The sequence below is a fragment of the uncultured Dechloromonas sp. genome (genome assembly GCF_945957265.1).
Taxonomy (GTDB): Bacteria; Pseudomonadota; Gammaproteobacteria; order Burkholderiales; family Rhodocyclaceae; genus Azonexus.
This window is the reverse complement of sequence record NZ_CAMFKO010000028.1, coordinates 1-54,830: the sequence shown is the minus strand read 5'-3', so window position 1 is coordinate 54,830 and position 54,830 is coordinate 1. Positions and strand designations below refer to the sequence as shown.

Annotated in this window: 52 protein-coding genes, 1 pseudogene and 1 riboswitch; of the genes and pseudogenes, 14 read left to right on the top strand and 39 right to left on the bottom strand. The window is 65.9% G+C overall.

The genetic code is table 11. The features are described 5' to 3' along the window. Window positions 1-107: 107 nt before the first annotated feature. Window positions 108-203: riboswitch (TPP riboswitch) on the bottom strand. 123 nt (window positions 204-326) lie between these two features. Genes Q0P59_RS14385 through Q0P59_RS14365 form a run of 5 tightly spaced genes read left to right on the top strand, consistent with a single transcriptional unit; the run spans window position 327 to window position 4,870 of the window. Continuing rightward, on the top strand, window positions 327-1,802 hold the full coding sequence (locus Q0P59_RS14385) for a surface-adhesin E family protein (RefSeq protein WP_295007443.1): 1,476 nt from the start codon (window positions 327-329) through the stop codon (window positions 1,800-1,802). Window positions 1,803-1,855: 53 nt separating this feature from the next. Next, entirely contained in the window at window positions 1,856-2,500 is a 645-nt protein-coding gene (locus Q0P59_RS14380; RefSeq protein ID WP_295007441.1) for a TetR/AcrR family transcriptional regulator, read from the top strand. Window positions 2,501-2,560: 60 nt separating this feature from the next. Next, window positions 2,561-3,214 (top strand): protein-L-isoaspartate O-methyltransferase, encoded by a 654-nt coding sequence (locus tag Q0P59_RS14375; RefSeq protein WP_295007439.1) that lies wholly within the window; start codon window positions 2,561-2,563, stop codon window positions 3,212-3,214. Further along, on the top strand, window positions 3,214-3,537 hold the full coding sequence (locus Q0P59_RS14370; protein WP_295007437.1) for a rhodanese-like domain-containing protein: 324 nt from the start codon (window positions 3,214-3,216) through the stop codon (window positions 3,535-3,537). Before Q0P59_RS14375 ends, Q0P59_RS14370 begins: the two co-directional genes overlap by 1 nt. A gap of 7 nt (window positions 3,538-3,544) precedes the next feature. Further along, a complete protein-coding gene (locus tag Q0P59_RS14365) occupies window positions 3,545-4,870 on the top strand; it encodes a TolC family outer membrane protein (protein WP_295007435.1) in 1,326 nt (441 codons plus the stop codon). Here Q0P59_RS14365 and waaA read toward each other — a convergent pair. After that, a complete protein-coding gene (gene waaA, locus Q0P59_RS14360) occupies window positions 4,836-6,098 on the bottom strand; it encodes a lipid IV(A) 3-deoxy-D-manno-octulosonic acid transferase (RefSeq protein WP_295007445.1) in 1,263 nt (420 codons plus the stop codon). The two genes, Q0P59_RS14365 and waaA, sit on opposite strands and share 35 nt — an antisense overlap. Beyond that, window positions 6,095-7,033 carry a lipopolysaccharide heptosyltransferase I gene (gene waaC, locus Q0P59_RS14355; protein WP_295007433.1) on the bottom strand — a complete coding sequence of 313 codons (939 nt, stop codon included), beginning with the start codon at window positions 7,031-7,033 and terminating at the stop codon, window positions 6,095-6,097. Before waaC ends, waaA begins: the two co-directional genes overlap by 4 nt. A gap of 54 nt (window positions 7,034-7,087) precedes the next feature. Here waaC and Q0P59_RS14350 point away from each other — a divergent pair, with 54 nt between their 5' ends. Genes Q0P59_RS14350 through Q0P59_RS14335 form a run of 4 tightly spaced genes read left to right on the top strand, consistent with a single transcriptional unit; the run spans window position 7,088 to window position 11,591 of the window. After that, window positions 7,088-7,858, top strand: a complete 771-nt coding sequence (locus Q0P59_RS14350; RefSeq protein WP_295007431.1) for a glycosyltransferase family 2 protein — start codon at window positions 7,088-7,090, stop codon at window positions 7,856-7,858. Between the two features lie 31 nt (window positions 7,859-7,889). Then, window positions 7,890-8,897 carry an NAD-dependent epimerase gene (locus tag Q0P59_RS14345; protein ID WP_295007429.1) on the top strand — a complete coding sequence of 336 codons (1,008 nt, stop codon included), beginning with the start codon at window positions 7,890-7,892 and terminating at the stop codon, window positions 8,895-8,897. A 9-nt stretch (window positions 8,898-8,906) separates the two neighbouring features. Then, window positions 8,907-10,730 (top strand): glutamine--fructose-6-phosphate transaminase (isomerizing), encoded by a 1,824-nt coding sequence (gene glmS, locus Q0P59_RS14340; protein WP_295007427.1) that lies wholly within the window; start codon window positions 8,907-8,909, stop codon window positions 10,728-10,730. 30 nt (window positions 10,731-10,760) lie between these two features. Then, window positions 10,761-11,591: a symmetrical bis(5'-nucleosyl)-tetraphosphatase gene (locus Q0P59_RS14335; RefSeq protein ID WP_295007425.1), complete on the top strand. Its 831-nt coding sequence runs from the start codon at window positions 10,761-10,763 to the stop codon at window positions 11,589-11,591. Window positions 11,592-11,781: 190 nt separating this feature from the next. Here Q0P59_RS14335 and Q0P59_RS14330 read toward each other — a convergent pair. The 9 genes and pseudogenes from Q0P59_RS14330 to Q0P59_RS14290 all read right to left on the bottom strand — a co-directional run. Then, window positions 11,782-12,417, bottom strand: a pseudogene (locus Q0P59_RS14330) (lysophospholipid acyltransferase family protein); the annotation flags it as partial. Continuing rightward, window positions 12,303-13,064 carry a GNAT family N-acyltransferase gene (locus tag Q0P59_RS14325; RefSeq protein WP_295007423.1) on the bottom strand — a complete coding sequence of 254 codons (762 nt, stop codon included), beginning with the start codon at window positions 13,062-13,064 and terminating at the stop codon, window positions 12,303-12,305. The gene Q0P59_RS14325 and the pseudogene Q0P59_RS14330, both read right to left, overlap by 115 nt. Before the next feature lie 94 nt (window positions 13,065-13,158). Beyond that, a complete protein-coding gene (locus Q0P59_RS14320; protein WP_295007420.1) occupies window positions 13,159-14,091 on the bottom strand; it encodes a carbohydrate kinase family protein in 933 nt (310 codons plus the stop codon). A gap of 6 nt (window positions 14,092-14,097) precedes the next feature. Beyond that, window positions 14,098-15,285, bottom strand: coding sequence for a DUF3426 domain-containing protein (locus Q0P59_RS14315; protein ID WP_295007418.1), 1,188 nt, complete (start codon window positions 15,283-15,285; stop codon window positions 14,098-14,100). After that, window positions 15,261-16,151, bottom strand: coding sequence for a 50S ribosomal protein L11 methyltransferase (prmA, locus tag Q0P59_RS14310; RefSeq protein ID WP_295007416.1), 891 nt, complete (start codon window positions 16,149-16,151; stop codon window positions 15,261-15,263). Before prmA ends, Q0P59_RS14315 begins: the two co-directional genes overlap by 25 nt. A gap of 3 nt (window positions 16,152-16,154) precedes the next feature. After that, a complete protein-coding gene (gene accC, locus Q0P59_RS14305) occupies window positions 16,155-17,513 on the bottom strand; it encodes an acetyl-CoA carboxylase biotin carboxylase subunit (protein WP_295007414.1) in 1,359 nt (452 codons plus the stop codon). A gap of 10 nt (window positions 17,514-17,523) precedes the next feature. Next, window positions 17,524-17,982: an acetyl-CoA carboxylase biotin carboxyl carrier protein gene (accB, locus tag Q0P59_RS14300; RefSeq protein ID WP_295007412.1), complete on the bottom strand. Its 459-nt coding sequence runs from the start codon at window positions 17,980-17,982 to the stop codon at window positions 17,524-17,526. Window positions 17,983-18,038: 56 nt separating this feature from the next. After that, window positions 18,039-18,518: a type II 3-dehydroquinate dehydratase gene (gene aroQ, locus Q0P59_RS14295; protein WP_295007410.1), complete on the bottom strand. Its 480-nt coding sequence runs from the start codon at window positions 18,516-18,518 to the stop codon at window positions 18,039-18,041. 39 nt (window positions 18,519-18,557) lie between these two features. After that, window positions 18,558-19,148 carry a hypothetical protein gene (locus Q0P59_RS14290; RefSeq protein WP_295007408.1) on the bottom strand — a complete coding sequence of 197 codons (591 nt, stop codon included), beginning with the start codon at window positions 19,146-19,148 and terminating at the stop codon, window positions 18,558-18,560. Between the two features lie 50 nt (window positions 19,149-19,198). Between Q0P59_RS14290 and mpl the strand changes: the two genes are divergently transcribed. Next, window positions 19,199-20,545 carry a UDP-N-acetylmuramate:L-alanyl-gamma-D-glutamyl-meso-diaminopimelate ligase gene (gene mpl / locus Q0P59_RS14285; RefSeq protein WP_295007406.1) on the top strand — a complete coding sequence of 449 codons (1,347 nt, stop codon included), beginning with the start codon at window positions 19,199-19,201 and terminating at the stop codon, window positions 20,543-20,545. Window positions 20,546-20,617: 72 nt separating this feature from the next. Here the strand turns inward: mpl and Q0P59_RS14280 are convergent, their stop codons facing one another. The 5 genes from Q0P59_RS14280 to nikR form a co-directional block, all read right to left on the bottom strand. Further along, entirely contained in the window at window positions 20,618-22,894 is a 2,277-nt protein-coding gene (locus Q0P59_RS14280; RefSeq protein WP_295007404.1) for an NADP-dependent malic enzyme, read from the bottom strand. 127 nt (window positions 22,895-23,021) lie between these two features. Then, the gene (locus tag Q0P59_RS14275; protein WP_295007402.1) at window positions 23,022-25,046 is read right to left on the bottom strand and encodes a TonB-dependent receptor; all 2,025 of its coding nucleotides are present in this window, start codon (window positions 25,044-25,046) and stop codon (window positions 23,022-23,024) included. 88 nt (window positions 25,047-25,134) lie between these two features. Further along, window positions 25,135-25,944 (bottom strand): nickel transporter, encoded by an 810-nt coding sequence (locus Q0P59_RS14270; RefSeq protein WP_295007400.1) that lies wholly within the window; start codon window positions 25,942-25,944, stop codon window positions 25,135-25,137. A 115-nt stretch (window positions 25,945-26,059) separates the two neighbouring features. Further along, window positions 26,060-27,406: an ATP-binding protein gene (locus Q0P59_RS14265; protein WP_295007398.1), complete on the bottom strand. Its 1,347-nt coding sequence runs from the start codon at window positions 27,404-27,406 to the stop codon at window positions 26,060-26,062. Then, window positions 27,381-27,845, bottom strand: coding sequence for a nickel-responsive transcriptional regulator NikR (nikR, locus tag Q0P59_RS14260; RefSeq protein WP_295007396.1), 465 nt, complete (start codon window positions 27,843-27,845; stop codon window positions 27,381-27,383). The genes Q0P59_RS14265 and nikR overlap by 26 nt, the downstream gene beginning before the upstream one ends. Before the next feature lie 81 nt (window positions 27,846-27,926). On the opposite strand from nikR, the gene Q0P59_RS14255 reads away from it, so the two are divergent. Genes Q0P59_RS14255 through Q0P59_RS14245 form a run of 3 tightly spaced genes read left to right on the top strand, consistent with a single transcriptional unit; the run spans window position 27,927 to window position 29,719 of the window. Further along, window positions 27,927-28,253 carry a metal-sulfur cluster assembly factor gene (locus Q0P59_RS14255; protein ID WP_295007394.1) on the top strand — a complete coding sequence of 109 codons (327 nt, stop codon included), beginning with the start codon at window positions 27,927-27,929 and terminating at the stop codon, window positions 28,251-28,253. 3 nt (window positions 28,254-28,256) lie between these two features. Further along, complete coding sequence (locus Q0P59_RS14250; RefSeq protein WP_295007392.1) at window positions 28,257-29,324, top strand: hypothetical protein; 1,068 nt, start codon at window positions 28,257-28,259, stop codon at window positions 29,322-29,324. After that, complete coding sequence (locus Q0P59_RS14245; protein WP_295007390.1) at window positions 29,321-29,719, top strand: hemerythrin domain-containing protein; 399 nt, start codon at window positions 29,321-29,323, stop codon at window positions 29,717-29,719. The genes Q0P59_RS14250 and Q0P59_RS14245 overlap by 4 nt, the downstream gene beginning before the upstream one ends. A gap of 42 nt (window positions 29,720-29,761) precedes the next feature. Here the strand turns inward: Q0P59_RS14245 and Q0P59_RS14240 are convergent, their stop codons facing one another. The 6 genes from Q0P59_RS14240 to Q0P59_RS14215 all read right to left on the bottom strand — a co-directional run bounded on the left by Q0P59_RS14240 (window position 29,762) and on the right by Q0P59_RS14215 (window position 36,569). Continuing rightward, window positions 29,762-30,130, bottom strand: coding sequence for a hypothetical protein (locus Q0P59_RS14240; RefSeq protein WP_295007388.1), 369 nt, complete (start codon window positions 30,128-30,130; stop codon window positions 29,762-29,764). Continuing rightward, window positions 30,127-30,903, bottom strand: a complete 777-nt coding sequence (locus Q0P59_RS14235; RefSeq protein WP_295007386.1) for a J domain-containing protein — start codon at window positions 30,901-30,903, stop codon at window positions 30,127-30,129. Before Q0P59_RS14235 ends, Q0P59_RS14240 begins: the two co-directional genes overlap by 4 nt. 80 nt (window positions 30,904-30,983) lie before the next feature. Continuing rightward, entirely contained in the window at window positions 30,984-32,402 is a 1,419-nt protein-coding gene (locus Q0P59_RS14230; RefSeq protein WP_295007384.1) for a nickel-dependent hydrogenase large subunit, read from the bottom strand. After that, on the bottom strand, window positions 32,399-33,400 hold the full coding sequence (locus Q0P59_RS14225; protein ID WP_295007382.1) for a HupU protein: 1,002 nt from the start codon (window positions 33,398-33,400) through the stop codon (window positions 32,399-32,401). The genes Q0P59_RS14230 and Q0P59_RS14225 overlap by 4 nt, the downstream gene beginning before the upstream one ends. Beyond that, window positions 33,397-34,896, bottom strand: coding sequence for a sigma-54 dependent transcriptional regulator (locus Q0P59_RS14220; protein ID WP_295007381.1), 1,500 nt, complete (start codon window positions 34,894-34,896; stop codon window positions 33,397-33,399). The genes Q0P59_RS14225 and Q0P59_RS14220 overlap by 4 nt, the downstream gene beginning before the upstream one ends. Next, complete coding sequence (locus tag Q0P59_RS14215) at window positions 34,893-36,569, bottom strand: hydrogenase maturation protein (RefSeq protein WP_295007379.1); 1,677 nt, start codon at window positions 36,567-36,569, stop codon at window positions 34,893-34,895. The genes Q0P59_RS14220 and Q0P59_RS14215 overlap by 4 nt, the downstream gene beginning before the upstream one ends. Window positions 36,570-36,733: 164 nt before the next feature. Between Q0P59_RS14215 and Q0P59_RS14210 the strand changes: the two genes are divergently transcribed. Then, window positions 36,734-36,940, top strand: a complete 207-nt coding sequence (locus Q0P59_RS14210) for a hypothetical protein (RefSeq protein WP_295007377.1) — start codon at window positions 36,734-36,736, stop codon at window positions 36,938-36,940. Window positions 36,941-36,944: 4 nt separating this feature from the next. Here the strand turns inward: Q0P59_RS14210 and hypE are convergent, their stop codons facing one another. The 17 genes from hypE to hybE (Q0P59_RS14125) form a co-directional block, all read right to left on the bottom strand. Continuing rightward, on the bottom strand, window positions 36,945-37,997 hold the full coding sequence (hypE, locus tag Q0P59_RS14205) for a hydrogenase expression/formation protein HypE (protein WP_295007375.1): 1,053 nt from the start codon (window positions 37,995-37,997) through the stop codon (window positions 36,945-36,947). Between the two features lie 630 nt (window positions 37,998-38,627). Then, window positions 38,628-39,755, bottom strand: coding sequence for a hydrogenase formation protein HypD (gene hypD / locus Q0P59_RS14200; RefSeq protein WP_295007373.1), 1,128 nt, complete (start codon window positions 39,753-39,755; stop codon window positions 38,628-38,630). A gap of 3 nt (window positions 39,756-39,758) precedes the next feature. Further along, window positions 39,759-40,007 carry a HypC/HybG/HupF family hydrogenase formation chaperone gene (locus tag Q0P59_RS14195; RefSeq protein WP_295007371.1) on the bottom strand — a complete coding sequence of 83 codons (249 nt, stop codon included), beginning with the start codon at window positions 40,005-40,007 and terminating at the stop codon, window positions 39,759-39,761. Between the two features lie 53 nt (window positions 40,008-40,060). Continuing rightward, window positions 40,061-40,612, bottom strand: a complete 552-nt coding sequence (gene hybE, locus Q0P59_RS14190) for a [NiFe]-hydrogenase assembly chaperone HybE (protein WP_295007369.1) — start codon at window positions 40,610-40,612, stop codon at window positions 40,061-40,063. Beyond that, window positions 40,605-40,895: a HypC/HybG/HupF family hydrogenase formation chaperone gene (locus Q0P59_RS14185; protein ID WP_295007367.1), complete on the bottom strand. Its 291-nt coding sequence runs from the start codon at window positions 40,893-40,895 to the stop codon at window positions 40,605-40,607. The genes hybE (Q0P59_RS14190) and Q0P59_RS14185 overlap by 8 nt, the downstream gene beginning before the upstream one ends. After that, window positions 40,895-41,377, bottom strand: a complete 483-nt coding sequence (locus tag Q0P59_RS14180; RefSeq protein ID WP_295007365.1) for a HyaD/HybD family hydrogenase maturation endopeptidase — start codon at window positions 41,375-41,377, stop codon at window positions 40,895-40,897. Before Q0P59_RS14180 ends, Q0P59_RS14185 begins: the two co-directional genes overlap by 1 nt. A gap of 83 nt (window positions 41,378-41,460) precedes the next feature. Then, window positions 41,461-43,173, bottom strand: a complete 1,713-nt coding sequence (locus Q0P59_RS14175) for a nickel-dependent hydrogenase large subunit (protein ID WP_295007364.1) — start codon at window positions 43,171-43,173, stop codon at window positions 41,461-41,463. Between the two features lie 21 nt (window positions 43,174-43,194). Next, the gene (gene hybB / locus Q0P59_RS14170) at window positions 43,195-44,355 is read right to left on the bottom strand and encodes a Ni/Fe-hydrogenase cytochrome b subunit (RefSeq protein WP_295007363.1); all 1,161 of its coding nucleotides are present in this window, start codon (window positions 44,353-44,355) and stop codon (window positions 43,195-43,197) included. Then, window positions 44,352-45,419 (bottom strand): hydrogenase 2 operon protein HybA, encoded by a 1,068-nt coding sequence (gene hybA / locus Q0P59_RS14165; RefSeq protein ID WP_295007362.1) that lies wholly within the window; start codon window positions 45,417-45,419, stop codon window positions 44,352-44,354. Before hybA ends, hybB begins: the two co-directional genes overlap by 4 nt. Before the next feature lies 1 nt (window position 45,420). Further along, a complete protein-coding gene (locus tag Q0P59_RS14160) occupies window positions 45,421-46,626 on the bottom strand; it encodes a hydrogenase small subunit (protein WP_295007360.1) in 1,206 nt (401 codons plus the stop codon). 292 nt (window positions 46,627-46,918) lie between these two features. Further along, entirely contained in the window at window positions 46,919-48,478 is a 1,560-nt protein-coding gene (locus Q0P59_RS14155) for a CHASE domain-containing protein (protein WP_295007358.1), read from the bottom strand. Then, window positions 48,475-49,269, bottom strand: coding sequence for an ABC transporter substrate-binding protein (locus Q0P59_RS14150; RefSeq protein ID WP_295007356.1), 795 nt, complete (start codon window positions 49,267-49,269; stop codon window positions 48,475-48,477). The genes Q0P59_RS14155 and Q0P59_RS14150 overlap by 4 nt, the downstream gene beginning before the upstream one ends. A gap of 167 nt (window positions 49,270-49,436) precedes the next feature. Further along, window positions 49,437-51,746, bottom strand: a complete 2,310-nt coding sequence (gene hypF / locus Q0P59_RS14145; protein WP_295007354.1) for a carbamoyltransferase HypF — start codon at window positions 51,744-51,746, stop codon at window positions 49,437-49,439. Window positions 51,747-51,750: 4 nt separating this feature from the next. Then, window positions 51,751-52,887 (bottom strand): hydrogenase nickel incorporation protein HypB, encoded by a 1,137-nt coding sequence (hypB, locus tag Q0P59_RS14140; protein ID WP_295007352.1) that lies wholly within the window; start codon window positions 52,885-52,887, stop codon window positions 51,751-51,753. A gap of 25 nt (window positions 52,888-52,912) precedes the next feature. Then, window positions 52,913-53,254, bottom strand: coding sequence for a hydrogenase maturation nickel metallochaperone HypA (hypA, locus tag Q0P59_RS14135; protein ID WP_295007350.1), 342 nt, complete (start codon window positions 53,252-53,254; stop codon window positions 52,913-52,915). Then, window positions 53,247-54,155, bottom strand: coding sequence for a hypothetical protein (locus tag Q0P59_RS14130; protein WP_295007348.1), 909 nt, complete (start codon window positions 54,153-54,155; stop codon window positions 53,247-53,249). The genes hypA and Q0P59_RS14130 overlap by 8 nt, the downstream gene beginning before the upstream one ends. Continuing rightward, window positions 54,152-54,628 (bottom strand): [NiFe]-hydrogenase assembly chaperone HybE, encoded by a 477-nt coding sequence (gene hybE, locus Q0P59_RS14125; RefSeq protein ID WP_295007346.1) that lies wholly within the window; start codon window positions 54,626-54,628, stop codon window positions 54,152-54,154. The genes Q0P59_RS14130 and hybE (Q0P59_RS14125) overlap by 4 nt, the downstream gene beginning before the upstream one ends. Window positions 54,629-54,830 lie beyond the last annotated feature (202 nt).

Genomic DNA, 54,830 nt, shown 5'->3' with positions numbered 1-54,830 from the left:
GCGGCCTCGTCGACGTGGGCGTTGGCGGCGAGGAAGGTGTCTTTGGCGTTCATGGAGGCTCCGTGCGTGAATACAGCCAGGTAAGACGGGCAAGGAGCGCGCTGGTTCCACCGCAGCGTTCGTTTCCCTACGACGGCATGACCCGGTCAGGTTCGAAGGGTATTTCTCAGCCCGCGTGTCCGCCGGCACCCCTAACGAGTGGGCTGCAAGTTACTGGAAATACAGGCAAAATGCAAGGAACGACAAATTCCGCTCAAGATTTTCAGAAATCAGCCGAAATATCTCCGACAAGACGCGGAATCTAAAGAAAAACCAAGGGAATCAAGATGCGCTACCTGATCATTGCCAGCCTGCTGGCCCCCCTGCCCTGGAGCGTGTCGGCTGCGCCGACATGGCAGGTCATTTCGTCCGAACCCGGCAAGCGCATCGAACTCGACCGGACCAGCCTGAAACGCGATGGCAACGCGGTTCAAGCCCAGGGCCGCGTCGTCCTCGAGAAGGAACTGATCGACGCCAAGTCCGGCGCCGGCTATCGCGTCATCGAAGCGATCACCCGCTACGACTGCGGTACGCGCAACGCCAACACCATCAAGCGCATTTTCAAGAAGAACGAATCCGACATCATCCGCGAGGAAGACATCAAGGGCGTCGAGCTGCCCGTCCGCTCCGGCACGCTGGACGACAAGGTGCTGCGCGAAGTGTGCCGCCCGCCGAAGGACGCCCCCGCCGACGTCGCCAAGAAGGCAAATGAAGCCGGCGCCGAACTGAAGGCCGCCAACGAGGCGGTGCTCAAGAAGGAAATGGCCAAGGCCGAAAAGCCCACCCCCATCAAGACCGCCGATACGCCGGCCAAGGAAGCCGAGCATTCGGCCATTCCGTCGATTCGCCCCAACCTGAAAGCGGCGCTCGAAGCCTCGCGCGAGCCCCAGAAGGAGGCCGCCAGGGAAACCCCGCCTCCGCCGCCGGCCGCCAAGCCGCCCGCCCCGGCTCCCGTCGCCGCGGCACCCAAGGCGCAGACCATCGTCGTCCACACCCCGCCGGCGCCTGCCGCCAAACCGAGAAAGGCCGCCAGATCCGAGGGCTACATGCTGGAACTCGCGCGCAGCGAGCCGGCCGTGCAGCATGCCCACATCCACTGGGACTACGAAGGCCCGGGCGGCCCTGAAAACTGGGGCAGGCTGGACCCGCAAAACAAGCTGTGCGCCACCGGCGAACGCCAGTCGCCCATCGACATCAAGGATGGCATCAAGGTCGACGTCGAGCCGATCAAGTTCAAGTACCAGCCCTCCACCTTCCGCATCGTCGACAACGGGCACACGGTGCAGGTCCAGGTCGGCGAAGGCTCGATCTCGCTGACCGGCAAGACCTACGAACTGGTCCAGTTCCACTTCCACCGGCCCTCCGAGGAAAAAGTGAACGGCCAGCGCTTCGACATGGTCGTCCACCTGGTGCACAAGGCCGACGACGGGCAACTGGCCGTCGTCGCCATCCTGCTCGAGCGTGGCACCGAGAATCCCTTCATCCAGACGCTGTGGAACAACATGCCGCTGGAGAAGAACTCCCCGGTCGCGCCGCCGAGCACGCTGGTCGACCTCAATACCCTGCTGCCGACATCGCGCAACTACTACACCTACATGGGTTCGCTGACCACGCCGCCCTGTTCAGAAGGCGTGCTGTGGCTGGTCATGAAGCAGCCGATGCAGGTATCGCCGGAGCAGATCAACATCTTCAGCCGCCTGTACAGGAACAATGCCCGGCCGATCCAGTCGGCCGCCGGCCGCCTGATCAAGGAAGGTCGTTGACCTGAGCGGAAACGGAGTGGTAACTTAATGACCAAAGAGTCATTAAGTTACCCATGTCCGCCAGCCCCGCTCCCCGCAAACGCCGCAAGGAAGCCCGTCCTTCCGAGCTGCTCGCCGCCGCCCTCGACCTCTTCGTCGAGAAAGGCTATGCCGCCACGCGGCTGGAAGATGTCGCCTCCCGCGCCGGCGTCTCGAAGGGCACCCTCTACCTGTATTACGAAAACAAGGAAGCCCTGTTCAAGGCCGTGATCCAGGAAGGCATCGTTCCGGTCATCGCCGAAAACGAGGCCATCGCCGCCCAGCACACGGGCAGCAGCTTCGACCTGATGAAAAAGCTGCTCGCCAACTGGTGGACCAAGATCGGCCTGACGGCGTTCGCCGGCATACCCAAGCTGATGGTCGCCGAGGCCCGGAACTTCCCCGAGCTCGGCCGCTACTACGTCGAGAATGTCATCAACCGCGGACGCGCCCTGGTCGGCAGCGCACTGAAGCGCGGCATGGAAAGCGGCGAATTCCGGCGCATGGATGTCGAAACGACCATCGATGTCGTGATTGCGCCTATCCTGATGCTGCTGATCTGGCGCTATTCGATGAGTTGTTGCGTGGGAAGCGAAGGCAATCCGCAGCTCTACCTGCAGATTCACGAGGACCTCCTGCAGCACGGTTTGTGCCGGATGGAAAAGGAGAGTCAGGTATAATTTTGATTTGTCGGAATCAATATATTAGCCTGTGCTAATATTATGCCTGCGGAGACCCCAATGAACATCGAGCAAGCGCGCTTCAACATGATCGAACAGCAGATCCGTCCCTGGGATGTTCTGGATCCGCAAGTTCTCGACCTTCTTTTCGTCGTCAAGCGCGAGGACTTCGCGCCGGCCGCCTACCGCAACCTGGCATTCGCCGACATGGAAATCCCGATCGGCGGCGGCCAGACCATGCTGGCCCCGAAGATCGAAGCCAAGATGCTGCAGGAACTCGGCATCAAGAAGACCGACAAGGTTCTCGAAATCGGCACCGGCAGCGGCTACATGGCCGCCCTGCTCGCCGCCCGCGCCGAACACGTGGTGACGGTTGAAGTCCGCCCGGAAATTGCCGCCTCCGCCAAGGAAAACCTGGCGCGCGCCGGTGTCGGCAACGTGTCGGTCGAAGTGGGCAACGGCGTCGACGGCTGGTCGCAGCGCGGCCCCTACGATGCCATCGTCGTCTCCGGCTCCGTTCCCAGCATCTCCCCCTCCCTGCTCAAGCAACTGCGCGTCGGCGGCCGTCTCGCCGTCATCACCGGCGAAGCGCCGGTGATGGAAGCCCAGCTGATCACCTGCACGGCCGAGGGCACCTACAACACCGTCAACCTCTTCGAGACCGTCGTTCCGGCGCTCGATGGCGCTGACGCCAAAGATCAGTTCTCCTTCTGATGCAACAGCTTCGCGTACAACAACTCGCCGAATGGCTGGCCGACGACAAGCGGCCCGACCCTGTCCTGCTTGATGTGCGCGAACCGTGGGAAACGGAGCTCTGCCAGCTGCCGGGCTCCGTGCACATCCCGATGCATCTTGTCCCGATACGTTGCGAGGAAATCGACCCCAGCCGCGAGATCGTGGTGATTTGCCACCACGGCAGCCGCAGCCTGCAGGTCGCCATGTTCCTCGAACGCAAGGGCTTCGGCTCGGTGCTCAACCTGATGGGGGGTGTCGATGCATGGGCGGGGGAAATCGATCCGAATATGCGTCGCTACTGAGGATGTCATGAAAAAACCGGCCTGGCTTCTCCTCGCCCCCCTGATCGCCACCCCGCTCCATGCCGCCGACCTGATGCAGGTCTATCGCGACGCACAGAGCAACGACCCGACTTTCGCCGCCGCCCGCGCCACGCTCGACGCCGGCCAGGAAAAGCAGCCGCAGGCACGCGCCGGCCTGCTCCCCAGCCTTTCGCTTTCGGGCAATACGACGTGGAACGAGAACGAGTTGTCCACGCACAACGGCCCGACTTTCGCCAAGCCGAAATATAACGCCAACGGCTACCAGCTCACCCTCTCGCAGCCCTTGTTCCGCTGGCAGAACTGGATCGCCTACGACCAGTCCAAGATGCAGGTGGCACAGGCCGAGGCCAATTTCGGCCTGGCCCGGCAGGACCTGATCCTGCGCGTCGCCCAGGCTTACTTCGACGTGCTCTACGCCCAGGAAAGCCTGGCGGCCGTGAAGGCCAACAAGCAGGCCATTGCGCAGCAACTGGAACTGGCCAAGAAGAGCTTCGAGGTCGGCACGGCGACGATCACCGACACGCACGAGGCACAGGCCCGCTACGACCTGGCCAGCGCCCAGGAAATCGCCGCCGAAAGCGATCTCGAGGTCAAGCTGCGCGCCCTGCAGGCGATCGTCGGCCAGGAACCCGGCGCCCTCGCCCAGCTGCGCAAGACGGCGGAACTGACGGCACCGCAACCGGGCAACATGGCGGAATGGGTCAACGCCGCCGAAACCGGCAGCCTGAACGTCCAGGTTCAGCAGTACAACGCCAGCATCGCCGCCCGCGAAGTCGACAAGCAACGCGCCGGACATTACCCGACCCTCGACGCGGTCGCCAACGTCGGCCACTCCAAGAGCTATACGCCGGCCTTCGGCACCTACGACACCGACTACCAGAATGTCGGCATCCAGCTCACGATCCCGCTCTTCCAGGGCGGCTTCGTCTCCTCCCGCCAGCGCGAAGCCAGCGCCAACCGCGCCGCCTCCGAATCGGCGCTGGAAGCGGCCAAGCGCGGCGCGGCCCTGGGTGCCCGGCAGTCCTATCTCGGCGTCGTCAACGGCCTGGCCCAGGTCAAGGCCCTGAAGGCGGCGCTGATTTCGTCGCAGTCGGCACTGGAATCGAACAAACTGGGCTACGAGGTCGGCGTGCGCATCAACATCGACGTGCTGAACGCCGAGAACCAGGTCTACGTCACCCGCCGCGACCTGGCCAAGGCCACGCTCGACACGCTGATGGCGCAACTGCGCCTGAAGTCGACCACCGGCGCGCTGGGCGATGACGACATCGCCCAGATCAACGCGCTGCTCGACCCGTCCACCGCCCGATAAGGTCCAGCATGCGTTCCGCCGCGCCCTGATGGGCGCTGGCGAACCCGGCCGCGGCCAGGCGCATGGAGGCCAGGCGCCCGGCATCCCGCAACAGGTCGGCGACACGCTCCCCCAGTTCGCCGGCATCGCCGACACGCTGCGCCGCCCCCGCGGCGATGGCATCCTCGGTGGCCTGCAGGAAATTGAAGGTATGCGGCCCGACCAGCACGGGGCATCCGCAAGCCGCCGCCTCGATCAGGTTCTGCCCGCCCAGCGGCAGGAGGCTGCCGCCGATGAAGGCAAGGTCGGCCAGGCTGTAATAGGCGGCCATCTCCCCCATGCTGTCGCCCAGCCAGACCGCCGTATCGGTAGCCGGCAAGCCCGCGCTGCGGCGCACCGCCGGCAGGCCCTGTTGGCGCAACAGCGCAGCCACCTCGTCGAAGCGCTGCGGATGGCGCGGCACCAGCACCAGCAAGGCACCGGAAACGGCGGCGCGACGCCATGCCTCGAGGATCAGCAGCTCCTCGCCCTCGCGGGTGCTTGCCGCCAGCCACACCGGACGCGAGCCGATCGCCTGCCGCCACTGCCGGCCCAGCGCGAGCTTGTCTGCCGGCGGACGGACATCGAACTTGAGGTTGCCGCTGACCTCGGCCGTCTCGACCCCCAGCGCCAGCAGGCGCTCGGCATCCCCCCGGGTCTGCGCCGCCACCCCGGAGAGCGCCGCAAAGGCCGGCCCGACCAGGCGCCGGAAACGGCCGTAGCCGCGTGCCGAACGCACCGACAGCCGGGCATTGGCGAGCACCACCGGCACGCCGGCGCGCCGGGCGGCGTGCAGCAGGTTCGGCCAGATCTCGGTTTCCATCAGGACCCCGAAAGCCGGTGAAAAATGCCGGAAGAAACGCCCGACCGCGCCGGGATAGTCGTAGGGTAGGTAAGCCTGGATGACGCGGTCGCCGTAGACCTCGCGACCGGTGGCCCGCCCGGTCGGCGTCATGCCGGTGAGCAGGATGCGGTGATCGGGCCAGCGGGCCAGCAGGCCCTCGATGAGCGGCTGCGCGGCCCGCGTCTCGCCGACCGACACGGCATGCACCCAGATCAGCTTCGACGGCGCCGACCCCGGGTAGAAACCATAGCGCTCGCCGAGGTTGCGCAGGTATTCCGGCTGCTTGCGGCCGCGCCAGGCCAGGCGCAGCCAGATCAGCGGCGCGATCGCGTACAGCAGCAGCGAATAGGCCAGACGCGCCATCAGGCGAGCACCGTCTGCAACTCGCCGAGCACCGCATCGGGAGAAGGCGTCTGCGCCCTGCCCCCGAGATTGCGGTGGAACCCCGCCCCCAGGACGCCGGTCAGGCCGGGATCGGTGGCGGTGTATATCGCCACGGTGGGTATTTTCAGGGCGACGGCCAGATGCGTCAGCCCGGTATCGACCCCGACCGCCGCACGGGCGCCGGACAACAGCGAGGCCAGTTCGGGAATGCTCATCGGCGGCGCCGCCAGCGCGCCCGGAATGGCGGCTGCCAGACGCGCCGCCCGCTCGCGCTCGGGCGCGCTGCCGCCGGGCAGGATGGCGCTGAATCCGAGGCTGTTGAGTGCCCGGCCGAGGGCCAGCCAGTTGGCTTCCGGCCACAGTTTGTCGTCGCGGCTGGTCGCCGTCAGGAAGACGACGTAGGGGCGATGCGACAGCCAGGGAAAGCTGGCCGGCGGCGTCTCGATGCCGTAATCCGGCTCGCCCTCGGCCTGGTAGCCGAGCGCCGCAGCCGCCAGGCGGCGATTGCGGACGACCGCATGCAGGTCGCGGGAGACATGGAAATGCCGGTCGTACCAGCGGGCCGCCGCCGGCTCGCGGGCTGAATCGGCGGCATAGCCGAGGCGCGGCCCCTTGGCCCGGCTGGCGATCAGGGCGCTTTTCAACAAGCCCTGGGTGTCGACGACCGCGTCGTAGCTCGCACTCGCAAGGCGCCGGCGGAACTCGGCCATTTCCTTCCAGGTCGCGGCCTGGAACAGTTTCTTGCGCCACCGGCGAACGGCGACGGGAATGATCTGGCCGACCGCCGGATGCAGGCGCGGAATCGCCGAAAAGCCATCCTCCACGCACCAGTCGATCTGCGCCTGCGGAAAATGCCGACGGATATCGCTGATCACCGGCAGATTGTGGATGACATCGCCGAGCGAGGAAGTTTTCACGATCAAGATGCGCATCGGCGGATAAAATCACGGCTTTCGAAGCCGCAATTATAAATGCCAGCCACGCGTCAGCCGCTTTCCGTTGCGATCATCACGCTCAATGCCGTCTCCCAACTGGAGGACTGCCTGAAAAGCGCGCGCTTTGCCGACGACATCGTGGTCGTCGATTCCGGCAGCACGGACGGCACGCAGGCGCTGGCCGAACGTTACGGCGCCCGGGTCATTGCCCAGCCCTGGCTGGGCTTCGGCCCCCAGAAACAGTTCGCCGTCGAATCGGCGAAACACGACTGGGTGCTCTGCCTGGACGCCGACGAACGCGTTTCGCCCGAGCTGCAGGCCGCCATCGAGCAGGCCCTGCAGAAACCGGACGCCGGCGCCTACCGCTTCCCCCGCTGCAACCGCTTTCTCGGCCGCTACCTGAAGCACGGCGAGGGCTATCCGGACTGGTCGCTGCGCCTGTTCGACCGCCGCCGGGCGCGCTGGTCCGACGACGCGGTGCACGAGAAAGTGGTCACCGCGGCCGCCGTCGGCACCCTGCGGGGCGATCTGCTGCACGACTCGGCGGAAACGCTGGCCGCCTACCTGACCAAGCAGAACCGCTACACCTCGCTGGCCGCCGACATGGCCCTGCAAGCCGGCAAACGGGCGAGCTTCGGGCGCCTCGCCTTCAGCCCCATCGTCCGCTTCATCAAGTTCTACCTGATCCGCCAGGGCTTCCGCGACGGCCTGCCCGGGCTGATCCACATCGCCATCGGCTGCTCGAACAGCTTCTTCAAATATGCCAAGATGCTTGAACGACAGAAATCCGATGCTGCACTGCGGTAAAATCACATGATCATTTCCTCGAGGTAATTTCGTGAAAATTCTCGTCACCGGCGCCGCCGGCTTCATCGGCATGACCACTTCCCTGCGCCTGCTGGCGCGCGGCGACGAAGTCGTCGGCCTCGACAACCTGAACGACTACTACGAGGTCTCGCTGAAGGAAAACCGCCTCAAGCGCCTGACCGCCCTGCCCGGCTTCCGCTTCGTCAAGCTCGACGTCGGCGACCGCGCCGGCATGGAAAAGCTGTTCGCCGAGGAAAAGTTCGACAAGGTCATCCACCTCGCCGCCCAGGCCGGCGTCCGCTACTCGATCCAGAACCCGCATGCCTACGTCGACAGCAACCTGGTCGGCTTCATCAACGTCCTCGAAGGCTGCCGCCACAACCAGGTCCAGCACCTGGTCTACGCCTCCAGCTCCAGCGTCTATGGCGGCAACACCAAGATGCCGTTCTCCGAGCACGACAGCGTCGACCACCCGGTCAGCCTGTACGCCGCGACCAAGAAGGCTAACGAGCTGATGGCCCATACCTACAGCCATCTCTACGGCCTGCCGACCACCGGCCTGCGCTTCTTCACGGTGTATGGCCCGTGGGGCCGCCCGGACATGGCGCTCTTCCTGTTCACCAAGGCCATCCTCGAAGGCCGGCCGATCGACGTCTTCAACCACGGCAACATGAAGCGCGACTTCACCTACGTAGACGACATCGTCGAAGGCGTGATCCGCGTCCTCGACCGCAATGCCGCCGCCAACCCGGACTACGACCCGATTGCCGCCGACCCGGCAACCAGCAACGTGCCCTACCGCGTGTTCAACATAGGTAACAACAACCCGGTGCAGTTGCTCGACTTCATCGGCGCCATCGAGGAAGCCCTCGGCCAGAAGGCCGAGAAGCGCCTGCTGCCGCTGCAGGATGGCGACGTCCCGGCGACCTACGCCAACACCGACCAGCTCAACGACTGGGTCGGCTTCGTGCCGGGCACCACCGTCCAGGAAGGCGTCGGCCGCTTCATCGCCTGGTATCGCGATTACTACAAGGTTTAAGGAACAGCTATGTGCGGCATCGTCGCGGCAGCAGCCGGCAGCAACATCGTCCCCGTCCTCGTCGAGGGCCTGAAGAAACTCGAATATCGCGGCTATGACTCGGCCGGCCTGGCCGTCATCGCCGGCAACGGCATCGAGCGCGTCCGCTCGGTCGGCCGCGTCGCCGAGCTGGAAGCCGCCTCGGCCGCCACCCAGTCGGTTACCGGCATCGCCCATACCCGCTGGGCGACGCACGGCGTGCCCTGCGAACGCAATGCCCACCCGCACGTTTCCGGCACCATCGCCGTCGTGCACAACGGCATCATCGAGAACTACGAAAGCCTGCGCGGCGAGCTGAGCGCGCAAGGCTACGTGTTCACCTCCGACACCGACACCGAGAGCATCGCCCACCTGATCCAGGCCACGCTAAAGAGCGAACCCGACCTCTTCAAGGCCGTTCGCCTCGCCTGCCAGCGCCTGGTCGGCGCCTATGCCATCGCCGTCATCGATCACACCCAACCGGGCAAGATCATCGTTGCCCGCGAAGGCTCGCCGCTGCTGCTCGGCGTCTCCGACACCGGCAACTACGCCGCCTCCGACGCCTCGGCGCTGCTCCAGGTCACCCGCAACATGGTCTACCTGGAAAATGGCGACATCGCCGAGCTGAATGCCGATCAGGTCCGCATCACCCGTCTCGACGGCACGCCGGTCGAACGCCCGGTCCATGTCTCGCAGCTCTCCGCCGCCGCGGTCGAACTCGGCAACTACCGGCACTACATGCAGAAGGAAATCTTCGAGCAGCCGGAAGCCCTGGCCAACACGCTGGAAATCGTCGGCGGCAGCAAGACCATCCAACCGGGCATCTTCGGCGCCGAAGCCGGCAACCTGATGGCCGATGTCGACCACATACTGATCCTCGCCTGCGGCACCAGCAGCCACTCCGGCTACACCGCCCGCTACTGGCTGGAAGCGATTGCCGGGGTGCCGTGCACCGTCGAGATCGCCAGCGAATACCGCTACCGCAGCTCGGTCGCCAACCCGCGCCAGCTGGTGGTTGCCATCTCGCAGTCCGGCGAAACGGCCGATACGCTGGCCGCCCTGCGCCATGCCAAGTCGCTCGGCCAGACCAAGACCCTGGCCATCTGCAACGTGCCCGAATCGGCCATCGTCCGCGAATGCGCGCTGCGCTTCATCACCCGCGCCGGCCCGGAAATCGGCGTCGCCTCGACCAAGGCCTTCACCACCCAGCTGGCCGCCCTGTTCCTGCTCACGCTGGTCATGGCCAAGGTCAAGAACCGCCTGCCGCAAGAGCAGGAAAGCGCCTTCATCGACCAGTTGCGCCACCTGCCGGTCGCCGTCAACAAGGTGCTGGAACTGGAGCCGGAAATCGAAACCTGGTCGAAGCGCTTCGCCGACAAGCAGCACGCCCTCTTCCTCGGGCGCGGCCGTCACTACCCGATCGCCCTCGAAGGCGCGCTCAAGCTCAAGGAAATCTCCTACATCCATGCCGAGGCCTATCCGGCCGGCGAACTGAAGCATGGTCCGCTGGCCCTGGTCGATGCCGACATGCCGGTGATCTCGGTCGCCCCGAACGACCAGTTGCTCGACAAGCTGAAGTCCAACCTCAAGGAAGTCCAGGCCCGCGGCGGCGAACTCTATGTCTTCGCCGATGCCGATTCGGAAATTCCGGAATCGGAAGGGGTGCACATCCTGCGCCTGCCGGAACACTACGGCGAGCTGTCGCCCATCCTGCACGTCATCCCGCTGCAGCTGCTGTCCTACCACGCCGCCCTGGTCAAGGGCACCGACGTGGACAAGCCGCGCAACCTGGCCAAGTCGGTCACCGTGGAGTAAGTCGCTAGCGACAACAACTGGCGACTACAAATGTCTACCTACGCCATCGGCGACATCCAGGGTTGTTACGACTCGCTGCAGCGCCTGCTGGCGCTGTGCGACTTCGACCCGGCCCACGACCGGCTGTGGCTGGTCGGCGACCTGGTCAACCGCGGCCCCAAGTCGCTGGAGACGCTGCGCCTGATCAAGTCGCTCGGCCCGGCGGCAACGACGGTTCTCGGCAACCACGACCTGTATCTGCTGATGGTCGCCGAAGGCGGCGCCAAGTTCCGCGGCAAGGACGACACGCTGCAGGACATTTTCGACGCCCCGGACTGCGCCGAACTGCTCGACTGGCTGCGCCACCAACCCCTCTGCCACACCGAGGGCGCGTATTGCCTGGTCCATGCCGGCCTGCTGCCGCAATGGACGGCCGCCCGTGCCCGCGAACTGGCCCGGGAAGTGGAAACCGCCCTGCAGGGACCGGATTTCCGCGAGTTCGTCATGAACCTGTGGGGCAGCGAACCGGCCGGCTGGTCGGACGAGCTGACCGGCTGGCCCCGCCTGCGCGTCATCGTCAATGCCATGACCCGCATGCGTTTCTGTACCCCGGACGGGGTCATGGAATTCAAGGCCAAAGGCAAGCTGAGCAACGCGCCGGAAAACCATCTGCCGTGGTTCGACCTGCCCCATCGCCGGCACGCCGACGCGGTGCTGGTCACCGGCCACTGGTCGGCCCTCGGCCTGAAAGTTACGCCGAACCTGCTGGCGCTCGACTCGGGCTGCCTGTGGGGCGGCCATCTGACCGCGGTTCGCCTGGAAGATCGCCGGATATTTCAGGTTGACTGCTCGCCATCGGAAGCCCTGCCCCTAAAGCGATAGCCTCGCGGGCCTCGGCAGCCACCTGCTTGCGGTCCTCGCCATTCAGGCCGCGCAAGGGCGTCGTCACCAGCCGGGCAATCAGGCGCTTGCGGCCCAGGATGGCCCGCGTACATTGGCCCAGGGAAATATCGCCGTCGTAGCGGGGCGCCAGGCTGCGCCGGCCGTCCAGCTCCCAGTAGGAAATCGCCACCGGCAGGACCGGGTGCCCGGCACTCAGCGCCGGCTGCAGCAGGGCAGCGTGGAAATGCAGCAGGCTACGCCCATCCGTCGTCGTACCCTCGGGGAAGACGGCGACATGGCGCCCCTGGTCGAGCAGGCCGGCGATTTCCTGATTGACGATCCTGGCGTGGCCGCGACTGCCGCGGCGCAGAAAGACCGTATCGTTCTTCGCCGCCAGCCAGCCGATCAGCGGCCAGTGCCGGACCTCCGCCTTGGACACGAAGGCCGACGGCAAGGCGGCATTGATCACGTAGATGTCGATCCACGAGATGTGATTGGCGACGATCAGCGCACCGGGAACGGCGTGCGTCAGGTCGGCCTCGACTTCGACCCCGAGCGCATCGAGCAGCGCGCCGGCCCAGCTCGCTTTCAGGCGCAGCCGGGCGGCGCTGCCGCAGAGCGGAAAAACCAGCAGGGTGACGACGACGCCGCTGAAGACCAGCAGGATCAGGCGAAAAATCCGGAAGGCGCGAAGCGCAAAATTGGTTTCGTTCAGTCTGCTTGTCCGAGGTAGTGCTTGGCGTAACGTCCGGCCACCTTGGCCATCGGCATCAGGATGGGCAGGTCGGCCGTGTTGAAATCGGGATCCCAGGCCGGTTCGCCGCAAATCCAGGCACCGGCGCGCAGGTAGCCCTTGATCAGCGGCGGCACCTCGGCCGGACGATCCTGCTGCAGGGCCGCCAGGGGCAGCGGGCAGCGCGGGAAGACGCGATACTCCTGCGGCCCGAGGTGATCCACAGCCAGGCGATTATACAAGCTGGCCGCGGCGTGGCCACCGTCAGCCATGCTGATCGACGCGCAACCCATCAGGTAGTCGTGGCCGCGCTCGACCATGTACTGGGCCAGGCCGGACCACAGCAGGGTGATGGTGGCACCGGTCCGGTAATCCGGATGCACGCAGGAGCGGCCGATTTCGACCAGGCGCGAGCGCAGGTGCTGCAGACGGGTCAGGTCGAACTCGTTTTCGGAGTAATAACCGACCTGGCGGGCGTTGTCCGGCGCCAGGATGCGATAGGTGCCGACGATCTCGCCGCTCTGCGTGTCGCGCACGACGAGATGCTCGCAATACGGGTCGTAGATATCGTGATCGACGCCCGGCGTCCGGCTCGGCAGGTTGGCGCCCATTTCGCCGGCGAACACGCGATGGCGCAGACGCTGGGCATCGAGGATGTCGCTGGCGCTGCGCGCGAATCCGACAGCCAGGCTTCTTTTTTCGGGGCGGGCACGCCCGGCATTCTTCTGAACGTTTTCCATCTTGTTCTCCTTGTATTCCTGGAGAACAAGTCTGGATGACGCTTGTTACACGCGCGTTGCCCGAAAATGACGACGCTGTTTCAAAGCCCGGAGATCACCAGGGCAGCGCGCCGAAAGCCTTGCGATAGCGCTCGCCGATCTCCTCGCGGCTCGGCTGGTGGTTCTGGCCGCCGCGATGGGCGATCTTGATCGCCCCCATGACCGCTGCCAGGCGCCCGGTCGTCGGCCAGTCGAAGCCGTTGGCGATACCGTAGAGCAGGCCGGAGCGATAGGCGTCGCCGCAGCCGGTGGGGTCGACGATGGCATCGGCCGCGACGCAGGGAATGTCGTGGCGTTGGCCATCGGCATAGATTTCCGAGCCTTCGCCGCCGCGCGTCACGATCAAGGCCTTGACCTCGCCGGCGAGCTGCTCGAGATTGCGCCCGGTGCGGTCGCACAGCAGCCTGGCCTCATAGTCGTTGAAGCAGGCGTAATCGGCCAGGCGCATGAAGTCGAGCAGTTCGTCGCCGTTGAACATCGGCATGCCCTGGCCCGGATCGAAAATGAACGGCACGCCGGCAGCCGAGAAATCGCGGGCATGCTGCATCATGCCTTCGCGGCCGTCGGGAGCGACGATGCCGAGCCTGGCGTTGGCCTTTTCGACCTTGTTCAGGTGCGAAAAGCTCATCGCCCCCGGGTGGAAGGCGGTGATCTGGTTGTCGTCGAGGTCGGTGGTGATGAAGGCCTGGGCGGTGAAGCTGCCGGGAATCTGGCGCACGTGGTTGCGCGACAGGCCCAGCTTGTCCAAGCGGTCGAGATAGGGCACGGCATCGTCACCGACGGTCGCCATGATCATCGGCTCGCCGCCGAGCAGCATCAGGTTATAGGCGATGTTACCGGCGCAGCCGCCGAATTCGCGGCGCATTTCCGGCACCAGGAAAGCCACGTTGAGGATGTGGATCTGCTCGGGCAGGATGTGATTCTTGAAACGGTCCGGGAAGACCATGATGTTGTCGAAAGCCAGCGAACCGCAGATCAGTGTCGTCATGATGTGTCAGGGGTAGAAGATGTAAAGGCGATAGCCGGAGGCGCCCATGTCCTTGGCTTCGATCCACAGCCGGACGGCGACGTCGCCGTTGGCGGGGAAAGCATCGGACGCCGTTCCCGGCGGAAGATAGTCGGCGGCGTACATGACGCGCCGGGCGACGACCGCATCGTTGGTGTCGGTCAGGCTCAACTCGAGCGCCGGCCAGGCTTGCGGATGGGCCGCACGGTTCTTCAGCGTGGCCTGCAAGACGAACAGGCCGCGCGCATTGTCCGACTGCAGGTCGGAGGTTTCGATGGATACCAGCGCAGGGTTCCTGGGCAGCGGAATGCCGACGCCCAGCGAGGCATAGAGCGGCTGCAGCCAGGCCATGCGCAACACGATGTCGGTGCGGTAGTGGTAGGCCAACTGGCCGAGCAGGACGAGCAGCAACAGCAACGCCCCGACGACGAACGGCCAGGCGGCCCTTGCCGGCGGCTCGCTGTCGAACGCGCCCCGACCGTCGCTGGTCAGCGTTCCCGCCGACCAGCGGTTGTAGGAACTGGTGTCGACCAGTTCGCGCGCCGCAACCAGGCCAGCCTCGCGGGCCGCCAGCGTCGACTGTTCCGGCGTTTCGGCGCGATCATCCACCAGGCCGGCGCGATCTGCGGGTGTGGCGACCAGGGTTTCGGCGGCATCGAAAGGAACCGCCTCGGGAATGTCCGCCTCAAGCGGAACGTCAAGCATGGCCGGCGCCGGGCTTTCCTCGGGCGCCAGCGGGATGGCGGGCGCCTCCGGCGGGGGAGCCGGCTCGTCTGGCGTGGCCAAAAGCTCCATGGATTCGTTCCACGCCCAGTCGGGACCGGCGACGACCGTTGCCGCCGGGTCGAAGGGCGCCGGCTCGCGCTCGGGGCTTTGCTCCGGCTGCGGCGCGGGGGTGGATTCGATCGTCGTTTCGGCAACGAGCGCAATCGGCGCCAGTACCGATGCGGCAGACTCTTCCTCAGGCACAGGCTGCGGCGAGGCCTCGAGCGACGAGGCGATCGGGGTTTCGTCGTCGGTATCGGACTGCCATTGATCGAAGGCATTGAATACCGCCTGGCAATTCCCGCAACGCACCTTGCCGGCCTTGCGTCGCAACTGCTCGGAGGTGACACGGAATACCGTGCCACACTCCGGACAGCGGGTGCGCATCAGGGTCTGGTTCCCGCCAGACATACCCAATCCTCGCGCACATCGGCCACCTGCAGCGGAATCCACTGCGCGTAGATGGCCACGATCTCGTCCGCCTGCTCGCGCAGAATGCCCGACAGCGCGAGCCGCCCGCCCGCGCGGACATGCGCGCAGATCGCCGGCGCCAGCACGCGCAGCGGATTGGACAGGATGTTGGCCACCACCACGTCGTACTCGCCGGCCACCGGTGCGGCCGAATCGGCGAACAGGGCGGTGACGCCGTTGCGTTCCGCATTGGCCCTGGCCGCATCGACGGCTTGCGGGTCGATATCGACGCCGGCGACATGCGCCGCACCGAGGCGCGCCGCCGCGATGGCCAGGATGCCGGAGCCGCAGCCGTAGTCGAGCACGGCATCGCCGGCCGAGACATTGCGCTCGAGCCATTCGAGGCAAAGCCGCGTCGTCGGGTGCGAACCGGTCCCGAAGGCCATGCCGGGATCGAGTATCAGGTTGATCGCCGCCGGATCGGGCGACTCATGCCAGGACGGCACGATCCACAGGCGCTCCGAGACCCGGATCGGGTCGAACTGCGACTGGGTCAGCTGCACCCAGTTCTGCTCGGCCACCGCCTCGACGGAAAACGCCGGTGTCGCGGCCAGGCCGATAGCCCTGGCCGCCTCGCCGAGCACCGCGGCCGGATCGGCATCCGGCTCGAGCAGCACCACGACCTTGGAATGGTTCCAGCCCGGTGTATTGACCGAGCCGGGCTCGCCGAACTGCGGCTGCTCGTCCGGCGTGCCGGCATCGGCGTCCTCGATGCTGGCCGACAGCGCACCCGCCTCGAGCAGGGCGTCGCATATCGGTTCGGCATGCGACACGTCGGTCAGGAAACTGACATTTTGCCAGGACATCGCTTACGCCTTGACCTCGCTCTTGTCGGCCAGCTTGTGCTCCAGGTAGTGGATGCTGGTGCCGCCTTCGACGAAACGGGCATCGAGCATCAGTTCCTGGTGCAGCGGGATGTTGGTCTTGATGCCCTGGATGCTCATCTCCGACAGCGCGATACGCATGCGGCGGATGGCCTGCTCGCGGGTGTCGCCGTAGGAAATCACCTTGGCGACCATCGAATCGTAGTGCGGCGGCACGCGGTAGCCCTGATAGATGTGCGAATCGACGCGGATGCCCGGGCCGCCCGGCGGATGGTAGAAGTCGATATTGCCGGGAGATGGCACGAACGTGAAGGGATCTTCGGCGTTGATGCGGCATTCGATGGCATGGCCGCGGAACACGATGTCCTTCTGCTTGTAGCGCAGCTTTTCGCCGGCGGCGACGCGAATCTGCTCCTGGACGATATCGACGCCGGTGATCATCTCGGTCACCGGGTGCTCGACCTGGACGCGGGTGTTCATTTCGATGAAGTAGAACTCGCCGTTCTCGTACAGGAACTCGAAAGTACCCGCACCGCGGTAGCCGATCTTGCGGCAGGCCTCGGCACAACGTTCGCCGATGCGGGTGATCAGGCGGGCCGGGATGTGCGGCGCCGGCGCTTCCTCGATCACCTTCTGGTGGCGGCGCTGCATCGAGCAGTCGCGCTCGCCGAGGTAGATGGCGTTCTTGTGCTCGTCGGCCAGCACCTGGATTTCCACGTGACGCGGGTTTTCCAGGTACTTCTCCATGTAAACCGCCGGGTTGCCGAAGAAGCTGTTGGCTTCCTGGCGAGTCAGCTGGACGGCATTGACCAGGGCCGCTTCGGTATGCACGACGCGCATGCCGCGACCGCCGCCGCCACCGGCGGCCTTGATGATCACCGGGTAGCCGACGGCACGTGCGATCTTGACGATCTCCTTGGGGTCTTCCGGCAGGGCGCCGTCGGAACCCGGCACGCAGGGCACGCCGGCTGCCTTCATGGCATCCTTGGCCGACACCTTGTCGCCCATCAGGCGGATGGTTTCGGCGCGCGGACCGATGAAGACGAAACCGGAAGTCTCGACGCGCTCGGCAAAGTCAGCGTTTTCGGACAGGAAGCCGTAGCCCGGGTGGATGGCCTGGGCATCGGTCACCTCGGCCGCCGAGATGATCGCCGGCACGTTCAGGTAGCTCAGCGAGGAAGCGGCCGGGCCGATACAGACCGACTCGTCGGCCAGCTTGACGTACTTGGCATCGCGGTCGGCCTCGGAGTGCACGACCACCGTCTTGATGCCCAGTTCGCGGCAGGCGCGCTGGATGCGGAGGGCAATCTCCCCCCGGTTGGCAATAAGGACTTTTTCAAACATGGTGGCTGTCTCAGCCGATCACGAACAGCGGTTCGCCGAATTCGACCGGTTCGCCGTTGTCGACCAGGATGGCCTTGACGACGCCGGAAGCGTCGGCTTCGATTTCGTTGAGCAGCTTCATCGCTTCGATGATGCACAGGGTCTCGCCCTGCTTCACGGTCTGGCCGATCTGCACGAAGGCATCGGCGCCCGGCGACGGGGAACGGTAGAAAGTGCCGACCATCGGCGACTTGAGGACATGCCCTTCCGGCAACTCGTCCTCATCATCCAGGTTGACGGCCGAGGCCGCCGGGGCAGAACCGGCGACCGGCATGGCGGCCGGCATCATGTATTGCTGCATCGGGGCGGCAGCGACGGCACCGTAATGCTTGGCGATACGCACTTTCTCTTCGCCTTCGGTGACTTCCAGTTCCGAGATGCCGGATTCCTGAACGAGGTCGATGAGTTTTTTGAGTTTGCGCAGATCCATGAAGTACTCCTTTTGTTGCGTTCGCAGAACGCAAAATGCAGCCGGCCGAAGCCTGGCTATTCGATATGAAGCTTGTTGAGCAGGTATTCGAGGGCGAGCAGGTAGCCCTCGTGACCGAGGCCGCAGATGACGCCGATGGCCAGGTCGGAAAAATACGAGTGATGCCGGAAAGGCTCGCGGGCATGCACGTTGGACAAATGCACTTCCACAAAGGGAATGGCAACCGCGGAAAGTGCATCGCGCAGCGCCACGCTGGTATGCGTGTAGGCCGCCGGATTGATGATGATCGCCCGCACGCCCTGTTCACGGGCGGCATGAATGCGTTCGATCAACGCACCTTCATGGTTGCTCTGAAAAGTTTCCAGGTCGACACCGGCCCCTTCGGCCATGCGGGCCAGGGACACATTGATGTCGGCAAGGGTAACCCGGCCGTAATGATCCGGCTCGCGGGTGCCCAACAGATTGAGATTGGGCCCGTGCAAGACCAGGATACGGGGCTTTTCGGCTGACTTGGAATTGGATTTTCGCTTCGTCATGGCAGCAAGTTTGCCGCAAATCGCAGCATTTTGTCCAGCTTATTCCGAAATCAGGACCCTGAGCGCATCGGCGCGGATGCGGTCGCGCGGCCGTCCATCGCGGTACTTCAAGCTCACCCGCTCGAGATGCGGCGGCATAATAACAAGATTGGCGTCGACTGTGTCCGTTTCCATGACCAGAACCGCTTCGACGCGCTCATTGCGCGGCTCGACATGATCGACGTCGATACCCCGATTGAGCAGGAAGATCTCGACTTCCTTCGCGCTGTCGGCAAACAGCAGGATATCGATGCGCGAATGCTCGCCAGCCGTCCCTTCGAGAACGGAGCCCGCCAGGTAGGGATTGAACGGGGCCAGCAGCTCGAGCAATTCGAGCGCCGAATGTCGCATGGCCAGCAGCATCTCGGCGTGCCCGTCCCCCTGGTAGAGACTGCGATAGGCGCGCAACTCGGCCTCGACCTCGGCATTGTCGGGAAAGCGCGTGTGCTCGGGCAGCCCCAGCTGGCGGGCCGCCTTTTTCTTGGCGAGATGAAAGTCGGTAATGCCATCCTCGGCCATCAGGCGGGCGGCTGCGGTGGCGATGCTGGCCCGGGTGCCGTGACTCGGGCGTTGCCGTTCATGACGGGTCATGGGGACTCGATCAAGGTAAAATCGCCCCCATTCTAACGGGTCTCTGTGACATGCACATTCATATTCTGGGTATCTGCGGCACCTTCATGGGCGGCATCGCGCAACTGGCGGTCGACTCGGGGCACAAGGTCACCGGCTGCGACGCCAACGTCTATCCGCCGATGAGCGACCAGCTGCGGGATGCCGGCATCGAGCTGATCGAGGGTTTCGCGGCCGACCAGCTGGCCCTCAAGCCGGACATCTTCGTCATCGGCAACGCCGTGTCGCGCGGCAATCCGCTGCTCGAGGCCATTCTCGACAAGGGGCTGCCCTACGTCTCCGGCCCGCAATGGCTGGCCGAGAACGTGCTGCAGGGCCGCTGGGTGCTCGGCGTCGCCGGCACGCACGGCAAGACGACGACCAGCTCGATGCTGGCCTGGATACTGGAAGACGCCAACATGGCGCCGGGCTTCCTGATCGGCGGCGTACCGCTCAATTTCGGCGTCTCCGCCCGCCTTGGCGACACCCCCTTCTTCGTCATCGAAGCCGACGAATACGACACGGCCTTCTGCGACAAACGCTCGAAATTCGTCCATTACCGCCCGCGGACCGCCGTCCTGAACAACCTGGAATTCGATCACGCCGACATTTTCAGCGATCTTGCCGCCATCGAGACGCAATTCCACCACCTTGTCCGCACGCTGCCCCAATCCGGACTGATTGTTTCGAACGCCGCCGAGGCCAGCCTGGAGCGTGTGCTGCAACGCGGCTGCTGGACGCCCGTCGAACGCTTCAACGACCCGAACGGCTATCGGGTCAGCGGGGACGACGCGCGCGGCGAACTCGTCCTGCATGGCCCGGACGGCCTGATCGGCCGCTCGCGCTGGAATCTTTCCGGCGATCACAACCGCGCCAACGCCTGCGCCGCCCTGCTTGCCGCCCGCCACGTCGGCGTGACGCCGGCGCAGGGGCTGGAAGCGCTGTCGCGCTTCGAGAACGTCAAGCGGCGCATGGAAGTCAGGGGGGTCGTGCGCGGCATCACGGTTTACGACGATTTCGCCCACCACCCGACCGCCATCGCCACCACCGTTGCCGGCCTGCGCCGCAAGATCGGGCGCGGCCGCATTCTTGCCGTGCTCGAGCCACGGTCGAACACGATGAAGCTGGGCACGATGAAATCCCAGCTCCCGGACAGCCTGAGCGAAGCCGACGCCGCCTTCTGCTACGGCGCCAACCTCGGCTGGGATGCCCGCGAGGCCCTGGCGCCGATGGGGGAGCGGGCCATCGTCGAGGACGACCTCGACCGCCTGGTCGACCAGGTCAGCCTGGCCGCGCAACCCGGCGACCACATCCTGGTCATGAGCAACGGCGGGTTTGGCGGCATACACGGCAAGCTGCTGAACGCCCTGGCCGACTGATCGCGCCGCACCATGAAAAACGCCGCCGGGCAGCTGCCCGGCGGCGTTTTTTTTGACCAGCCGACGGATGGATCAGCGTTCGGTCGATTCCACGACAGCCAATGCGGTCATGTTGACCAGGCGGCGAACCGTTGTCGTCGAGGTCAGGACATGCACCGGCTTTTCAACGCCGAGCAGGATGGGGCCGATGGTCACGCCTTCGCCGCCGGTCATCTTGATCAGGTTGTAGGAGATGTTGGCCGCGTCGATGTTCGGCATGATCAGCAGATTGGCCTCGCCCTTGAGCGGGGAATCCGGATTGGCCTCGCGACGGATGGACTCGCTCAACGCGGAGTCGCCGTGCATCTCGCCATCGACTTCCAGCTCGCCCGCCGACATGGCGCCGATCAGCCCTGCCGCAACGCTCATCTTGCGGGCCGACTCCGACGAGGAGGAACCGAAGTTGGAGTGCGACAGGAGGGCCACCTTCGGATGGCTGCCGAAACGCTTGACCTGTTCCGCCGCCAGCAGGGTCATCTCGGCGATTTCCTGGGCATTCGGGTTTTCGTTGACGTGGGTGTCGCAGATGAACAGCGAGCGGCCGGGCAGCATCAGGTAGTTCATGGCGGCCAGGGTATTGACGCCGCTGCGCTTGCCGATGATCTGGCCGATCACGCCCAGGTGGTGGCTGTACTGCCCGGTCGTGCCGCAGATCATACCGTCGGCGTAGCCGAGCTTGAGGAGCATGGCGCCGATGACGGTCGGCTTGCGGCGCATGGCTTCCTTGGCGATGGCCGGCGTCACGCCCTGGCGGGAGAGCAGGCGGTGGTAAGCCTGCCAGCATTCGCGATAGCGTTCGTCGGATTCCGGATTGACGATGTCGAAATCGACGCCCGGCTTGATGCGCAGGTTGGCCTTTTCCAGGCGATGGGCGATCACCTCCGGCCGGCCGATCAGGATCGGACGGGCGAAACGCTCTTCGATGACCACCTGGGCGGCACGCAGCACGCGCTCTTCCTCGCCCTCGGCGTAGATGATGCGCTTGCCCTTGGCCTGGCGGGCGGCCTGGAAGATGGCGCGCATGCCGACGCCGGTGTGGTAGACGAACTCGGACAGCTTGTTGCGGTAGGCGGCCCAGTCGGTGATCGGGCGCGTCGCGACGCCGGAATCGATGGCGGCCTGCGCCACGGCCGGCGCGATCTTGACGATCAAGCGCGGGTCGAAGGGCTTGGGAATCAGGTATTCCGGACCGAAGTTCAGGTCGTGGCCGGGATAGGCCATGGCCACTTCATCGGTCACCTCGGCTTCGGCCAGCTCGGCGATGGCACGCACCGAGGCCATCTTCATTTCTTCGGTGATGCGTGTGGCGCCGACGTCGAGCGCGCCGCGGAAGATGAAGGGGAAGCACAGGACGTTGTTGACCTGGTTGACGTAGTCGGAACGGCCGGTGGCGATGATGGCGTCCGGGCAGACTTCCTTAACCAGCTCCGGCATGATTTCCGGGGTCGGGTTGGCCAGCGCGAAGACCATCGGACGCTTGGCCATCGACTTGATCATGTCCTGGTTGACGACGCCGGCGGTGGACAGGCCGAGGAAGATGTCGGCACCGACCATGGCGTCGGCCAGCGTGCGGGCCTCGGTATTCTGGGCGTAGCGGGCCTTGGTCTCGTCCATGCCGCCCGGGCGGCCGACGTAGATGACGCCCTTGGAGTCGCAGACGGTGATGTTCTGGCGCTGGACGCCCAGATCGCACCACAGGTTCAGGCAGGAGATCGCCGCCGCGCCGGCGCCGGAGCAGACCACCTTGATTTCGTCGATCTTCTTGCCGACGATCTTCAGGCCGTTGAGCATGGCGGCGGCCGAAATGATCGCGGTGCCGTGCTGGTCGTCGTGGAAGACCGGGATGTTCATCCGTTCCTTCAGCTTCTGCTCGATGTAGAAGCATTCCGGCGCCTTGATGTCCTCCAGGTTGATGCCGCCGAGCGTCGGCTCCATGGCGGCGATCATGTCGATCAGCTTGTCCGGATCGTTCTCGGCCAGTTCGATGTCGAACACGTCGATGCCGGCGAATTTCTTGAACAGGCAGCCCTTGCCTTCCATGACCGGCTTGGCGGCGAGCGGGCCGATGTTGCCGAGGCCAAGGACGGCGGTGCCGTTGGTGATGACGCCGACCAGGTTGGCGCGCGAAGTCATCTCGGCAGCGGTGGCCGGATCTTCGACGATCAGGTCACAGGCGGCGGCAACGCCCGGCGAGTAGGCCAGCGCCAGATCGCGCTGGTTGGTCAGGCCCTTGGTCGGGCGGACAGCAATTTTGCCGGGGGTGGGCCAGCGATGGTATTCGAGTGCGGCTTCGCGCAAATCCTTTTCCACGAAATCTCCTTGGCGTTCGGGTAGTGGGGAAAACCCTGTAGGTTACTCCAAACGTTGACCGCCGGGAAGCGTGTAGGCGAATAAGGAAAATTTCCGTGGGCAATACCGGGCCGTCGCCGAAATCGCTTCAGAAACGCAGCGAAAACGTCAGGCGCAGGCTGCGCGGCTCGCTCGGGTGGATATGGCGGTCGTTTACCGCCGCCGCCTCACCGGCCAGCCGCGAGTCGTACCAGTATTCGATGTCGTTCACCGGGCGATCGAACAGGTTGTACACGTCGAGCGCCACCTGGGTGCGCTTGTCGAGCTTGTAGCCGACACGCAGGTTGGTCAGGGCCGAACCGCCGGAACGAATCGAGTTGTCCTCGCTCAGCGGACGCGGCCCGAAGTAGCGCAGGCGCAGGGCGCCGAACCATGGCCCGAGGTGGTCGAGGGTCAGGCCGATGTTGGCGGTCGCCGCCACCGCACCGGGAATGTAGTCCCCCGCTGCCGGATCGTAGTCGCGGAAGCGGGCATGCGACCAGGCGAGGTCGGCATCGACCGCCAGCCAGTCGGACAGCGCGTAGAAGTTGGTCCATTCGACGCCGTAGCGGCGCGACGGGCGCGACGCCTCGGTGGTGCCGGCATCGCCGACGAAGAGCAGCTCCGAGGCCGAGTCGAGCTTCCACAGGGAGAGCGTCGATTGCCAGCCGGCCAGCGGCTCGGAACGCACGCCGAACTCGTAGCCCCTGGTCCTGACCAGCGGCTTGACGGTCTGCAGCGGCGTCACGCCGTCGGCCGGGTCGACCCTGATCGTCGTTCCCCGCGCGTCGTTGGAATGGAAGCCGTGGCCGTAGTTCAGGTACAGCTCGGTCTTTTGCCACGGCCCGAAGATCAAGGCCAGCTTGGGCGTCAGCATCTGGTCGCCGGCCTTGCCGGAATTGGCGGCCAGGCTGGAATCGACGTCGAAAGCGTAGGCATCGGCACGCAAGCCCTGCACCGAGCGGAACCACCCGGCCCACCGCGTTTCGTTCTGCGCCCACAGCGCCAGGCTGCGCTGGCTGACCTTGTCCTCGCGCACCGTCGATCGTGTCTGCCGGGCATTGGTCGCGTAGAGGCCGACCGGGTTCAGGCGATCGACCCGCCCCTGGACGCCGATGCTGTTCTCGACCTCGAAGCCGCCCCAGCGATCGTAAACCGCGTGCGATGCCGCGAAACCGCCGGCCTGGCGGCGTTCGGCCTGCTTGAACTGGTCGCCGCCGGCGCATGTGCCGCTGCTGGCGTAGTCGTTGAGGCAATACTGGAAATTCGACCACAGGTCGAGGCTGGACTGGAGCCACCAGACGTTGGCCTTGCTCTGGGCGCTGTCCCAACGCCTGGCCCATTCGCCGGACAGGCTGTAACGGCTGGTTTCGCCGCCGGTGGTCGGGTCCAGCGTGCCGAAGCGGCCGACCCGACCGCTGGCTATGGCGCGCTGGGCGACCTGGTCGGTGGATGTCCATGTGCCCCGGTAGGCCATGCCGGTCAGCGCAAAGCCATCGTTGCGGGTGCCTTGGCTGTAGCGCAGCACACCGTTGAACTTGCGGTAGTTTTCCTCGACCTCCCACGGCCCGTCGTTATGAAAAAGCTCCAGGCCGTAGAGCAGGCTGCCGCTGCCGACCCGCGGCGAGCCGGCGAGCAGGCTGCGGGCATAGCCGTTCCGGCCCAGGGTCAATTGCGCCAGCGAGGCGTCGAGGCGGCGGAAATAGTCGATATGCGCCGCGCCGGCCGACGAAAAGTCGCCTTCCTCGGCGAAATACGGCCCCTTGCGGAAATGTATCTGCTCGACCAGTTCGGGAATCAGGAAATTGAGATCGGTATAACCCTGGCCGTGGGCATGGCCAGGCATGTTGACCGGTACGCCGCCGACAAACGTGGCGAAATCGGTGCCGTGGTCGAGGTTGAAGCCGCGCAGGAAATACTGGTTGGCCTTGCCGTCGCCGGCATGCTGCGTGACGATCAGGCCGGGCACCATTTCCAGCGCCTCGCCGGGACGCAGGATGGGCACGGCGGCCAGGCGCTGGCTGGAAACCACGCCCTCGCTGCCGGAGACGGCGATGCCTTCCAGATTCTCCGCCCTGGCCCGCACTTCGACGGCGGACAGCTCGCTCGATTCGTGCGCCGCGGCAGCACTCATCGCCGCCAGAAAATATGAATTAATCAGATTTTTTCTTACATTCATCGCCGAAAAAGGCCGGCTGCCCGGCCTCCCCACCAATAAGCGGCTAGACCGGGACCGGCCGACGCGTCAGGCGCACGGCGGCGACGAAGCTGACGGCGATGATCGCCACCAGCGTGAATCCGAACATCAGCTCCTTGCCCTCGCTCCACGCATCGATGGCCGGCGACAGCATCTTGGCGGCGCCGAAGGCGGCGACCAGCAGGCTGACGCCGGAAACGACGAGGCCCATGACGCGCGAGGCGACCAGCGCCACCTGGTCGGCCCGGGCGATCAGCCGGGCGATCCACAGGCCGTTGATGCCGTCGGTGAGCAGCATGCCGAGCATGAACAGCGCGGCGAGCAGCAGGGCATGCTGCCAGCCGCCGAATTGCGTCGCGCTCAGCGCGAAGAAAGCGGCTTGCGACAGGGTGTCGAAGGACAGCGCGAACAGCGCGCCGACCAGCGCCACCAGCCCGGGGTGCGAAACGTGGCGCAGGCTGCCGAGCAGGCGCCCCTTGACGCCGACCGGCTGGACGATTTCGTGCGGTTCGGCGCGCAGCACGGCAGCCAGGTTCAGGCTGCCCAGCGCGACAAGAAAACCGATCGAGATCACGGCGCCCAGCGTGCCGAACCATGCCGGCACCGCCCACTGGCCGGCCAGCGCGGATACGCCGAAGGCGATGGCCATGACCACGGCGCCGTGGCCGAGCGAGAACAGGGTGCCGCAATAACGCGCCAGGCCCGGCCTGCTGCGGGCGTTATGGCGGGTCAGGCCGTCGATGGTCGCCAGGTGGTCGGCGTCGAAGCCGTGCTTCATGCCGAGCACGAAAGTCAGGATCAGCAATGACAACCAGTCAGTGGGCAGCGTATCCATGAGCGCCTCGTAAGAAGGATTTACTCATCTTCATACAAGGAGCGTGCCAGATCAATAAGCCATTGTTCGCATTGACTTCATGCCGCCCGGCGGCCGACGCGGGAATCCGAAGTGGTTAGCGACTATCCACCGGAAGTGCAAGGACGAATTCCGCCCCGCCGCCGGCGACATTGCTGACGCTGAGCTTGCCGCCATGGCGGTCGACGATGCCGTAGCTGATCGACAGGCCGAGTCCGGTGCCCTGCCCTACCGGCTTGGTGGTGAAGAAGGGTTCGAACAGGCGGTTCAGGTGCTCTTCCGGAATGCCCGGGCCATTGTCGATGAAATGCAGCACCGCCATCCCCTGCTCGATGCCGCCGCACACCTTCAGACATGGCTCCGGCTGCCGGGCGGTGGCGTCGCAGGCGTTCTGGACGAGGTTCATGACCACCTGCTGCAACTGGCCGGAGGAGCCGGAACACACCAGGTCGGGCGGCAGATCGATATCGACGGCGAACTTGGCCGAGGCGCTCTGCACCACCCAGCGCACCGAGCGCTCGACCACTTCGTTCAGATTGACCTGCTCGGGCGTCGCCTTGTCCACCGCCGAGAAGCGCTTCAGGGCATCGACGATGTCGCGGGTGCGCTCGGCGCCTTCGATCATGCCGTCGATCAGGTGCGGCATGTCGGCCAGGATGCGGTCGATGCGCAACTCCTGGCGCATGGCCTGCAGTGCGCCATCCTCGGCGGCGTCGCTGGCGTGCACCGTGGCCAGGTAGCTTTCCAGGCGGCTGGCGTAGCGCTTGAGCGACAGCACGTTGCCGAGCACGAAGCTGATCGGGTTGTTCAGCTCGTGCGCCACGCCGGCGACCAGACGGCCGAGCGAGACCATCTTTTCGGCATGCAGCAGCTGGCCTTGCGTGCGCTTGAGGTCGTCGTGCGCCTGGCGCAGCGCGGAATACGCCCGGCGCAGTTCGCCGACCGGGCGGCCGGTGACCACCATGCCCATCAGCTTGCCGGTCTGCGAGACGCGCGGGGTGCAGTTCATCGATACCGGGACGGTCGAACCGTCGCCGGCACGCAGGAAGAATTCGCAGTCGTGCACCCCTTCCCGGGCATAACGCGTGAACACGTCGCGCGCCTTGGCCTTCTCGCCGTCGTCGGCAAAGAGCTCGAAGAGCGGCGTATGCACCAGTTCCTCGGCGGTCTTGCCCGAAATGTGGCGCAGCGAGGGGTTCACTTCCTCGATGCTGCCGTTGCGGTCGCAGACGATCAGGATGTCCGACATCGAGGCCAGCACGCTCTCGATGAACTGGTGCGACTCCTCGAGCGCGGCGTTCTTCTCCTCGAGGGCGACTTCGTACTGCAGGAGGTCGTTGTAGACCTCGTCCATCTTCTGGATGACTTCGATCCAGGCCGTTTCGCCGCCCGGCGGCAACGGCGAGTCGGGCAGCGGATCAGCGGGCGGGACGGTAGTGGACATGGGCGGCGCCGTGTTCGTCGTGGGCGTGGTGATGCTCGGCTTCCAGGGCGATGAGGTTGAGCTTGCCGTGGCGGACGCCGCGCTCGGCCATCAGCGCATCGGCAAATTGCCGGACATCCGCCGTCGCCCCCTTGAGGATGACGCTTTCCAGGCAGTTGTCGTGATCGAGATGGCTGTGCAGGGCGGCCACCGTCAGGTCGTGGTGGTCGTGCTGCAGGCCGGTCAGGCGCTCGGCCAGTTCGCGCTCGTGGTGGTTGTAGACGTAGGAGAGGTTGGCGACGCAGTGGCCGGCGGGCGTTTCGCGCTGGCGGTCGCTCTCGATGGCGCCGCGGATCAGGTCGCGCACGGCTTCCGAACGGTTGCTGTAGCCGCGCTCGGCGATCAGTTGGTCGAACTGGCGGGCCAGCGACTCATCGAGCGAAATGGTGAAACGTTCCACGGAAATTTGCTCCTTGCTAAATACCGCCAGCTTTGCCGCTGCTAGGATGGCCTGCATCGCATTCTAACGTTTCCCGCCCCGATGACCGCAGCCCCCGATACCGAAGTGATCCGCGACGCCCTGCGCCATGTGGCCGACCCCGAGATCGGCGCCAATATCGTCGACCTCGGCCTGGTCTACCGCATCGCCGTCGAGGACGGCAAGCTGTGGGTGGACATGACCATGACCTCGCCGGCCTGCCCGATGGGCGGCATGATCGTCGACGACGCCTACGCCGAACTGGAACGCGTGCTGCCGGCGGGCCTGGAGGCTGAAATCCGGGTCGTCTGGGAACCGCCGTGGAACCCGAAGATGATGAGCGAAGAATGCCGGCAACGCCTGGGCTGGAGCGACGACGATGCGGATTAGGCGATGCCCGACCTGACGCCGCGCCACCGCCTGCCGCTGCTTTTCCTCGGCATGCTGTCCCTGCTCGGCGGCGTGCTGGCCGGGCTCGCCCGCCTCGGTTGGGATGTTCCGGCGCCGGCCGCGCACGCCGCCGGGGTGCATGGCCCGCTGATGATCGCCGCCTTCTTCGGCACCGTGATCAGCCTTGAACGCGCCGTCGCCATCGGCCAGCGCTGGGCGTATCTGGCGCCGCTGGCTGCCGGCTCGGGCGGCCTCGCCCTGCTCGCCGGGGCGCCCCTCGGCGTCGGCCAGGCATGCGGCACGCTGGCCGCGCTCGGCCTGATCGGCGCCAGCACTGTTGCCTGGCGCCGCCAGAAAGCCGTGTTCACCGTCGTCCTCGGCCTGGGCGCGGCGTGCTGGCTGGCCGGCCACCTGCTGTGGATCGGCAGCGGCGACATCGGCGCCGCGGTCCCCTGGTGGCTGCTCTTCCTCGTCCTCACCATCGCCGGCGAACGCCTCGAATTGACCCGTTTTCTGCCGACACCGCCCGTGGCCCGCCAGGTGTTCATCGCCATCGTCGGTGGCCTGCTCGTGGCGGCAGCCATCGGCAGCGACCGGCTGTTCGCCGGCGGGCTCCTCGCCCTGGCCGGCTGGCTGCTGCGCTACGACATCGCCCGCCGCAACATCGGCACGCAAGGCCTGACCCGCTTCATCGCCGGCTGCCTGCTCTCCGGCTACGCCTGGCTCGCCGTCGCCGGCCTGCTCGGACTCGCCGGGGCCTTCGCGCCGGGCCACCCGTGGCGCGACGCCGCCCTCCACGCGATCAGCCTCGGCTTCGTCTTTGCGATGGTCTTCGGCCACGCACCGATCATCTTCCCGGCCGTCACCCGGATCAGGATTCCCTACCACCCGGCGCTCTACCTGCCGCTGGCCCTGCTGCACCTGACGCTCGCCGCCAGGCTTCTCGGCGGCCTGGCCGACCACTTCATGCTCCGGCAGTACGCTGCACTGACGAACGGGCTCGTGCTGCTCATCTTCATCGCCACAATGGTGACGCTGGTACGCCGCAACACCTCGGGAGGTACGCCATGAAACGCCATGCAGCCCTGATCCAACACTCACGCGACCATCATCACGCCCTCAAGCTGGCCAGGCTGGCACGTTTCGCCGCCGATTCGGGCCTGCCGGAAGCCATCGAAGAAGCCTCCCGAACCATTACCGAACAGTTTCCGCGCGCGCTGGAGCCGCACTTCCAGGACGAAGAAGCGGGCCTGCTCCCGCGCCTGGCGGCGATCGGCCAGAACGAACTCGTCGCGCGCACACTCGACGAACACCTCCGTCTCCGCGAGCTGAACCGCGCCCTGCTTGCCAACCCGGGCGACGCGGCGGCCATCGCGGCGTTCGCCGCCCTGTTGCACGACCATGTCCGCTTCGAGGAACGGGAACTGTTCGAAATCGCCCAAAACCTGCTCTATCCGCAAGGCTGAAGCGCGCCTGACGCGGAGTGGAGGAAGGGCGCCAGCCGCCCCTCAGGGCAGGCGCTGGAACACGGTCGTCGCGCCGTCCCGCTCGCGGATGCTGAACTTGCCGGCATCGACCGACAGCACGGCGGTCGGATCATCGATGACGCGGTCGCCCTGCTTGAAGCTCCAGATCAGCTTCTTGTCCTCGTAGCGCCAGATGCCGTACTGGAGGACGGTGCCGTCGTCCTTGCGGATTTCCCATTCGCCGTTTGCCGCCAGGTGAATCGGGGTCAGCGCGCGCGACGACTGCCATTTGCCGACGAAATCGTGTTCGCTGTAGCGCGCGCATCCCGCCAGGCCCAGCAACAGGAGGCCGACAAACAGCGCCCCGCGAAAGCCGGCGAACGCCCGGCCGAACGTCGCGCCGGGAGTCACTCGCTGCCCAGACCCGACCGGGAGCGGAAACGGGCGATTTCCGCCTCGCGCTTCATCCGCTCGGCATCCTGCTGGGCCTTCTCCTGCGCTTCCTTGCGCCGCTCCTCGTCCTCGCGGACACGACGCGCCTCTTCTTCGGCGCGCAGATTGTCGGCCGTCACTTGCGCGCCCAGGCGCCGGGACTCTTCCTCGAAACGTCGCTGCGCACGTTCCTGCTCCTCCTGCTGGCGCTCCTGCGTGCGCTGTTCGCGCTCGGCAGCCTCCTTGCGACGCATGTCGGCCAGCAACAGGTCCGCCTCCTCGCGGCTGGCCGCCCGGATACCGTAGGTTTGATAGAAATCCTGCAGATAGGCCTTCTCGGCAGCCGGCGAGGCGGCGTTGGGGAGTGCGGCCTCATTGACCCGCCGATAGGTGCTGAACATCACCCCGACCTGGATCACCAGGCCGACAATCATCAGCGTCGCGATAATGCTCAGCAGCACGCGCACCGGGTTGCGCCTCGCCCCGCCGAGGGCGACCTCGCCCGGCAGCGGTGACTCCCCGCGGAAACTCAGGCTGCTCTGGCCATTCAGCCCGGCATCGTAGGCCGCCCGGCGCACCGGATCGGACAGCACCTCGAAGGCCTGCTTGAGTTTCTTCTGGCGGATCTCGACATCGTCGTCCGCACGCTCAGCCAACTCCCGCGACAGTCGCAGGTAGGCCGCGCCGATCCGTTCCAGATCAGCCTCCGGGGCAAGCCCCAGCAAATCGTAGTAAGTCGTCTTCTGTGTCATACCGGGAATGATTCCGACCGAAACGGCTAGCGAGGATAGCAAAGTCGCGGCCACGCCGAAAAGCCTTGCCGATCAATTCGTCAATGCACCGTGCACACCATGCAAGGATCAAACGAGCGCACGACGTGCTGCACTGTTGGCAAGGCGCCGTCGCCGGCGGGCAGGCCGACCAGCGCCTGCTCCAGCGGCCCGGGCCGGTCCTTGCTGTCGCGGGGGGAGAAATTCCAGGTGGTCGGGGCGATGATCTGGTAGCGCTCGATGCGGCCGCGCCTGATGCTCAGCCAATGCCCGAGGCTGCCGCGGGCGGCTTCGACGAGGCCGGTTCCGCTGGCTTCGTCGGGCATCTCGCCGTGGGCGCAGAAGGCTTCGCCGGGTTGCAGCGCGTGCACCCAGCGCTCCATTTCCGGCACGATCAACGCCAGTTCGAGCAATCGGGCGACGACGCGAGCCATCACGCTGGCGCCATCGCGCGCCACGAAGTCGAGAAGCAAAGGGTGTCCGGCGATGACTTGCCGGGCCAGGGCGCCGACTTCGTAGGCTTGCCCGGCATAGCGCGGCGCCTTGCACCAGGTGTAGGCGGTGGCCTTGTTCGCATCGACGATGGTTTCGCCTTGCGCCGGATGGCGGGGACGCCCCTCGGCCAGCCAGGCGCGGGTGGTGTCCTCGTCGACAGCCAGCGGGTCGAAAGCGGCGGCCTGGCCAGCCTGCCAGGTGCCGGCCGGGAATATCCCGTAGGCGCCATGCGACAGGAAGGCATCGCTCGCCCGCCCCAGCTTGTCCAGCCCGAGATCGCCGGCCGCCGCCAGGAAGGCAGGGAAGTCGGCAGATCGCCCGTCGGCCCAGGCGAGCAGTTGCGCCTTGCCGGTCAATTGCGCCACGTTGTCCAGCGCATCGCCGAACAGGCGTTTTTCGAGAAAGCTGCGGAATTCCCGCAATTGCGCCAGCAGGCGGATGCGCTCGCCGGCGGTGATGGCACGGGTGCTGCCGCCGGGCTGGATGGCCAGGGTATGCGGCCAGCGGCCGGCCAGGAAGCCCATCAGCTTGAGGAAGCCGGCGCGGGCCGGCAGCACGTCGGCGGCGGCCTCGCCGCGCAGCGCCGCGAAACGGCGCGCCACGGCGTCGTGCCAGGGCCTTCCGGCATAGGCCGGGCGGGCGAAGTCGGGCATGAAGAAAAGATAGAAGTGCGTCAGGTGATCGGCCAGGTTTTCGGTGGCCTGGATCAGATGCCGCGCCAGCACGCCGTTCGGGGTCGGCACGAGGCCCATGGCGTCGGCCAGCGCCGAAGCTGCCGCCGCCGACTGGGCGACCGAGCAGATGCCGCAGATGCGCGGCACGATGGCCAGCGCGTCGAGCGGCGCGCGACCGATCATGATCTGTTCGAAACCCCGGAACAACGGCGAATTGACATAGGCGGCCTGGACCCGGCCGTCGGCCAGGTCGAGGCTGACCTCGAGATCGCCTTCGACGCGGTTGAACGGCCCGACGACGATGCGCGTCACTTGCCGCCCCCTTTCTTGCGGATGGCCGGCAGGATGACCGGATGGTCGACCACCGCGTTGTTGCGCACCCGCTTCGGCGTCGCCGACTTGGACAAGGCGGCGAGCGCGACGAACCAGGCTTTCGGCATGTCGGTCGGCAGGCCGATGGGAATGCCGGCCAGCTTGGGCGTTTCCTGGAAGGCGTGGCCGGGCGATTCGAAGCCAGGTTCGGTGCAGGCGATGCAGGCGAAGCCGCCGCGCAGGCAGGAACCGCTGCCGTTCCATGGCCGGATGTTGCAGTCGGCGTGGGCCTGCGTGCCCTTGCAGCCGAGGTTTTCCATCAGGCAGCCGAGGTCGGACTGCTTTTCAGCGCTGGCCTTGAATTCGTAATACTCGTTGCGGGCGCAACCATGATGGACGAGGCCGCCGGCGTAGAGCAGCGGCCGCCCGAACTCATCGAGGTCTTCCGGCTTCAGGCCTTCCAGCGCCGCCTTTTCCAGGGTATCGACCACCCAGCCCGGATGCGTCGGGCAGCCGGCGATATTGACCACCGGCAAGCCCTCCGGCGAGCGGAACCCGGCGCCGAGCAGGCCGCCCGGCGTCTGCTCGTCGAACTGCAGGCCGCAGGCTTCCAGCGGATTGCCCGGCGTATTGGCCGAGAAGCCGCCATAGGCCGTACACGAGCCGATGGCGAAGACCCATTTCGCCCGCTGCGCCAGGCGTTCGACCCATTCGGTCAGCGGCCGGCCGCTGCCGGCCATCAGGTGAAACTTGCCGGTGCCGTTCGGGCCGCGCAGCATGGCGCCTTCGACGCACAGGGCATCGAAGGCCAGGCGCCCCTCGGCGCAATCCTCCAGAACGGCCAGCGCCTCTTCGCCGCTTTCCAGCGACAGCGCCGGATGCCAGAGAAACTCGATGCCGGCGTCGCGCAACTCGTCGAACAGCGGACGCGGGTCGGAACACAGCATGGACTGCGTGCATCCGCCACAACCGCCGCTTTGCAGCCACAACACCTTCATTCCGCCTGCTCCAGTCCGTAGCGCACCAGCTTGGCCCGCAGCCCGACACGCGACAGGCCGAGTTCGCGGGCCACCCGCGACTTGTTCCAGCGCAGGCGAATCATCGCTTCCTTGAGGACGTGCTTCTCGAGCTGATCCATGCGCTCCTTGAGGCCGCCGGTCAGGCCGGCCGCCCAGACCAGGTCGTCGCTGGGCCGGGCCTCGTCGAACTCACCGACCGGCGTGCGCAGAACCCGGGGCGACAACAGGTCGGCGCCCAGTTGCGGGGTCGTCGCCAGGGCCACCATGCGCAGGATTTCGTTCTGCAGTTCGCGGACGTTTCCGGGCCAGCGGTAGGCGGCGATGCAGGCCTGCGCCTCCCTGGTGAAGCCATCGACCGTCTTGTCCAAGGCCTTGCTGCTCGATTCGAGCAGGCGTCTGGCGAGCAGCGGCAGGTCCATCGGGCGCTCGCGCAGCGGCGGCACGTGCAGCGAAATGGTCGCCAGGCGGTAGTAGAGATCCTCGCGGAAACGGCCGGTACGCACGTCCTCCTCGAGATCGCGGTTGGTCGCGGCGATGACCCGCACGTCGACATGCACCGCGCGATTGCTGCCCAGCGGCCTGAGCTCGCCCTCCTGCAGCACGCGCAGCAGCTTCACCTGGAAGGCCGGGCTGGTTTCGCCGATTTCGTCGAGGAACAGCGTGCCGCCGTCGGCCTGCTGGAACAGGCCGACCCTGTCCTCGACGGCGCCGGTAAAGGCGCCGCGCTTGTAGCCGAAGAGTTCCGACTCGAGCAGGGTGTCGGGCACGGCGCCGCAGTTCTCGGTAATGAAGGCCTTGCTGGCCCGGCGGCTTTCGTAGTGGATGGCCCGGGCGATCATTTCCTTGCCGGTACCCGATTCGCCAGTGACCATCACCGACAGGTCGTAGGGGGCGACCCGCTCGACCAGTTCGCACACCGCGTTGATCGGGCTGCCCGGGGCGCGGATCAGCGCGGCCAGTCCGAAGCTGCTCTTGGCCTTTTCCTGCTTGGTCTCGACATGCCGCTTGAGAACTGGCTCGGCGGTACGCAGATCGACCGACAGGCGCTGGTTTTCCTGCTGCAGGCGCCACACTTCCGCCGCCCGCTGCAGGGTCAGCAGCAGTTGTTCCGGCTGCCAGGGCTTGAGCAGGTATTGCCAGATGCCCGCCTCGTTGACCCCGGTGATGATGTCCTCGGCATCGGTATAGCCGGACAGGATGATGCGCACGATGTCCGGCCAGCGGCTGCGCACCTCCTTCAGGAACTGAACGCCGGTGGTGCCCGGCATGCGCTGGTCGCAGAGCACGATGCGGATGCCGGTTATCGCCTGCTCGCGTTCGAGTATCTCCATGCCCTCGTCGGCATCGGAGGCGCACAGCACATCGAAATCCTCTTCCAGCGTCCGGCGCAGCGCCTCCTGCGAGCGCACCTCGTCGTCGACGACGAGGATGGCGGGCAATCGGCGCAGGCTGCTGCTCGAAGCGGGGTGGTTCATTCGGGAATCTTCCAGTCGATGTCGCGGTGCCGGGCCAGGTGGCGCGGCGTCCACGAATGCGGCGAACGGGAAACGAAATGATAGCGCGCGACATGGTAGGACGGGTCGAAGCCGTAGAAATTGCGGCGCATTTCCTTCAATTCCTCGGCACGATAGGCCGCCAGCGGCTTGGCGGCTTCGTCGGCCTGGCGCTGGCTGCGCTTGGCGGCCAGGCGGTCGTCGATATCCCCGGCCGCGGCCAGTTCGGCTGCCCGACGCGCGACATCGACGGCGAATCCCGGCCCGGGCAGGCAGGCATCGTAGAAGCCGAGCTGAACGGACTCCTGCGCCGTCATCGGCAGGCGATGGCGCATGATCGCCTGCGCCCCCGCCTCGCCAACCCGCGGCGGCAGCAGATAGGTCCAGAACTCCGAGCCGAACAGGTTGCCCATGTTCTTGTAATGCGGATTGAGCATCACCCCGTCGCGCGCCCATACCAGGTCGGCCGCACGCGCCAGGAAACAGCCGCCGGCCCCGGCGTTGCCGGCCAGCGCCGCCACGGTCAGTTGCGTATCGCAGCGCAGGATGGCCTCCGCCAGGTCGTCGATGGCATTGATGTTGGCCCAGGATTCGTCGGCCGGACTCTCGGCCGCTTCGATGGTGTTCAGGTGGATGCCGTTCGACCAGAAATCGCTCCCGCCGCGCAGCACGATGACTTTCGTCGGGCGCCGGCTGGCCCACAGGAAGGCCTCCTTCAGCCGCCGGCACTGCTCGGTGCTCATAGCGCCGTTATAGAACTCGAAAGCGAGGAAACCGACGCCGCCGGCTTCTTCGTAGGCGATATCCTGCCAGGTCGCGAGCGGCGCCTTCCAGAAGTCGGCGAGCGGCAATTCGGGCAGTGCCAGCGCTTCGGGGAAAGCCATCGTCGCCGGCAGCTTGATGCCCCCGGCCCGCTTGATGTGGCCGATCCACACCGCACCGTCGACCGTGGCCCGGCAGATCGCCGTTTCGCGCCGCGCGACGAGCGTGCCCGGCGCTCCCTTCAGGCTGGCTTCCGGCCACGCGTCGAACAGGTGGCAGGGCTGGCCGAACAAGGTATCCGCCACGCCGGGAAAACCGTCGGCGGCATTCAGCCGGGCCAGCACGCCGTTCGTGCTCTCCGATTGCCAGTCGATGGCGCGGTCGGCCTGCTTCATCAAGGCATGGGCCGCCCCCGGAACGCGCTGCGCCACGAAATCGCCGGCGGCGAATCGCTCGACAGCCTGCAGCACCGCCCGAACGGCCGCCTCGGTGACCTGGTTGCGGTAGAGCGAGGCCTTGCGCACGGCGCCCGCCGGAAAAACGGCCGAAGCCCACACCGGCCCGGCGTCCATCTCGGACTCGGCCTGCAGAACCGTCACCCCCCATTCGCCCAGGCCGCGCTGGATCGCCCAATCGAGCGCCGAAGGCCCGCGATCGCCCGGAATGCCCGGGTGAACCACGAAGCACGGCAGCCGCGACCAGACCGATTCCGGGATGGCGCGCTTCAGGAAGGGAGCAACGACCAGATCCGGCTTGAACAAGGCGACAGCCTCCTCGGTGACCGAATCGGAAATATCGAACTCGATGCTGACGAAGTGACCGCGGGTCGTCAGTTCGCAGTAGAGGCGCTGGGCGAGGCTGTTGAAGCTGTGCGTGACGAAGAGGATTTTCATTATTTACATTTCTTCACAAAACATGCCATCGGCATCCAGCCAGCAAACTAGCGGCTTCCAAGGCACTGATTTTTCGAGAAGCATATCGCTATAACTTTGGCGATATTTGTTCTGTAACACACGCTGGCTACGATGGCTGCCACAAAAATACAAAGGGAAGAGCCATGCAAGCACAACGAAAACCGGTCAAAACGCGTGCCCCCCGAAGCAGCCGGGCGCCGCGCCCCGAGTACATCGCAGCCGTCCGCTACCTCGATGGCCGCCATGAAAAGTTTCATGTCCGCAATGCCGACAACCTGGCCGACGCCCGCGAACTGGTCATTTCCGAAGTGGGCGATTTCCGCTCGATCATGATTGCCCTGCGCAACTGAAGCGTCAGCAAATCCGCGGCAATTGTTCGCCGCTCAGCCAGTCCACGATGCGCTTGCCACCAAAGGCCGTGGTCATCTGAACAAAATGATGGGCATCTTCATGCACGCGACCGACAATCGCCGCGTGCGCGCCGAGCGGATGACTCCGCATCGCCACCAGTAGCTTTTCCGCATCCCGTTCGGCGCAGATCGCCACCAGTTTGCCCTCGTTGGCGACATAAAGCGGGTCCAACCCAAGAAATTCGCAGGCCGCGTTGACGGCCGGCGTCACCGGCAAATCCTTCTCCAGCAACATCATGCCGACCGCGGACTGCTTGGCGATCTCGTTCAAGGTCGTTGCCAGCCCGCCGCGCGTCGGATCGCGCAGCACATGAATGTCGGCGCCACTCGCCCGCATCGCCTCGATCAGGCCATGCAGGGCCGCCGTATCGGAGACGATGGGCGATTCGAAACCGAGGCTTTCGCGTTCGGCCATGATCGCCATGCCATGATCGCCCAGCGTGCCGGAAACCAGGATGACGTCGCCCGGCCTGGCGCTACGGCCGGAAAGTTCATTGCCCGGCGCCACGACGCCGACGCCGGTCGTCGTGATGAACACCCCGTCGCCCTTGCCGCGCTCGACAACCTTGGTGTCGCCGGTGACGATCGGCACCCCCGCCTCCTTCGCCGCCGCCGCCATACTCTGCACGATGCGCGCCAGATCGACGAGCTTGAACCCCTCTTCCAGGATGAAGCCGGCCGACAGGTACAGCGGCCTGGCCCCCATCACGGCCACGTCGTTGATCGTGCCATGCACCGACAGGCACCCAATGTCGCCGCCCGGGAAAAACAGCGGCGACACGACGTGCGAGTCGGTCGCCATGACCAGGCGGCCTTCACCGGGATGCGGCAGCAGGGCGCCATCGTCGCCCTGGGCCAGGTATTCGTTGCCGAGGTGCTTGGCGAACAGTTCCTCGATCAATTGCGCCATCGCCCGGCCGCCGGAGCCGTGGGCCATGTCGACCTGGCCGTGCTTGATGTCGAGGGGACGGACGTAGTTTTTACGGGTTTGGGTCATTGGGGGCGATGTTTTTTTATGGGGAGGGTTTGGTATGGGTGTTGATGGTTGGGCGACTATGAGCGTTGTTTTCCGCCCTTGCGGGGCGTCTCACTTTCTTTTGCTTCGCCAAAAGAAAGTAAGCAAAGAAAAGGCGACCCCGGGTCGGTGCCCGCTGCGCGGGTTCCCTGCGCTACTCGAAACGCCGGGCGGCTTGCCTGAACTCGCCTGCGGCTCAGACAAGGCAAGCCGAAGGCCCCCGGCATTTCTGCGTTGCTCGGCACCTTCCAAGGGGCCCGGAAAAGCGTCCGGGACCGAACAGTGGCTCTTTGTTTTGGGCTTTTCCGTAACCAGCGATCGCATTCAGTTTTGTGCGCACAGCCTATCCCCGCGACGCCTTTCGGGTCCCCATGTGGAGCGCCGAGCAACGCAGGCGTTGGCGGAAAAAGGGCGAGGACTGTCTGAGGGCCAAAGGCCCGAGTTCCGCAGCCCCCGCCAATGCCGAGTAGCGCAGGGGAGTCGGCAACGCCGACCGCGTAACCTGGGGTCGCCTTTTCTTTGGCTACTTTCTTTTGGCGAAGCAAAAGAAAGTATGCCCGCCCCGCAAGGGCGGAAAACAGCGGCTGAAGCCCCCCCCAGCAAGCCCCCACCTCAGGCCACATCCTTATACCGCCCATAGGTATAGTGCGCCGCACAAGCCCCTTCCGACGACACCATGCACGACCCCACCGGATTCTCCGGCGTACACACCGTCCCGAAGATCTTGCAGTCCTGCGGCCGCTTGACCCCGCGCAGGATCGCCCCGCATTCGCAGGCCTTGTGATCGGGCACCGACGCATAACCGAGCGGAAAGCGCTTTTCGGCGTCAAATTCGGCGAACTGGCTGCGTATACGCAGCGCCGAATAGGGCAGGATGTTCAAACCGCGCCACTCGAAATGCTTGCGCATCTCGAACACTTCGGCGACCAGTTGCTGCGCCTTGAGGTTGCCGTCGCGGCTGACGGCGCGGGCGAATTCGTTTTCGACTTCGGCCCGGCCTTCGTTGACCTGGCGGACCAGCATCTTGATCGCCTGCATCACGTCGAGCGGTTCGAAGCCGGCGATGACCACCGGCTTGCGGTATTCCTCGGCGAAGAACTCGTAGGGCCGGCTGCCGATGATCGTCGACACGTGTGCCGGGCCGATGAAGCCGTCGAGCGGCACGGTGCCCCACTGGCGCACTTCCGGGGATTCGAGGATGCTGGAAATGGCTGACGGGGTCAGCACGTGGCAGCACAGCACCGAGAAATTCTTCAGGCCGAGCGCGGCAGCCTGCTTGATCGCCACCGCCGTCGGCGGCGTCGTCGTCTCGAAGCCGATGGCGAAGAAGACGATCTGCTTGTCCGGGTTCTTCTGGGCCAGCGCCACGGCATCGGCGCTGGAATACACCATGCGGATGTCGCCGCCGCGCGCCTTGGCCTTCATCAGCGACAAGGCATCGGAAGCCGGCACGCGCAGGCAGTCGCCGTAGGTGCACAGTGTGACGCCCTGCTCCAGCGCCAGGCGGATCGCCTGGTCGACGCGGCCGATGGGCAGTACGCAGACCGGGCAGCCGGGACCATGGATCATCTTGACGTTGTCCGGCAGCAGGTCGGAAACGCCGTAGCGCGAGATGGCGTGGGTATGGCCGCCGCAGAACTCCATGAAATGGTAGCTGCGCGCCGGGTCGGCTTCGGCCCGAATGGTGGCCGCCAGCGTCTGCGCGACTTCGCCGTCGCGGTATTCGTCGATGTACTTCATGGCTCAGTGAACCGTGAAGCCGTCGCCGTCGGGCGTCAGCTCGCCCATCTCGGCAAAGAGCCTGAGCGTCCTTGCCGCTTCGTCGGGGTCGAGCTTGTTCAGCGCATAACCCACGTGGACGATCACGTAATCGCCCACCGCCACGCCCTCGAGAAGAGCGAGCGAGATTTCCTTCTTGACCCCGGCCAGATCGACCAGGGCGTTGTCGTCGGGGCGCAGTTCAACGACCTGCGCGGGGATCGCGAGACACATCCGCGTTGCTCCTCGATATCGTTTTTATTAAGGCAGAGTCTAACCTGCCGCGTTCAATTTCGCTTGCCGGCGAGACGACGAAAAAAGCCGCGGCGGGAGACCTCGGTCTTTTCCGCCACAGCCTCTTGCTGCACGGGTTCCGGCTCGGCCGCCGGCGCCGAAAAAACCGTCCGGATCGCATCGGCCGCGACATGCCGCGCCGTCGCCATGTCCGGCACATTGTCGACCGGCGCGATCAGCGGGCAATACTGGTAAGGACCGATATCCGGGTCGTCGTCGGCGATGAATTGCATGGTGCCGCAAGGCAGCCCCAGGTAGCGTCGCTCGCCGGCCGGGATGTCGCCCCACAACTGGCCGCCGCCGGAAACCAGCACCAGGTTGAGGAACCACGGGGTGATGACCACGCCCAGCCAGTCGCCCTCCAGCCGCTGGAAACCGATGGCCTCGACGCTCAGCGCCGCATTCACGAAAGGCATGTCGACCATCCGCGTTTCCCAGACCTGCCGGTAATGCGCTTCGAGAAAGGCCCTCGGGTCGTCGTCGCGCGGCACGGCCGGGCGAATCGGCGGCGGTTTCAGGGCGGGCTGGCGGATACGTTCAGTCATGCGGGCGGTTCAAATCCTGAAAATGCTGGCTCGGGTCGAAATCGCCGGCGAGCGACGCCGCCAGCGCCGAGAGGGCATCTTCGATCAGCAGCCGCTGCTCGTCCTCGACCACTTCCCTGGCCAGTCCCAGCGAGGTCAGCACCCAGGTGTCGACCGGCTGCGGGCCGATCAGCATCGTGTTGATGCGCTCGCGCTGGCCGTCGCGTTCGACCCAGGCGAAATCCCCTGCATTGTCGCCGCTCCCCTCCCATTCGACAACGCGCTTCGGAATCGACAGGCACATCAGCCGCGCGCCTCCGCCTTGACGCCCAGCGCGGCGAGTTCGGCCAGGGTCATGGCCAGCAGGTCCGGAATGCGCGCCTCGACTTCCGGGGAGAGTTCCATGCCGAGCGACATCGACACCGGCTGCATGCCGACGATGGCGATGGATTTCGGCGCCCGGCCGGTGAATTCCAGGCTGGCCAGCACGTCCGACAAGCTGACCTGGTGCGGCGACAGCTTCGTCTTGAAGAAGACCGGCACGTCATCGCCTTGCAACAATACCGGCGTCGCCGGCGGCTGCTTGCAGCGCACGCAGTCAACCACGACCAGGCCATCGAGGTCCTCCAGCTGCTCCAGCATTTCCATGCCGCAGGTGCCGCCGTCGATAACCTCGACGTCCGGCGGCAACGCGTACTTCTCTTCCAGCGCCTCGATGACGCGCACGCCGACGCCTTCGTCGGTGAGCAGGATGTTGCCGATACCCAGAACTACGATTTTAGTCATTGGATGTTGGTAGTTAGCTGCCAGTTAAAAACAAACCCGGGGCGCCAAGGCGCCCCAAGCTTCCACTCGATCCTCGATCCCGATCACACCGCCTGCACCGTCACCACCGGATTGTTCTCCTGGTCGACCACATGCACGGCACAGGCCAGGCAGGGGTCGAAGGAATGCACGGTGCGCAGCACTTCCAGCGGCTTCTCGGGGTCGGCCACCGGGTTGTCGAGCAGGCAGGCCTCGTAGGCGCCGGGCTGGTCCTTCTCGTTGCGCGGCGCGGCGTTCCAGGTGGTCGGCACGACGCACTGGTAGTTCTTGATCTTGCCGGAATCGATGACCACCCAGTGCGACAGCACGCCGCGCGGGGCTTCGTGGAAGCCGACGCCCATCTGCTCGCCCTTCGGGAAGACCGGTTTGTTGAAGGTCTTGAGGTCGCCCTTGGCCATGTTGGCGAGCAGCAGGTCCCACTGGTTGATCAGCTCGTCGACCTGCACCGCGCAGCCGACGGCGCGCGCCGCGTGGCGGCCGATGGTCGAATGCAGCGCCTCGACGCCGACCTTGGCGCCGGCGACCTTGGACACCAGATCGAGCGCGGCGGTAGCGTACTTCTTCGTCGGCTCGTGGCCGGCGGCCAGCATGTTCATGACGCGCGGCAGCGGACCGACCTGCATCGGCTTGCCGTAGAAGGTCGGCGACTTCAGCCAGGAATACTTTCCGTCATCCTGGAAATCGGTGTAGTTCGGCGTCGTTTCGCCCAGGTACGGGTGCAGCGACTTGTCATTGCCGCCGCTGTAGTTGTACCAGGAATGCTTGATCGCCTCGGATACGCCGTCGGTGAAGTACTTGTCGTTGAAGCTGGTGATCGGCTTGTAGCTCTCCAGCTTGCCGCCCTCGATATAGCCGCCGGGCAGCGCGAACTGCGTGCCCTTGCCGTCGAGCGGGATATCCGGCACGCACAGATACTCGGTGATGCCCTTGCCGTATTTGGTCCAGTCGGCGTAGAAACCGCCGATGGCGCCGACGTCGATCAGGTAGACGTTCTTGACGAAGTCTTCGAGCTTGAGCATCCATTCCTTGATCGCCAGCAGGCGTTCAATGGTCAGCACCGACTGCGAATCGACCGACAGCGGGTTGGCCACGCCGCCGACCGCGACGTTCTGGATGTGCGGCGACTTGGAGCCGAGCACGGCGACGATCTTGCTGGCGTAACGCTGCACTTCCAGGGCCTGCAGATAGTGCGACACGGCGAGCAGATTCACTTCCGGCGTCAGCTTCATGGCCGGGTGGCCCCAGTAGCCGTTGGTGAAGATGCCGAGCTGGCCGGTGCCGACGAAGCCCTTCAGGCGCTCCTGCACCTTGACGAACTCGGCCTTCGAATTGCCGCTCCAGTTGGACAGGCTTTCGGCCAGGCTGGCCGTCTTGGCCGGATCGGCCTTCAGCGCGCTGACCACGTCGACCCAGTCGAGCGCCGACAGGTGGTAGAAGTGGACGATGTGATCATGCACGGCATGGGCCAGCATGATCATGTTGCGGATGTACTGTGCGTTGACCGGGATTTCCAGCTGCAGCGCATTCTCGACGGCGCGCACGGAGGCCATGGCATGCACCGTGGTGCACACGCCGCAGATGCGCTGGGTGATCGCCCAGGCATCGCGCGGGTCGCGGCCGATCAGGATGTTCTCGACGCCCCGCCACATCTGCCCGGAAGCCCAGGCCTTCTTGACGCGGCCGCCGTCCACTTCGACGTCGACGCGCAGGTGGCCCTCGATGCGGGTGACCGGGTCGATGGTGACACGTTTGTTCATGTTGTTCTCCTATCCCTGAATTCAGTGTGCCGCGCCTTCCCGGGGCAGAACCGGGAAGCGACGGGTAATGACGATGTAGCCGAGCACTTCGAGCGCGAACATGCCGATGGTGACCAGCATTTCGGCGATGCTCGGAAAATAGTTCCAGCCATGATCGACGCCGAGGCCGGTGTCGTAGCCGATCAGGAAGCCGTTCACGCGCAGCAGGATGCCGCCCATCATGATCGCGCAGCCGGCGAGGAAGAGCCGGGCCGGGTTGCGCCGGGCGCCGGCGCTGCCGACCAGCAGGTAAGGCAGGACGAAGCAGCCGGCTTCCAGCCAGAAGAAGAAGGCTTCCAGGCTGGGCTTCACGGCATGGACCAAGGCGCCGCGCACGACCAGGTCGCCGAAGCGAACCGCCAGGAAGACCGTCAGCAGGCCGAGCATGATCTTCGCCATCGGCTGCAGCAGATGCATCTCTATGTCGCGGCGGTAGGCCGACGAGGCGACGCAGGACTCGAAGAGCACGATGCCGTAGCCGATGGTCACCGCCGACAGCAGGTAGAGCAGCGGCACGATGGGCGTCTGCCACAGCGGATTGACCTGCGGCCCCATGACCACCAGCAGCGTGCCGAGCGAGGACTGGTGCATCATCGGCAGCAGCGTGCCGAGCGCGATAAAGAAGAACAGCACCTTCTCCAGCTTCTTCTTTTGCACCTTCAGGCCCCACTGCTCCATGAAGACCGGCGAGAACTCGATCCACATCACGGTGATATAGGCCGAGATGCAGACCGCCACCTCGAACATCACCGAATTGGGATTGGCGTAACCCGGCCACAGGATGTGCCAGAAATTCCACCAGCGACCGAGGTCGAACAGCACGCCGACGCCGGCCAGGGTGTAGCCGAACAGGCTGGCCAGCAGGGCGGGACGAACCATCGGGTGGTACTGGCCGCGATTGAAGATATAGACCAGCATGGCCACCGAGAAGCCGCCGCAGGCGAAGGCCGAGCCGATGACCACGTCGAAGACCACCCAGATGCCCCACGGGTAGCCGTCGTTGAGGTTGGTCACCGCGCCGAGGCCGAAGATGAAGCGGACGAAGAGCACGGCGATCATCGCCGCGATCAGCAGGCTGCAGATCATCACCGGCAGGTTGAACAGCTTGCCGCCGACCGGGGCGGCAGGATGATGGGCGCTCATGACTGCCCTCCCTTCTGGTTCTTGCTCGCCTCGTCGTCTTCCGGCACGACGTTGCGCTTGGCGACCCAGGTCAGGCCGGCGAGCACGGCGATCGGCATCATCAGGCCACCGTACAGCGTGTGCTGGATGGTTTCCGAGGTGGCGGCCGAGGATTTCGGCGGCAGGTCGGGCATGCCGGCCTTCTGGAAATTGACCGCCGACAGCTTGAGCACCTGGGTGCCGCCGTACTCCTTCTCGCCGTAGACGTGCTGCAGGTAGTTGCCGACCTGCGCCTGGTAGCTCTGGTCCGGCTCGTCGCGCCAGCCGTGGCGAAGCTTCCGCCCCTTGCCATCCTCGCCGCCGGCGAGCACCTTCTCCTGGGCGTGGCGCAGGCGGCCGCGCGGGATGCTCGTCCACTCACCCGGCTTCAGCGCCAGCCGGCGCCTGGCCTCGGCCAGCAGGTCTTCCGTCCGGCCGAACAAGGTCGCGCCGGTCGGGCAGACCTCGGCGCAGGCCGAATAGTGGCCGTCCTTGTGGCGGTGCCGGCACAGCTCGCACTTGCCGATCTTGCCGGTCGGCGAGTCGTACTGGTACTTGGGAATGCCGAACGGGCAGGCCGCCACGCAGTAGCGGCAGCCGATGCAGGCGTCCGGATCGTAGCCGACGACGCCGGTCACCGGGTCCTTGACCATCGCCGACACCGGGCAGGCCGACACGCAGGACGGGTCGGCGCAGTGCATGCACGAGGTCTTCATGAAGGAGAAGCCGTTCAGCTCGCTGTCCTTCGTTTCCATCGTGCCGTTGCGGTACATCTTGATCAGGTTGAAGGTATGGCCGCTGGTATCGAGCGGCGTATCCCACAGCTTGTCCACGGCGGTGAATTCGGCCGGGTTCTCGTTGGCCTGCTTGCAGGCGGCCACGCAGGCCTGGCAGCCGACGCACAGGGTGGCGTCGTAGAGCAGGCCCAGGGCCTCCGGCGGGCGCTGCAGGGTATCGCGGGCGCAGGCCGTCTCGGGCAGCACGGCGCTCGCCGCCGCCGCGCCGCCGGCCAGGCAGCCACGCAGGAAGTCGCGTCTCGTGGTCATCTCAGACCTCCGTCGATTCGGTGGCTTTGCTGCCGTCCTTCCTGGCCCGCTCCATCTCCTCGGCCTTGTGCGACAGGCCAAGGTTCCTGGTCAGCATGGCGCCGGCACCGGCTGCCGCACCGGCCACGGCGGCCAGCACGGCGGCCGACCCAAGCGAGGCGCCGACGCCCTTTTCCTCGACGATGCGCGGCAGGAAGGCCGATGGCTCGATGTTCTTGAGCTTGGCGACGGCATGGATCGGCTTCTGGAAGCCGACGCCCTGCTCGGTACAGCCGATGCACGGGTGGCCGCAGGCCACCGGCCAGGTGCCGGCGCCGGCATCGCCGAACATGATGACCGAGCAGTTGGCGTAGGTTTCCGGCCCCTTGCAGCCCAGCTTGTACAGGCAATGGCCCTTGCGGTGGCCTTCATCGCCGAATTCCATGGCGAAGCGGCCGGCGTCGAAGTGGGCGCGGCGCTCGCAGTTTTCGTGGATCAGTCGGGAATAGGCGAACTTCGGCCGGCCCTGTTGATCGACGTCCGGCAATTTGCCGAAGGTCAGGAAATGCACCACCGTCGACAGGAAGTTGTAGGGGTTGGGCGGGCAGCCGGGGATGGTCACCACCGGCTTGCCGAGTACCTGGGCCACGCCGCTCGACCCGGTGGGGCTGGAGGTCGCGCCGGGAATCGACGGAATCGTCGAGGGCATGCCGCCCCACGAGGCGCAGGAGCCGATGGCGATCACCGCCGCCGCGTCGGCCGCGCATTCGGTAAGCAGTTCGATCGCCGTCTTGCCGCCGATCTTGCAGTAGACGCCGCCATCCTTGGTCGGGATCGCCCCCTCGACGACCAGGATGTACTTGCCCTTGTTCTCGGCCATCGCCGTCTTGCGCGCCGCCTCGACCTGGTGGCCGGCGGCGGCGAACAGGGTTTCGTGATAATCGAGCGAGATGACGTCGAGAATCAGCTTGTCCAGCGTCGGATGCTCGGCGCGCAGGATCGACTCGGTGCACCCGGTGCATTCCTGGAAATGCAGCCAGATGACGCTCGGCCGCTTCTTGGCGGCAACCGCCTCGGCAACTGCGGCATCCGCCCCTTGCGGAAGACCCAGCGTGGTCGCCATGGCGGCGCAGAACTGCAGGAACTCGCGCCGGGTCATCGACAGCCGCCTGGCTGCCGCCTCGATGCGCTCGTCCTGCTCCAGCGAAATCAGATGTTGATTGGCCATTTTTCTCCCCTTGTTGTTTCTTCGCGGTCACCGCTGACCGACGATTTCTCTCTGCTGGGAGGGCCTGATTGAAATTTGGTGAATGCTTTTATTGATACTCAATGTAGCAACAGGCAGGCCAGATTTCAAAAGCCATTCAATTCAGCGAGTTGCCGAATCGGATGCTCGCCGCAGGCTGAAAAACAAGGGGAAAACGTCCACTTCCGGAAACAATGTGATCAGGCGCTTGTCAGACCTTGGAACTACGCCCTTCGGCAGAGGCAGGCCAACGGCGCCGCGAAGACCGCCTGGCTCAGCTCGCCAGCCGCACCCTGTCCCGGCCGCTTTGCTTGGCTTGGTACATCGCCTCGTCGGCGCTCTTGGCCAGCGTGATTTCGTCGGTGCCGTCATTGGGGTAGAGCGCCACCCCCAGGCTGCACGAAACGCTCAGTTCGCGCCCCTCCAGCATGAACGGCTGGGCGATCGCATGGCGCAGCTTTTCGGCCAGCAAGCGCGCCGCCTCGGCATCGGCCAGCATGGGCATGAGCACCACGAACTCGTCGCCGCCAATGCGGCCGACCGTATCGGAGGCACGCACGGTTTCCTTCATCCGCTGCGCCACCTGGCGCAGCAGGAGGTCGCCCGTGGCGTGGCCGAAATTGTCGTTTATCGGCTTGAAGCGATCCAGATCGATGAAGATCAACCCGAAATGGCCGTCATTCCGTTTTGCCCTGGCCAGCTCGTTGCCCAGGCGGTCGCTGAACAAGGCCCGATTGGGCAAGCCGGTCAGCGGGTCGTGCTGGGCCATATGGCGCAACTCCTCGGTCATCCCGGCCGCCAGGCGCAGGGCGCGCGCCCGCCCGGTGACCATGAACCACGACAGGAGGGCCAGCGACAGACTCAGGCCGAAGCCGGTTGCGGCAATGAGGCTCGCCACGTCGCGGCCGTAACGCACATCGAATTCGCGCAGGCTGCGCAAGGACAGCGTCCACGTACGGCCGGCCACCACCATGTATTCGTTGGCGTGCAGCCCCTCATGCCCATCCTGCGCGGAATACTCGCCAACGCTGTACATCAGCGCGCCGGCCGTCGGCTCCACCCCGTCGTAGATGTCGAGGGCGACACCGGGCAAGGAGGTGCCGTACAGGCTGGCCATGAAATCCTCGATGTAGAACGCCGCGTAAATCCAGCCAATCAGGTGGCTGCGCCGCTGGGCGACCGTGTCGCGCGGCTGGCCGTAGGCATAGACGGGCAGGTACATGATGAATCCCGGCTGCGCCTCGGGCTTCTTGTCGACGGCCAGGCGAACCTTGGCGGTGATCGCCGCCCGTCCGGAATCGCGCGCGCTCTCCATCGCCAGGCGCCGGGCCGGCTCCGCCCAGGTATCGAGCCCGGGCGGCAGGCGATTGCGCCCGACCTGGGGTTCGCGCTGGATGATCGGCGTATAGAGCTCGCGCTCCCCCTCCGGATGGATGGCATAGGCGCCCACCCCCAAGCCGCGCATGACCTCCTCGTGGGCCTTTTTCTGGTTGCCCGGGACGAGATCGACCACGCCGACGATCTGCACGCCAGAGAAATTGGCATCGAGCTGCAAGGTCTCGACATAGTCGCGAAACGCCGCGCGGTTCTTCAGGCCGGTCGTCGCGAACAAGCCCTGCAGTCCGCGCAGCATCTGCTCGTGGGCAGCCACCCGCTGCTCGACCCGGCTGACGGTGTCGCGCAGCGCGAAATCAAATTGCGCCTGCATTTCCTTGCGGCTGGTATCGCATTCGTGCCGCCAGAGCAGCCAGGTGACCGACAGCGTAACGACCAGAATGATCCAGGGCAGCAGGTGCGACAGCCGGGACATCCGGAAGGAACGCCGGAAGGTCACCGCACCCCCTGAAAGTTGACCATGCTGGCCGCCATCTCCGGCTTGAAGTACTTTTCGAAAATGCGCCGGATGGTGCCGTCGCTCCGCATCTCGCTCAGCAATGCCCGCCACTTTTCCTGCTCGCCGGGCGCGAGCGCCGTCTTCGACATGATCAGCCCGTGCAGGACCGGCGGATCGTTGAATTCGATGATGCTGGAAACCTCGCGAATCTTCTTTTCATCCAGCGCCGGATAATCGAAAGGCTCGATGATCATGCCCTGGATGTGGTTGAGCATCAGCGTCTGGTAGAGCGGCTCGAGGCCGCCGGCCTGGCTGACCCGGCCGGCCTGGTGCAGGCGGTCGACCAGCCGGTTGGCGGATTCGCTGTAGCGAAAACTGCGAATTACGCCCAGCTGGAGGCGGGCATTGCGCTCGAAATCGCCGTGCGTGTTCACACCGCTGTCCTTGCGGACGAGCAGATAGTATTTGTTGGAGAAATACCAGGCGAACGAGGCGAACCTCTCCCGCTCGGGGTTGGTGATGCCGGACAGGCTGAAATCCAGCGCCCCGGACTCGATCAACTGCCAGATCCGGGCGCGCGGCATCACACTGACGACGACCTTGCACCCGGAACGACGGATCAGCTCGTCGGCCACATCCTTGTCGATGCCGGTATCCGTGGCCACCGTGTAGAGCAGGCCATGCTCGTGCAAGGCCAGGCTGTAGGGGCGCGAGCAGTCGAACCCGGTCGCCCCGGCGGAGGAGACAAGACTGCATGCCAGCAACGATGCGATGAGACTGCGACGGATCATCCATCCCCCATGGAATCAGCAGCAACATTGTGTCGGGGAGATCATACCGATTCATCCCGAATTCAGCATCAGGGTAAACCACACCGGCCACGGCATAGCGTGGCCTACATCACGTTCGGCGAGGATGGAAAAGCGGCCCGGCGCACCGGGAATCGCGGCGCAGCCGGCTAGGAGAGCCCGGCCTCGCGCTGGCGGCGGGCGACCCAGGCCTGCCCCAGGGCCAGGCCGCCATCGTTGGGCGGAGCCTGCCGGGCCTCCACGAGGCCGATGCCGGCCGCCTGCAGATGGCCGCGCAAGGCCGTCATGAGGACGGCATTCATGGCGCAACCGCCCCCCACGGCAACGCTTGCCGCCGCCGACCGCTCGCCCGCCGCGACGACAAAGGCGCCCAGGCCGGCAGCCAGGGTGGCATGGAACAGCGCGGCACCGTAGGCCGCATCGTTCTTGCAGCCCATCAGGGCGGGCAACAGGGGGGAGAGATCGAGCACGCTGCCGTCGTCGCGCAGCGCATAGCCGCCGGGCAGCGGCGCAACGGGACCATGCCGGGCCGCCAGGCCTTCGAGCTCCATGGCCGCCTGGCCCTCGAACTGCATCAGGTCGCGCAGGCCGAGCAGGCCGGCCGCCGCATCGAACCAGCGGCCCAGGCTGGTCGTCGGCGGGCTGCGCAGCTTGCGGTCGAGCATGGTCAGCAGCGGCCCGGGATCGCGCCCCGGATAGTATTGGTGAATCCAGCCGCCGACCCGATAGCCCAGGCCGGCGCCATGCAGCGCCGACACCGCCATCCGCCACGGCTCCTTGGCCGCCCGGTCGCCGCCGGGCATGGCCAGGGGATGCAGATGGCCGATACGCTCGCAGGAAGCGCCGTCGAGACGCAGCAGCTCCCCGCCCCAGGCCGCGCCGTCCGGACCGAGGCCGACACCGTCGATCGCCAAGCCAAGCAGCGGCTCGTTGCACCCCTGTTCGGCGCAGATCGCTGCAATATGCGCCTGATGATGCCCCACCGCCTGCGCCGGAACCTTGAATTCTTCCGCCAGGCGCAGGGCAAGATGGGTCGATGGAAAATCCGGATGCAGGTCGTGGGCGACGATGTCCGGCCGGACATCGAGAATGCCCAGCAGGTGGCTCACCGTTTCCTCGAGGAAGCCGATGGCCGCCACATTGTCGAGACCGCCTACATGCTGCGACAGGAAGGCTTCGCGCCCCTTCATCACACAGATCGTGTTCTTCAGGTAGCCGCCCAGCGCCAGCACCGTCGGCCCGTCGTCGGCCAGGGGGATGGGCACCGGCACGTAACCGCGCGCCCGGCGGATGAAGGCCGGGCCTTGCGGCGTGGCGCGCACCACCGAATCGTCGCAGCGCGTCACGATGTCCCGGTCGTGCAGCAGGAAGGCGTCGGCGATCTTGCCATCGCTCCCGCCCAGCCGCGCCAGCGCCTCGTCGTTGCCGATGACCAGCGGTTCGCCATGCGGATTGGCGCTGGTCATCACCAGCAGCAGCGCATTTTCCTCGTCAAGCCAGGCCGTGCCGGCAGGGCGACCGGCGGCTTCGTGCCAGAGCAGCACATGCAGCGGCGTCGTCGGCAACATGGCGCCGACCCAGGCCAGGCCGGGCGCGACTCCCGGCAAGTCGGCCGCCCCTTTCGGGCACAGCACGACAGGGGCGGCCAGGCTGCGCAACAGCTCGCGCTCGCCATCGCCGATCACCGCGATACCGGCCAGCGACGCCGGATTGAGCCCCATTACGGCGAAAGGCTTGGCCTCGCGCTGCTTGCGCTCGCGCAATTCGGCCACCGCCGCGGGGTTGCGCGCATCGCAAGCCAGGTGGAAACCGCCCAACCCCTTGATGGCGACGATTTTGCCGGCCCGCAGCAGGTCCAGGCTGTCGGCGAGCGGATCGCCGGCCAGCGGCTGGCCGCCGGCATCGAGCAGGCGCAGTTGCGGCCCGCAATCCGGACAGCAGGTGGTTTCGGCATGGAAGCGGCGATCCGCCGGATCGGCGTATTCGGCGGCGCACGGCGGGCACAGCGTAAAGCCGCTCAGGCTGGTCTGCGCCCGGTCGTAAGGGATGCTCCGGCTAACCGTATAGCGAGGCCCGCAATGGGTGCAGGTCGCAAAGGCGTGACGCCAGCGGCGGCCGGCCGGATTGCAGATGTCGGCCAGACAGGCCGGGCAGATCGCCGCATCCGGGCCGATGGCGGTTTTGACTTCGCCGCCGACACTGTCGACGATGGAAAAGCCGTCGACCTCCACCGCGCAAGCCTCTTCGTCGATGGCGTCGATGCGGGCGAGGCGCGGCGCCTCGCTGCGCAAGCGCGCCGCGAAACCGGCCGTCCGCTCGCCGGCGATGGCGATGCGCACGCCGGCTCCGTCGTTGCAGACCCAGCCGCGCAAGCCGAGTTCGCGGGCGATACGCCAGACGACCGGCCGAAAACCGACACCCTGAACCAGCCCCCGGACGCGGAGCAGCCGGCCGTTCATGCCATCACCTGGCGGCGAGCTGCCGCTCCAGTTCGGCAATGCGCGCCTTCAGCGCGTCGACGCTCTCGCCGTGCCTGCCGCGCTGCGCCTCCAGCCCGGCCTCGACCCAGTCCAGCCAGGCGCTCATGCCGTCGCCGCTGGTCGCCGAGACGCGGAAGATGGTCAGGTTCGGATTGACGCGGCGGGCGTTGGCTTCGGCGAGGTCGGCGTCGAAGCTGAGGTAGGGCAGCAGGTCGCACTTGTTGAGCAGCATGACATCGGCGGCGGCGAACATGTCCGGGTACTTGAGCGGCTTGTCCTCGCCTTCTGTGACCGACAGGATCGCCACCTTGTGGTGTTCGCCGAGATCGAAGGCAGCCGGGCAGACGAGGTTGCCGACGTTTTCGATCAGGAACAGCGATTCATCCCCGGGCTGCAGGCGCTGCACGGCATGGCCGACCATGTGGCCGTCGAGGTGGCAGCCCTTGCCGGTGTTGATCTGCAGCGCCGGCACGCCGGTGGCGCGGATGCGCTCGGCGTCGTTGGCTGTCTGCTGGTCGCCTTCGACGACGTTGATGGCCACCCGGTCCTTCAACAGCTCGATGGTCTTGCAGAGGAGCGTGGTCTTGCCGGAGCCGGGGCTGGACACGAGATTCAGCGCGAAGATGCCGCGCTCGTCGAACCACGTGCGGTTGGCGGCTGCGTAGGTGTTGTTCTTCGACAGGATGTCCTGCTCGATCTGCACCATGCGCGCCTGGCTCATGCCCGGCACATGGGCACGCGCCGGGCCGGTGCCGTAGTCGAGGTCGCCGCCGATGGCATGTTCGTGATGGTGATGAGCGTGGTCTTGCCCGTGGTCGTGATCGTGCTGATGCGGATGGCTGTGCGTCGTTCCATCGGCATGAACATGATCGTGCGTGTGGCCGTGCCCGTGGGCATGCTCGCCCTGGTGCACGTGCTCATGAACGTGCTCGGTGCCGTCGGCATGCGTATGCGGGTGGGCATGCGCGGCCGGCAACGCGGCGCCGTGGCTGTGCGCATGATCGTGCTCATGCCCATGGCTGTGCGTATGCACCGTGCCGTCGGCATGCACATGGGTATGTTCATGCGCCCCGCCCTCGATCTTCACTTCACCCGCCCCGCAACCGCAAACCGTACACATCCTCGTCTCCTTTATTCGAGCCCGATCACTCGATCTCAATTTCCTTGACCCGCATTTCCGTACCGCCGGTCGCCTGCACCTGGTGGCTGCCGCAGGTCGGGCAGGCGCCGTACAGTTCCGCCATCGGCACCGTCGCCGCGCATTTCATGCACCAGCCGCTGCCCGGCACGTCGACGATCTCCAGCGTCGCGCCGTCGGCGATGCTGCCGCGGGTGACCGCGTCGAAGCAAAAACGCAGGGCTTCGGGCTGCACCGACGACATGCGGCCGATCTCCAGCACCACCAGCTTCACGCGCCAGGCCTGTTCGCGCCGCGCCGTATCTTCGACAAGTTGGAGCACGCCTTCGGCGAGCGACATTTCATGCATCGTGCAGTTCCACAACGTAGGTCAGACAGGGGTCGACCGCCAGTATCGCCTGATCCAGCCCCTGCCGGGCTTGATCCAGCGTAACAAAACGACGATTGGCGAGCAGGGCGGCGAGCGCGCGGGCATCGGCAAACAGGCTGTCGGTCGGCGCCTGGACGCGGTAGCGGACAACCTTGCCATCCTCGACATGCACGGCGTGCGTCAACACGCCACGTGCCGTCAGCGTCTGCCCGACTCCCCAGCCCGCCCCGCCGGCGGAGGCAATCGGAAAGGGGAGCCCTTCCGCCAGCGCCTTCAGGGCGGTATCGACCTCGCGCAACCGGGCGCGATAGATGGCCGACACCGATTCCGGCAACGGCTGGGCGGGCATCCGCGCCTGCATGCCTTGCCAGTAGTCCAGCCAGGCCTCGGGCGCCAACACCGGCGCGGCCTGCGGATGATGGACGGCATCGCCCTCCGCCCCGGCCAGCTGCGTCAGGCAGGACTCGGCCAGCGGCGCGAGGACCGCTTCGACCAGGCTCGCCGTGGAGGCGACGACCTCGTCGCCGTTGCGCCCGGAACGCCAGGCGATGAACGCCTCCTTGGCCGGCGGCAGGCCGACCGCGACCGGCCAGTCGAGCAGCAGCCGCCACAGGTTTTCATGCAGCACCTCGATCCACAGCTCGGCATGGTCCGGGGTGCGCGGCGTCTCGCCCAGCGCCACATTGACCGCCGCCTGCGCCGCCACCCGCTGGGCATGGGCGCAGAGCGTGAACAGGTAAGGCACCGTCTTGATCACGACATCGGGCAACTGGCCGATGAACAGGCGGGTCACCGACGGGCGCTGGAGGTCGACGGCGATGTCGCGCAATACCCCGCCATCGTGGGTGGCGCGAACGAGCAGCTGGCCGGGCGAGGTCATCGCCCCAGCCCGAGAAAGGCCCGCCGCCCGGCAGCCGCCTTGGCCGGCGCCACGTCCGGCGCGGCCATCGGCTCGGCATGCAGGGCATGGCTCACCGCCAGCGCGGTCAGCCGGGCCTGCTCCTGCGTCGGAAACTCGAAGGCAGGTGAAAACAGCGAGCAGAGGTGATAGTTGCCGATACGCGCTTCCTCGGCGACGGTGAATTCGTAATCGCCGGACGGAAAGCGCCAGTCATGCTTGCTGCAGGCCGCCAGGACGGGCCAGGCTTCTTCCTGCCCGGGCAGGCACAACAGGTTGATGGCCCACGGGGTGATCATCACGCCCGCCCAATGCCCTTGCGGCGTACGCGCGAAACCGACCGCCTCGACGCTCAGGGCCGCGTTGCAGATCGGCAGGTCGGCCATCCGGGTACGCGCGATATCGGCAAACACCGACACCAGCTCGGACGACGGATCGTTGGCCCAGATTTTCACAGCGCCGGTCCCCTGCTCATTTCGCCCTCCAACCACAAAGAACAGGCGACATCCCGGGGGAACCAGCCATCGTAACCGCACGCCCGGGGAGGGCTCGGACCTCGTTCGCGGTCGGTCGCACTCCAAGGCAAGCCTTGGAGCCTTGCTCCCTGCTCATTTCGCCCTCCAACCACAAAGAACAGGCGACATCCCGGGGGAACCA

Excerpts from the sequence above, each read along its gene's own strand:
- Q0P59_RS14250 (WP_295007392.1), top strand. The coding sequence starts at position 28,257 with ATGCCCGACCTGACGCCGCGCCACCGCCTGCCGCTGCTTTTCCTCGGC.
- hypA (WP_295007350.1), bottom strand. The coding sequence starts at position 53,254 with ATGCATGAAATGTCGCTCGCCGAAGGCGTGCTCCAACTTGTCGAAGAT.
- mpl (WP_295007406.1), top strand. The coding sequence starts at position 19,199 with ATGCACATTCATATTCTGGGTATCTGCGGCACCTTCATGGGCGGCATC.
- hybA (WP_295007362.1), bottom strand. The coding sequence starts at position 45,419 with ATGACCACGAGACGCGACTTCCTGCGTGGCTGCCTGGCCGGCGGCGCG.
- Q0P59_RS14320 (WP_295007420.1), bottom strand. The coding sequence starts at position 14,091 with ATGACGACACTGATCTGCGGTTCGCTGGCTTTCGACAACATCATGGTC.
- hybE (WP_295007369.1), bottom strand. The coding sequence starts at position 40,612 with ATGACTGAACGTATCCGCCAGCCCGCCCTGAAACCGCCGCCGATTCGC.
- Q0P59_RS14270 (WP_295007400.1), bottom strand. The coding sequence starts at position 25,944 with ATGGATACGCTGCCCACTGACTGGTTGTCATTGCTGATCCTGACTTTC.
- Q0P59_RS14265 (WP_295007398.1), bottom strand. The coding sequence starts at position 27,406 with ATGTCCACTACCGTCCCGCCCGCTGATCCGCTGCCCGACTCGCCGTTG.
- Q0P59_RS14185 (WP_295007367.1), bottom strand. The coding sequence starts at position 40,895 with ATGTGCCTGTCGATTCCGAAGCGCGTTGTCGAATGGGAGGGGAGCGGC.
- Q0P59_RS14385 (WP_295007443.1), top strand. The coding sequence starts at position 327 with ATGCGCTACCTGATCATTGCCAGCCTGCTGGCCCCCCTGCCCTGGAGC.
- hypB (WP_295007352.1), bottom strand. The coding sequence starts at position 52,887 with ATGTGTACGGTTTGCGGTTGCGGGGCGGGTGAAGTGAAGATCGAGGGC.
- aroQ (WP_295007410.1), bottom strand. The coding sequence starts at position 18,518 with ATGACGAAGCGAAAATCCAATTCCAAGTCAGCCGAAAAGCCCCGTATC.
- Q0P59_RS14315 (WP_295007418.1), bottom strand. The coding sequence starts at position 15,285 with ATGTCTGGCGGGAACCAGACCCTGATGCGCACCCGCTGTCCGGAGTGT.
- Q0P59_RS14380 (WP_295007441.1), top strand. The coding sequence starts at position 1,856 with ATGTCCGCCAGCCCCGCTCCCCGCAAACGCCGCAAGGAAGCCCGTCCT.
- Q0P59_RS14225 (WP_295007382.1), bottom strand. The coding sequence starts at position 33,400 with ATGAAGGTGTTGTGGCTGCAAAGCGGCGGTTGTGGCGGATGCACGCAG.
- Q0P59_RS14195 (WP_295007371.1), bottom strand. The coding sequence starts at position 40,007 with ATGTGTCTCGCGATCCCCGCGCAGGTCGTTGAACTGCGCCCCGACGAC.
- Q0P59_RS14275 (WP_295007402.1), bottom strand. The coding sequence starts at position 25,046 with ATGAGTGCTGCCGCGGCGCACGAATCGAGCGAGCTGTCCGCCGTCGAA.
- Q0P59_RS14335 (WP_295007425.1), top strand. The coding sequence starts at position 10,761 with ATGTCTACCTACGCCATCGGCGACATCCAGGGTTGTTACGACTCGCTG.
- glmS (WP_295007427.1), top strand. The coding sequence starts at position 8,907 with ATGTGCGGCATCGTCGCGGCAGCAGCCGGCAGCAACATCGTCCCCGTC.
- accB (WP_295007412.1), bottom strand. The coding sequence starts at position 17,982 with ATGGATCTGCGCAAACTCAAAAAACTCATCGACCTCGTTCAGGAATCC.
- Q0P59_RS14325 (WP_295007423.1), bottom strand. The coding sequence starts at position 13,064 with ATGGAAAACGTTCAGAAGAATGCCGGGCGTGCCCGCCCCGAAAAAAGA.
- Q0P59_RS14290 (WP_295007408.1), bottom strand. The coding sequence starts at position 19,148 with ATGACCCGTCATGAACGGCAACGCCCGAGTCACGGCACCCGGGCCAGC.
- hypD (WP_295007373.1), bottom strand. The coding sequence starts at position 39,755 with ATGAAGTACATCGACGAATACCGCGACGGCGAAGTCGCGCAGACGCTG.
- Q0P59_RS14215 (WP_295007379.1), bottom strand. The coding sequence starts at position 36,569 with ATGAAAATCCTCTTCGTCACGCACAGCTTCAACAGCCTCGCCCAGCGC.
- Q0P59_RS14365 (WP_295007435.1), top strand. The coding sequence starts at position 3,545 with ATGAAAAAACCGGCCTGGCTTCTCCTCGCCCCCCTGATCGCCACCCCG.
- Q0P59_RS14210 (WP_295007377.1), top strand. The coding sequence starts at position 36,734 with ATGCAAGCACAACGAAAACCGGTCAAAACGCGTGCCCCCCGAAGCAGC.
- Q0P59_RS14175 (WP_295007364.1), bottom strand. The coding sequence starts at position 43,173 with ATGAACAAACGTGTCACCATCGACCCGGTCACCCGCATCGAGGGCCAC.
- Q0P59_RS14255 (WP_295007394.1), top strand. The coding sequence starts at position 27,927 with ATGACCGCAGCCCCCGATACCGAAGTGATCCGCGACGCCCTGCGCCAT.
- hypE (WP_295007375.1), bottom strand. The coding sequence starts at position 37,997 with ATGACCCAAACCCGTAAAAACTACGTCCGTCCCCTCGACATCAAGCAC.
- Q0P59_RS14220 (WP_295007381.1), bottom strand. The coding sequence starts at position 34,896 with ATGAACCACCCCGCTTCGAGCAGCAGCCTGCGCCGATTGCCCGCCATC.
- hypF (WP_295007354.1), bottom strand. The coding sequence starts at position 51,746 with ATGAACGGCCGGCTGCTCCGCGTCCGGGGGCTGGTTCAGGGTGTCGGT.
- Q0P59_RS14160 (WP_295007360.1), bottom strand. The coding sequence starts at position 46,626 with ATGGCCAATCAACATCTGATTTCGCTGGAGCAGGACGAGCGCATCGAG.
- Q0P59_RS14150 (WP_295007356.1), bottom strand. The coding sequence starts at position 49,269 with ATGATCCGTCGCAGTCTCATCGCATCGTTGCTGGCATGCAGTCTTGTC.
- Q0P59_RS14180 (WP_295007365.1), bottom strand. The coding sequence starts at position 41,377 with ATGACTAAAATCGTAGTTCTGGGTATCGGCAACATCCTGCTCACCGAC.
- Q0P59_RS14375 (WP_295007439.1), top strand. The coding sequence starts at position 2,561 with ATGAACATCGAGCAAGCGCGCTTCAACATGATCGAACAGCAGATCCGT.
- Q0P59_RS14370 (WP_295007437.1), top strand. The coding sequence starts at position 3,214 with ATGCAACAGCTTCGCGTACAACAACTCGCCGAATGGCTGGCCGACGAC.
- hybB (WP_295007363.1), bottom strand. The coding sequence starts at position 44,355 with ATGAGCGCCCATCATCCTGCCGCCCCGGTCGGCGGCAAGCTGTTCAAC.
- prmA (WP_295007416.1), bottom strand. The coding sequence starts at position 16,151 with ATGTCCTGGCAAAATGTCAGTTTCCTGACCGACGTGTCGCATGCCGAA.
- accC (WP_295007414.1), bottom strand. The coding sequence starts at position 17,513 with ATGTTTGAAAAAGTCCTTATTGCCAACCGGGGGGAGATTGCCCTCCGC.
- Q0P59_RS14245 (WP_295007390.1), top strand. The coding sequence starts at position 29,321 with ATGAAACGCCATGCAGCCCTGATCCAACACTCACGCGACCATCATCAC.
- Q0P59_RS14350 (WP_295007431.1), top strand. The coding sequence starts at position 7,088 with ATGCCAGCCACGCGTCAGCCGCTTTCCGTTGCGATCATCACGCTCAAT.
- Q0P59_RS14130 (WP_295007348.1), bottom strand. The coding sequence starts at position 54,155 with ATGACCTCGCCCGGCCAGCTGCTCGTTCGCGCCACCCACGATGGCGGG.
- Q0P59_RS14235 (WP_295007386.1), bottom strand. The coding sequence starts at position 30,903 with ATGACACAGAAGACGACTTACTACGATTTGCTGGGGCTTGCCCCGGAG.